The following is a 57671-nucleotide window of genomic DNA, read 5'->3' as shown; positions in this document are numbered from 1 at the left end:
CATAAGCATCGCGGCCCACCAGCGGACCGTAGTCAGCATCAGGATTATCCCACGCCCCCACCTTCAGTGGGGCAATGCGCTCGGTCAGCTTTTCCACGAGACGATCGGCGGTTTCTTTACCCACCGGCAACGCTACCGACAGCGCCATGCAGCGCTCGCCAGCAGAGCCGTAGGCAGCACCCACGAGTGCATCCGCAACCTGATCGAGATCGGCATCGGGCATGATCACGCAGTGATTCTTCGCCCCACCGAAGCACTGGGCGCGCTTGCCCAACTCCGCAGCACGCGCGTAAATGGACTGGGCAATCGGGGTGGAACCCACGAAACCATAGGCACGCACGCGAGGATCCTCCAGCAGCGCATCCACCGCGGTGCGGTCACCGTTGACAACCTGGACAATACCGGCGGGGAAACCAGCTTCGGTTGCAAGCTCCGCCAACCGGAAGGGCACCGATGGGCAGCGCTCGGAAGGCTTGAGAATAAACGCATTACCAGAAGCAACGGCAGGACCCAGCTTCCACAATGGGATCATGGCTGGGAAGTTGAAAGGAGTAATTCCGGCGACCACGCCGAGTGGCTGGCGCATGGAATAGGTATCGATACCGCTTCCAACAGAATCGGAATTCTCACCCTTGAGCAGGTGCGGGGCACCCATGGAAAATTCCAGCACATCCAAACCGCGCTCGATATCGCCGCGGGCATCAGCCAACACTTTGCCGTGCTCGCTAGACAGCAGCGATGCCAGCTCATCCATATTGGCGCGGATCAGATCCACGAACTTACCCAAGATGCGGGCGCGGCGCTGCGGATTCAGTGCTGCCCACGCCGGTTGTGCTGCCTGGGCGGCATCGATGGCGGTGGTGACTTCCTCGCGGGTTGCCAGTGCAACTTTGGCTTGGACTGCACCCAATGCTGGGTTGTAGACATCACCGAAACGACCAGAGGTTCCTTGGACGATTGCACCGTTGATGTAGTGGTGAACTTCGCGGGTCATATTTTTCCTTTCGGTCGGAAGAATGTGGGATCTGAATCACAGTATAACTACTTCAATGTTTAAATATCTACGGATCGAAGAAGTTTTATTTTTCTAACAGCAACGCCTCACCCTGACCCCCACCCCCACACAGCGCCACACCGGCACGCAACCGCCCACCCGAATGCAGCATATGCGCAGCATGAACTGCCAATCGCGCCCCTGAAGCGCCCACAGGATGCCCGAGAGCAATAGCCCCTCCTTCGGGGTTAATCAGCACCGGGTCAACCCCTAATTCTTTAGCCGACTGTACGGACACGGAGGCAAAAGCTTCGTTAATTTCCAGATGATCAACATCATGCACATTCCAGCCTTGGCGGGAAAGTGCTTGCTCAAGCGCACGCGCCGGCTTTGCCTGAAGGGAATGGTCGGGTCCTGCGATTTGCCCGCTGGCGCGCACAGTACACAGGATTTCCAGATCGTACTTTTTGGCATAGTCCCTGCTACAGAGCACTACTGCCGCCGCACCATCGGTGATTTGGGAGGCATTACCGGCAGTGATCGTACCGTCAGCAACAAAGGCTGGGCGCAGTGAGGCAAGCTTTTCCAGCGTCAGCCCTTCGCGCACCCCCTCGTCCGCAAAAAGCCCTTCAACCTCGACGATCTCCGCGCGAAAAAGTCCCTGCTCGTGTGCAGCACGCGCACGTTCGTGGGAGCGCAGGGCACACTCGTCCTGTTCTTTACGGCTAAGCGGATAGGTGTCGGCGTAGCGTTCAGTGAGGTTCCCCATCGATTCCCCGCTACCGGCGGCAGCTAGTGCATCATGAGCCATATGATCCACGAGGGTCACATCACCATACTTAAATCCTGTGCGTGAGCTGGGAAGAAGATGTGGAGCTTGGGACATTGATTCCATGCCACCGGCAACCACCACCTCCGCCTCCCCGAGGCGAATAATCCGGGCGGCATCGATGATAGCTGTCAGCCCTGAAAGGCAGACTTTATTAATGGTCAGCGTGTGCGCTTCTTCGCGCACACCAGCGCCGAGCGCTGCCTGCTTTGCGGGGTTTTGCCCCACGCCCGCCTGAAGAACCTGGCCTAAAATCACCGCATCGACTTCCTGCCCGCTCAACCCTGCCTGGTCGAGTGCTGCCCTGATTGCTCGTGAGCCCAGCTCAGTTGCGGGGATTTTCGCAAGGCTTCCCATAAATTTCCCGAACGGGGTGCGCGCTGCACCGACGATAACGACATCTGTCATTGACAAACCTCCTCAAACTGTACATTTTTCTCAACCATCGTACAGTTTGGGTTCCGCTTCCCGCCACCATTTTTCACCCCACTCTCCCCACTCTCCCCACCCCTCCTCGCGCTTCATTGCTCACGCTATGCCCACCAAGGCGACAAAACAAAAACCACCACCCTGAGCGCAACTTTCGCGCGCTAACCGGTGGTGGCGTCGATACGCACATAGTTAGACGAACGCGGACATGCCCGTCAGCGCGCGCCCCACGATCAACGAATTGATCTCATACGTGCCCTCGTAGGTGTACAAAGCCTCAACATCGGCAAACATTTTGCCCAACCCATACTCAGCAACAATCCCGTTACCCCCAGCAATCGCACGCCCCGCCGCCGCCGATTCCCTGGCAAGACGCGTCGTTGTTGCCTTCGCTAACGCCGCATGCTCCATCCCCAGCGTCCCAGCCTGCTGCATCGACGCCACCTGCGACATCAAGCTTATCGACGCCGCCACATTGCCCGCAATCTTCGCCAACGCCTCCTGCACTAGCTGAAACTTCGCAATGGGGCGACCAAACTGCTGCCTTTCACGCGCGTAGTGTAACGCCAAATCCATAATCCCCAACTGGGCGCCAACAGCCTGCCACCCCACCCACGCACGCGAACTACACAAATATGTGTTCACGTTAGCGAAACTCTCAGCGCCTGGGATCAGCTCAGCGGGAGTATCAGTGAACGTTAAGTTCGCATTCTGCACGATTCGCACACTCATCTTGCCGCTAATCTTCTCGCGCCCAAACCCTTCGCGCACCACAAAACCCTTCACCTGCCCGTCGGCAACATCGCGGGCAAAAACAATGGCGAAGGTGGCGAAAGTTCCGTTGCCAATCCACCGTTTCTCCCCGTTGAGCACCCACCCATCATCGGTGAAGCGTGCGGTTGTGGCGAGGCCGCCGGAAATATCCGACCCATGGTCCGGCTCAGTGAGTGCGAAACAGCCCATCTGCTGAAAATCCCTCATCGGCGGAAGCAGGCTGCTCTTTTGCTGCTCACTGCACAGCCCCGTGACCACCCCACCGACTAATTCACTGTGCACACCAATAAACGTTGAAAGGGAGACATCACAACGCGCTATCTCCGCATGCACCAAGCCAATGAAAAGCCGCGAATGCTCACTTTCATGCAATCGCCCCAACCCTTGCTGCGCCAGCTTGGGCAGCAGCGCGAAGGGAAATTCTTCTTTCTCCCAATACTCAGCCACAACTGGGCTTACTTCGGTACGCAGGAATTGACCAATTGCTTCCAGTTCAGCGCGTTCAGGAGCGGATAGTTGCGACTGACAATCGAGGGTAAACATTGGTGATGCATTCTCGCCTTCTGCGCGCAGGCGCTCGGTGGGGATGTGAAGAATCGAGTAGGGTGCCGGGTTTCCCGGCAGCCCTCTCACACCACCGTACGTGCGGTTCATCGCATACGGCGGTTCCTTACACCAATACAGAGTATTGACTGTGCTTATAGTTCCAATACGCCACGGCTGATACGAGGTTCTGGTCATTCCAATACGCATTAGTAAGCGTGGTTGTAAGCACCCACGAGCCAGCGATACGCCAGTAGGACTTACTGGTATTAGCCCACTCATAGGCCTTTTGTTTATCCACACCCAAGCGGCAGAGGTTCCGTATCCGCGTTCGGATACGTTTCCACTGCTTCCATACGCACATCCGCAGTCGACGACGAAGATGCTCATCCAGCCGGTTAAGAAACACCTTCGCATCCGCCAACGCGAAATAACCAAGCCATCCACGCAAATATTTGTTTAACCGGTCAATGCGATACTCCATCGACACCGACCACGATCTTGCCGTAAGCTCTTTCACTCGGGCTAAAACCCTCACCTTCGTGGCCTTAGTAAGTCGAAACCGATACTGATCACCACGAACCAGATAGAACCCATAGCCTAAAAGCTCCGCCTTAATCGCATGACAAATAGTGGACTTCTCCTGATTAACCCGCAGCTTTAACTTCCCCTCCAGAAACTTCCCAGACTGGGCAAGCGCACGCTGCGCAGCACGCTTGGAACGAACAAAGACCCGAATATCATCAGCATAACGAACAAACTTCGTGCCCTTAGATGCAAGATAATGATCAAAATCATCCAACATGATATTGCTCAACAACGGCGATAACGGTGACCCCTGCGGAGTCCCTGCATCACTACACCGAACAACACCATCAGCCATAATCCCAGCGTTTAAATACGCCCGAATAAGCTTCAACACGCGCTTATCGTCAACCTTACGAGCCACCCTCGACATCAACATGTCGTGATTAACCGTGTCGAAATACTTCGACAAATCAACCTCAACAACCCACACATACCCCTCGTTAAGAAACCCACGTGCGGTCTTTAACGCCATATGTGCGCTACGTTGAGGCCTGAAACCAAAAGACACAGGCACAAACCCCACATCAAAGATAGGCGTAAGTACCTGCGCGATCGCCTGACAAATCACACGATCAACAACAGTCGGAACACCAAGCATACGCCAACCACCCGAAGGCTTTAGGATCATCACCTCACGAACCGGCAACGGCTTATACGTTCCCGCGTCAAGACGCTCACGAATGCCACTCCAGTGTTCGCGCAGATAAACGTCAATATCCTCAACACCTACCCCGTCCACACCAGCAGCACCCTTATTCGTCTTAACCCGCTCTAATGCAGTGCGGAGATTGCCACCTGAAAAGACTTGATTCCACAGATCAGCACCCGCACCAGTTGACACTTCCCCTACATCGGCAGACACACAACTAAGCACACCATGGCTATCGTCGGGATTCACCCTATCCTCCCCATAATGCCCACACACACGTGGTTGGCAGCTTTCACCGTTATGCATAACTACAATCCAGGTTCCATACTCAACAATGTAAAGTTCAGTCCTTCCTCGCTCACCCACCATAAGGGCTACCGCGGACCGCGGTGTCTCCCACGAGTACTATGACCTCGGCTGACTCCTACCACACCAACCCACAACAGGGCTTACCACACCTACTTGGCATAGTCTGTGACAGGCCTCCCCGATTAAGAACATGCTCTTTCCTCCTACAACCGCCACATCTACGCACTAACCACTTCGATGGAACGGGCTTCGACTTCTTCGGCAGCCTTACCCAGATCAGCGCGCCTTATATGTGATTCGTATACCTCGGTGCAGGATTTCGCTTGAAGCTTCCTCCCCACAACACCTCACGATGCTGCAGTTGCCATCAGCTACATAGTTAAACCACCTTCACTATCAGGGACTCACACCCTTAAGAACATGCCCATGTCGGGCGAACCAAAAGCCTCCAAGAATTTCTTCTTGGAGGCTAATTTGTACCCCGTACGGGATTTGAACCCGTGTTACCGGCGTGAGAGGCCGGCGTCCTAGGCCGCTAGACGAACGGGGCATAAGGACAGTGAAAAAGAACTTTTCACCAGCTGGCCTACCAGGACTCGAACCTAGAATGAGGGTACCAGAAACCCTTGTGTTGCCAATTACACCATAGGCCATTCGTTGCTTACTGCAACGAGGGATTATTTAACCAGCTTTCACATGATTTGGCAAATCATCAGGCACACTTTTGTAGCGTGCTCTTGCTCACACGCCCGCAAGAGGCAACAGAGGCAGCCTCGCTAGTGTGAACCGGCGAGCTGTTTCGCTGCGCGATAGCTGTGGGCTGCGGCAAAAAGATCGTCTTTTTCTACTGCCTTGCGCACAATGGGACGCGAAACCACTGTGTATTGCATCAGATGCTCAACCCCCATATTCACACTCGTGCTACATCCGCCCCACGTGCCCGTGGATACCACTGAGGTGTAGGTCAAACCATTGCAGGCTGCGCCCGCATTGCCCATGGTGGATTGGTTGACCATCACCCTGGAGGTTTCCACCTCGGCGATCACTTGAGCAATTTTCGCTGCAGCCTGCTCATCGTCGTTCATATAGAGGCCACAGGAGTGTCCTCGCCCGCAGTTACGTAGGATCTCCCCTGCAAATGCGCAGGCGTGGCGAAAATCCTCCCACGGCTGCACCGTCACCACAGGCGCTAGTTTTTCCCCGAGCTCAGGAGCACGACTATCGGTACCACTTCGCGGTAAAACGATCGGAACATGATCGTGCGCCAACCTCGCATTAATGCCCGCCGCAGCCAGAATCTTGCCCGCATCCACCCCTAGTAGATCCCGGCGCGCCTTCCCTTCGGGCCAGAGTGTGCCGATGATGCGTTCTGTTTCTTCTTCGGTGCAGATGTAGGCGCCGTGTTTTCTGAGGAGTTGGAGTAGTTGGGTGTAGTGGTTGTGGTGGATGAGGATGTTGCTTTCTGATGAGCAGGAGGTTCCGTTGTTGTAGGCGGCTCCGCGTGTGATTGTGCATGCGATCTGGTTGAGGTCGACGTTTTGGTCGATGATGATGGTGGCGTTTCCTGTTCCGGAGCTGATGGCGGGTGTTCCGCTGTGGTAGGCGCGTTGGACTACGCCGGTGCCGCCGGTGGCGATGACGAAGTCTGATGCTTCCATGAGTGTGGTTACGCCGTGGCGGTCAAGGGGTGGTGCGAGTTGGACGAGTTGTGTGGGTGCGTCTGCTTCGGCGAGTGCGTTTTGTATCCAGGTGATTATTTTTTCGATGACTGTTCTGGTGGCGGGGTGGGGGCTGACAATGATGGCGTTACCGGCTTTGAGTGCCATGAGCACGCTGGTGGCGACGGCGGAGGTGGGTGCGGTGGTTGGGGTGATGAGTGCGATGACTCCAAGCGGGCGGGCCCACCATTCCAGTCCGCGTGCGTGGTCGACGCGGATTTTTCCGACGGTCGTTTTAGCGTGGAGGTCTGTGAGCGTGCCGAGGATTCTGTTTTTGTGGATTTCTTCGATGTCATTGGGATTGCCCAGCCCGGTTGCTTTCACGACGGCGTGGCCGAGGCCGGCAACGTGGTCGGGTCGGTAGCATGCCCAGCCAACGGTGGCGACGATGCGGTCGATGTGGTGTTGGTTTGCATCGAGCTGTTGGTAGGCGGCGTGAGCGTTCGCGATGAGTGTGTCGATATTCTCCATGGTGTGTGGCTACCCCTCTTAGTGTTGTTTAGACGGTGCATTGCGCGAGTGCGTTGGATGCGAGTTGGCACAGGCTGGCGTTGCTGAGTTTCCAGCGCCCGTCGTAAGCGATGAATGTGAGCTGTTGTTCGCGGCTACCCATGCCGACTAGGGTGGTGACGAGTGTGGCGTGCATGGCTTGCCCGTCTACGTAGACGGAGCCTTCTTTAACACGCCAGCTGTAGACGGCTTTAGACAGGTCGAGTGCTTGGGCGATGGAGCGCACGGTGGGTAGCCCAGCTTCCCCGCCTTCGAGGTTGATGGCGATTTCTCCGCTGGGTGCGTTGGGGTTCAGAAGTGTGGCGAGGTGCCCGTTGAGTTGTGCTGCGTCCATGGCGGGTGGAAGTGCTGGTGCAGGGGGTGCAACTTCGGCCACTGCACTGGGTTGGGCAACGGTTGCTCCCGTATCACCCGCAGTAACGCCTGTTGTTCCCGCTTGTGGTGCAGGGGCAACACCGGCAACACCTGCACCTTGGGCAGTTCCTACTGCACCTGCCACAGCAGCACCAGCGACCGGAGCACTGCCTGCGCTACCGGCACTGCCTGCAGTCCCTGCTGCTCCGGCTTGTGCACGTGGTACTGCGGCAGTTCCTGCTGTTTGTGCGTTCCCAGTAGTTGCGCCCCCTAATGTGATTTCTGCGATCGGTCGCTGGGCTGCTTGTGATTGGGCGACGAGATCCGAGCTGTAGCGAAGAATTCCGAATGCTCCCCCAACAATGACTACGGCGGCAATCAGCGCGGAACTTCCCATCGCGGTGAGCACGGTGGGCAAGTTCACCTCCCCTGCCATGCGTCCGCTGCGGCGGGCCGTGCTGGTTTTTTCTTGGTAATTGTGGTCATTGTTGGTTGTATTCATTCCTTGTTACTCCCATCCACTAACAAATTTATTAGGGCAGCCTTGCCTAATATTGAAGAGATTAGGGGTTTTTCGCGCATGGATCAAGCGGTCACCCCCTGCCGATAGCATTCCTGCTTTATAGTCCAGCACGCCACCGATCACCATGTCGGCAAGCGTCCCAAGACAACTTAAATTCGGAAAACCCGGCCCCTGCGCCATGGCAGAAAGCTGTGGCAGCACAAGGCGTGGCACAGACCCGCCCAACCCGAGTCCCCGATCAATAGCCTCTTCAATATTTTCCACGCTGAGTGGCCACCCCGTGACCAGCTCAATCACATCGCGGGCAGCAGGGTCAAAAAGATCCAAAAACCACAAAGGGTTCCCGCCACGCGCATCAATGACAATGTTCGCCTCCAACTCATGCGGCTGAGTCCCAATCACCATATGTGCCCGCACCCGATCCGATTGCCCCGGGGTACAGTTGCGCACCCGACCACTGTGGTGGAAAACGCGAGGATCCGACGCCATACGCTGTTGCACACGCTGACTAACGACGCCACGGTCGGTGCGTTCAATCAAATCGCGCCGCTGCGCAGCAGGTAGTTCTTGCCACTGACCGGCGTCTGTATATAAGGAGTTTTCAAAATACCCTTCCCCACGGGAGAACACAGCCGCGCCGGGAGCGATGAGATCGATGCGTTCAACATCCATATCCAGCAGCTGGTTGACGATAGAGCCTGCGGTTTCACCACCGCCGACCACCATGATGCTGCCAGAAAGCTCTTCTTCGTGGACCAACCGTGTCCAGAAATCACGCACCCCGAACACGCGTCCACTACTATCCGGCAGATCCGTATCCCCAGGTCCTGGCCCTGTGATCATCAGCGCATCCGCCACAATGCGATATTGATTGTCTGCGCCAGTAGCCGTTAATTCCCAGCACTCGCCTGCTGTCGAAACCTGTGTCACCTCAGCCTGGATAACAGTAAGCCCGGCACGATCAGCGACCCATTGGAGGTAGCGTTGCCACTGGTTGTGGGTGGGGGCAATACGTCCTCGGTCGATCCATTGGCCCAGTGCTCCGATGTCGGCGAGGTGGGCGTTCCACGAGTAGGACAGAAGTTTCTGGTCGACGTCGCGGTCGCAGGTCGCGTAAGGGAATCCGACGTCTTTTTCTGGCGGGGTGCCGAGTCGGTGTTTGCCGTCAGTCCAACCACCGGCGACGGTCCAGTTCGCGCCAACGCCGAATTTATCGAGAAGAACAACGCGAAGGCTTGGCCTCGCGCATTCGTCAAGCGTGGCAGCGCGCAATGCGGTGGCAATTCCTTTGGGCCCTGCTCCGACGACGGCAAGATCGGTGTGGGTTGTGTGCTGGCTATTCGGTGGGTTAGTGGTGTTCATGTGCGGTGTTTGTCCTTTGTACTCGTGTGGCCACGGTATCGAGCCAGCGTTTCGCCAATGCGGTGGCTTGATGGTGGCCAAGCTGGGTATCGGGGGCAATGTCGATGCTGGCTGCTAGTTGTGGCGGTTGGCCTGGTGCGGTCGCATGTATTGCGGCTTGGATATCGATGGCAAAGCGCATAGGGGCATCCCCTGGGCATAGTGCTGCGGTATCGGCGATGAGGGCGCGGTCGAGGACAACTGCCCATTTGTCTTCTTGGTCGAGCATGCCGGTGAGCGCATCGATGCGCCCGAGATAATTCATGCGTACGTGCCCGCGAGAATCTGTGTTTTCAAGCCCGTCTGTTGTGGGCTGTTGGTGAATTTCTTGGGTAAACCAGCCCACTGCTTCTGCGCTGGTGGCATCGCGTCCATGCCGTTCGGTGGCCACGATGGTGCCAAAGCCAGCGTGTTCGGCAACCTCTGAAAGCGCCGACACAAGGATTGTTTCAACGCTGGAGGTGGCGATGAGATCTGCTGTGAGATTTGGGTCGAGATCTAAGTTGATTCTTCTGCACTGCGAAGCACGGCCATAAGTCGGCGGCAATGCAGTACTGGTAGTGCCACTTCTTGGCATTGCGTGAGTATCGGAGGCGATCATGGGTTCACCGGCTGCGCCCCTGACACAGTTTGCGAGAATAAACTGCCAGCTCACAGCATCGACGACGAGGTGGCTGATGCACAGCACAAGGTAGTTCCCCTCCGCATTATTAACCCGCGTGGCCACCAGCATCCCGCCTGTATGTGGATCGAGTTGGTCTGTTGCTAAGCGGGCTGCATCAATGATCGTGGAGCTTTTTGTCCCAAGCAGCCAGTTGCGTGATTGATCGGTTTTGGATCTTCTCAGAACAGGCGTGCCGTCTTCCTGCACGATTGTGCTTGCAAGAATAGGATGTGCACGCACTAGGTTGTGCAGAATGTCGTTGATGTCTTCTGCAGTGGTGTCAGCTGGGATTGCCAACACCTGGATTTGGCACATTTTTTCAAAACAACCGAGGGCAATTGTTTCTTTCGCCAACGCTGACAAGGACCACGTTTCTGGTGTCCCCTGCTGATCGTGTGCCCCTTCTGTTGCCCCTAATTGAGCTGTGGTGTCGTTCGTCGGTGCCAAGAGTGTTGCGAGATCACTAAGCGTGCGGGCTTCAAACACCGCACGTGCCGATACTGCGTATCCGCGACCGCGCAGCGCGGAAATAATGGCGATCAGCGCAATACTATCGAGCCCAAGGTCGAGGAAATCCTCATCCACATCGATGCGCTGTTGGGGTAGTTGTGCAGAAACAATGCTGTAGATTTCGGCGAGCACGGGGTCGGCGTCGATTCGCTCATGCTCAATATGTTGTGCGCTGCGGGCATGTGCCTTTGCGACATGGCGGGCAATTGCCTGCTCATCAACTTTATCGTTGCGGGTGCGCGGCACCTGATCAAGATGCGCCCAACGGGTAGGCACCATATAGCGTGGCAGGCGGCTGAGAAGTTGTCGCCTCACATGCGTAATCTCCACGTCTCCGACCACCACTGCGGCAAGGCGGGTCTGCGTTCCCTCCTCAATGCCACACACTGCGGCATCTTCCACCCCTGGCAGATCGCGCAGCACAGCAGCGACCTCGTCGGGTTCGATGCGGTTGCCGTGGATTTTCAGCTGCCGATCCGCCCTACCCCACAAACGAACCATGCCATGAGCATCAATGCTGGCAATATCACCTGTGCGGTAGCCTGCCACGCCGTTGTCATCCACGATGCGCCGCTTTTCGGTTAAGTCTTTCCGCCCGATGTAGCCGGCAAAAATCTGGGGCCCGTACACAACCAGCTCCCCTTTCCCGCCTGGGGGTGTGGGTCGATTGCGGTGATCGACAATAGCAGCGCTCGTGCCGTCGAGTGGCCGCCCGATCACGGGGTGGTTACTTGCTGAAAGCGGTGCGCTGAGCGCATCGACCGTTGCTTCTGTTGGCCCATAGAAGTTGTACACCTCAGTGCCTTTGAGTGTGCTCAAAAGCGTCCACGTGTCAGCGGCAATGGACTCGCCGCCAAGGCCTAGAACAGCAAGGGGGCATTCGCGTGTCTGTGCATCCGTTCCTGTGACTAGTCCTGCTGCATGCAGGCGGTGGAACATGGTAGGGGATGTTTCCATCACGTCGATACCGTGCTCGTTAATTGCGGCAACGATCGCGTCGGGGTCGCGTCGGGTATCGTCGTCGCACAGCACAATGGTGTGCCCGCCAAGCAAACCGATAGTCGGCTGCCAGGCGGCGTCGAAGCCGGTTGACCACAGATGCCCGATGCGCACAGGTCGACCCAAGCGGGCGGCGGTGGGTTGATGAATATTCCTGTCGTGATGCTGCCACAGGTTCAGCAGCCCGCGGTGGGTGCATACTGCCCCTTTGGGTTCGCCGGTGGTGCCGGAGGTAAAGATTGCATAGAGCGCATCTGGGTGGAAGGCAGGATCATCCGCCGCGAGGGTATCGGGGGTGAACTCCTGGTGAGTATCAGCAAGACTGCGGTTACTGATCGTCCCGTCGTATCCGATCTGTAAAACAGGTACGGGGCAGGGTGGGGTGTTCTCCCCGAGCACCGCAACTGCCCCTGATTGCCGAAGAATGCTCACAAGGCGATCAGCGGGGGTGTGCGGGTCGATATGCACGCACACTGCGCCAGCGCGAGCCAACGCAAAGGGGGCAAGGAGTACCCGGAAATCGCGCGGTATCATCACACCTATTGCTTTCCCGGCCATCCCTAAAGCGCGCACACTGTCAGCTAGGGTGTTTACAAACTGCTCGGCTTGGGCGTAGCTGATCGAATGTGAGCGATCAATCACAGCTATTCGTTGCGGGTAGCGGGCACACACGTCAGCCCACTGCGTATCGACGCGCGCACCATGCAGCTTGTCATCCGCACCGCCATCAGCCCTAGCACCAAAGATGCGTTCTTCCTCCGCGGTGGTGCACGGAATCGACGAAAGTGGCAGGTCAAGGGCATACGGATCCGCCATCCGGCATGCGGTATCCACGATGCGCTGGGCCATGGCAGTGGGGTCGATATCGTCAATGAGATCGGCACGTACCTCCACACTGACATGAACAATCCCCTCATCCAGCCATGGCACCACCGCCATGGGATAGTGGGTAAACGACCCCATGGACAGCGGCTGGATCGCTATGCCCCCAGGCAGTGTACGAGTCTGCGCCACTGTGCCACGGGGGGCGTTTTGGAACACAAAGAGACTATCGGACTGGGCGGGTTGTCCCGCCGCAGCGATCACACCTTCCAACCCAAGATGGTGATGCGGTTGCATTGCCAACGCGTCGCGCTGCGCGTGCATGATCACCTCTTTGACATCTCCGTCCGCAGTATTAATGCGCACAGGTGTGGTGGTGATTAAAGCACCCACCATTTTTTCAATGCCGGGCACTGGAGCATCGCGACCAGAGGAGGTTTGCTGGAAGATGACGTCGTCACGCGCTGTTAGCGACGACAACACCCGCGCCCACGCCACCTGCAACACCGTAGCCACAGTCGCTCCGAGGCTACGGGCAAGCCGCTGAATAGCACGACTGCCTTCTTCCCCCGCATTCGCTTCACCTGCAACAGGCAACGCCGCCGATTCTATCGGGGGCGCAAGCCGCGGCATGGGCTCAGCATTGCGCAAGTACTGTTCCCACGCCTTAGCCGCGACGGCGGTATCACGCGATAATCGCCACGCTGCATAATCACGCAACTTCGGCGCCCCATCGACCCAACCCACCCCACTGAGCTCGGTGACAAAATCAGTAAAAAGAATCGGAATGGACCAACCATCGACAGCAATATGGTGAGCTGTCATCAACAGCAGATAATCATCGTCAGCGATCTGCACCAGCTGCGCGCGAATCAGCGGTCCTTGTTCAAGATCAAACCGTCGCAACCACAATTTCTCAAGCATCTGCGCAGCAATCGCCTCCGGATCGGGCTGCTCTGCAGACGTACCGGTTACTGCCATATCAGCACACTGAGCAGCTTGTGAACTGGGGGTAGTGTGCGCATGATCGAGCCTGCGATAATCACACGTCGACCACTCCCCTGTACCTGCAGCAGGAATGATCAACACCGGCTCAACTGAGCCACGCGCCCAAATCAACCCCCGCAAATGCGGGTGACGATCCACAAGCCGATCGTAGGCTTGCCGCAACCGCGTAGGATCCACCGCGCCCTGCAACCGAATACTCCACGCGACCACGTACGGGTCGACCCCAGTGGTGGTCATCGACAAGGAATACAGCCCCTTTTGCAGTGGCGAAAGAGCAATAATATCCGCTACACCCTGTGCGCTCATGATCTACCTCCCAAACTCGTTGAGAATCGCATCAAGCTCATCAGCAGCAAGACCCGAAGCCGACATCGGTGCACTTTCTGCCACCTCAACAGATTCAACCTGTTCTGGCTGCTGAGCTTTCACACGATCAATCTCTGCCGCCAACGTGGCAATCGTTGGGGAAGCAAACACGTCTTGCACATTCAACGCATACGGGGCTACACCCACCTGCGAGCGAATCGCGTTGAGCAGGCGCAACACCGCGATACTATCGCCGCCCGCGTCAAAGAAATCATCATCGCAGCCCAGCGAATCGCTCTCACGGCCCAACACCGCAGCCATCTGCTGCGCCACAATCTTCTCCGTAGGAGTGCGTGGCATCAGACCCGACACCTCACGTGCGGAAGTCTTCGGCTCAGGAAGCGCACGCCGGTCAATCTTGCCCGACTGGGTGGTCGGCAAAACTTGAATCACAGTCAGTGACACCGGAACCGCAGCCGACGGCAAAATCTGGCGCAACTGCGCTAGTGCCGCAAGCTCATCCCAGTCATGATCTTTCGCAAGAACCACATAGCCGTAAATTCCCGTCCCCTGATCAGTGGTTGCCACTCTCGCGGCCGCAGCCTCCACACCTGCAAGGGTACGCATCGCCGCATCTACCTCGCCCAACTCCACACGCTGGCCTCGAATCTTCACCTGGTGATCTATACGCCCCACAAAACGAATCTCGCCTTGTGCGCTCCAGAACCCACGATCCCCCGTCCGATACATCCGGTGTGTCCCCTCCCAGCTAAACTTCTCGCTCGTTAGCTCCGGCCTGCGCAAATAGCCTTGCGCCACCTGCGGGCCAGTGACCACTAGCTCCCCGACCACACCAATCGGCACGAGGCGACCGAAGTCGTCACACAGCCGAATCTGCGTGCCACGCACAGGGCGACCCAACACCAAAACCCCAGGCTCTAAGGTGGTGCGCACAATCGAACCAGCCGACTCAGTCGTGCCATAGGCGTTAACCACCTGCGTATTCGGCGCAGTTTGCTGAATCAGATCAAGCACATCTTGGGTCAATGGCTCACCACTGCACACCCAACGCTCAACCCGCGCCACCGCCTGCGGGGCAAGCCGGCACAACAGCGCCGACACACCAGCAACCGCAGTCACCTGACGAATCGGATACTCCTCCAGCAACTTGGCAATAGCTTCCACATCCACCATTTGTGCATCATCAGCCATCACCAACTGCGCACCAGCAAGTACACCGGCAATCACCTCGATCACCCCATCCAAGAACGACAATGCCCCTTGAGCAAGCCGCACATCAGGATCAGAAACTGGGTAATCGACAGGCTGCCAACTCACCCTCGCCGCCAACGCACGTTGCGGCCCCACCACACCTTTCGGGCGGCCCGTGGAACCTGAGGTATAGACGATATACGCCGGATCTGTAGCTGCCGGCAGTGGTGCATCAACGACGTCGCGAAGCCGCACAGCCCCCGTTGGGTTCGCCCAATCTAGCGCAGCAGCCACGTCAGGATCCGACAGATTAATCAGCAGCGTTGTCGCAGCACTCAGCCCGCCAACGATCGTGTTCGCCCGCTCATACCCGACAATCACATCAGGATTCGCATCATCGATAATTTGGCGCAAACGCTGCTCAGGCAAGCGCAAATCAAGAGGAAGATACGCAGCGCCTAGATCCATCACAGCAACAAGCGCTGCCACAGCATCCACGCCTCGATCCGTAGCCACAGCCACGCAGCTACCTGGGCCAATACCTGAATTTCGCAAATGTACAGCAATCGCGGTTGCCCGCGCATGCACCGACGCACAATCAGTCGTCTCGCCCCGACATGTCACCGCCGGGCTCACAGGACGCGTGCGGGGATGCTCACAGTTCACAAGCATCTCACACACCGAATCGGGAGCATATTCAAGTAACTCGCCTTGACTAAAGCGCTCAATCTCAGCCAATTCTTGCGCACTGAACACGCTGCGCTGGTCATCTCGGAGATCCGGATCATACGCCCACGTTTCCAACAACAGCACCAGTCGGCGCACCAGCGTTGCGGCTGTTTCTTCATCGTACAAAGACTTCGCATAGTTCAACGTACCCTGCCAACCCGCACGCGTATCGCGGGCGTCGAGTAGCAAATCGAATTTCGCAGACGTATCGTGATGCTCACGCGGGATCACCTCGATATTCTCGCTCAGCGCGAAACTCTCTGGTTGACGCGGGTGCAGATCCACAAAAGCTTGGAACAGTGGCTGGTACAACGGCGAGCGCGCTACCTGTGCAACATCGACGATCGTCTCATACGGCACGTAATCATGCTCATAGGCTGCGGTGGCGATACCAGCCATGTGCTGCAAACGCTGACGGAACGACATCGGATCAGACATATCAATACGCAACACAATCGTGTTCACAAACAACCCCACGCAATCTTGCGAATCGAGGTGACGTCGACCCGACACTGGGGCACCGACGGTCACATCTGCGCCCGCCCCATGATCGCGCAGCAAGGTCGATAGTGCGCAGGCTAAGACCATGAAACCGGTTGCGCCGACTTCCTGTGCGGTGGCAAGCAGCGCATCGCGAACCTCCGCCGAAATAGACCACGACACGGTCGCACCCCGCTGATCAGGAGACGCGCTTCTTCCGCGATCAGCAAAAACCGGAACCGACGCATCCACCCCAGCCAGCTGCTGCCGCCAAAAATCAATCGCTGCCTCATCCGGCTGCGCCACACGCGCAATCACCTCACGGTAATCACGACCACGAGGTAGCGGCGTCGCCGAATCAGGATGAACCAACCGGTGCTCATAGGCAGCAGAAAGATCACGCCAAATCACCTGCACCGACCACTCATCAACACAGATGTGGTGCACCACCACAAGCAACAGCCATTCATCCTCGCCCCGCTCAAACACCGTGGCGGCGATCGGTGCGGTGGCTGCGAGATCAAACTCCCTGGCAGATTCTTCCGCTATGGCTTGCTCTACAGCCGCATCGTCCCAGCTACGGGCATTAATATAGCGCAGTACTTCATCAGCAGACGGCGGGTCTAGCACCTCCAGCCACGGCTGCCCATCATCACCAAGCGGGTAGCGGGTACGCAGCGACTCGTGGCGGGCAATCACATCCCGCAACGCCAATGCCAACACCGAAAGATCCACTGGACCTCGAAGATCAACACTCAGCGGGATAGCGTAGCTGGAATCCGCCACTCCAGAACTGTGCAAGAACCACAACCTGCGCTGCGCTGCCGACAACGGCGCACGTTCCGGAAGCGAAAGCTCGTGGCTTTCTTCCTTTTCCAGCGCATTCTCCAACGCATCTTCCCGGCGCGCGGTGGTGCGGTGGTTGTCGATCCACTGGGCGAGGCCGTCGATTGTGGGGTTTTCAAAAGCCACTTTCACGGGAACATTCACGCCTGTTTCCCTGCGGATTCGGCTAATCAAGCGGGTTGCAAGCAGCGAATGTCCGCCGAGGTCGAAAAATGATGCGTTGGCGTCTTCTACACCCTCGCGCCCCAACACGTCAGCAAACACCCCGGCGACGTAGATTTCTGTCTCCCCCTGCGGTGGCCGACCCACGGTGATCCGATCGAGATCTGGTTGTGGCAGGCGGGCGCGGTCGATTTTACCGCTGACCATCAGCGGAATTTCATCCACCCATACATAAGCGACTGGAACCATATAGTCCGGCAGTTGCATGGCGACGGCGTGTCGCACGCGATCAGAATCTTGATCTGCGCCAGGTTCTGCCACCAGCCAGGCCACGGGGACTGTGCCGCGTTGCGGATGTTCGACGACTCCTGCTGCTGCTTGCGCTACACCGGGGATAGCTCGGAGTGCGGCTGAGATTTCACCGAGTTCAACTCGAAGGCCACGGATTTTTACCTGTTCATCCATCCTGCCTAAAAATTCCATGTCCCCGTGTGCGTCCCAGCGCCCTAAATCGCCTGTGGCATACACGCGTTCACCGGCATTGAAAGGATGAGGCATAAACGCCTGGTGGGTTGCCTCGGGACGATTTAAATAGCCGATAGCTAGTTGAGGGCCACCGATGAAAATTTGGCCTGGTGCCCCAACCGGTACTCGGCGTAGACGTTCGTCCAAGAGCATGATGGTGGTATTGCCCATGGGGCGGCCAATTGGCAGTGTGCCGGAGGTTTGCGAACCGTCCACTCGGTGGCGCATTGCCGCCAGTGTTGTTTCCGTGGGCCCGTAGAAGTTAAACAATTCCACATCAATGGTGGCTAGTAGTTTGCGGGCGACCTCAGCAGGGAATGCCTCGCCACCGACGGGGAGTCGACGCACACTTGTCCACGACGCCACTACCGGTGTCATGAGTAGTGCGGCTAGCAGCGATGGAACTGCGTGTAAGGAGGTGACCTGATGCTGGTGAATCAGACCGGTCAGGTATGCAATATCTTTTAATCCTTCACGCTGGGGAACTATGAGCGTGGCGCCGTTGGTAAGTGTTCCAAAGAACTCGCCAATGCTCACGTCGAAGGACGGCGATGCTACTTGGAGTAGCCGTTCCCCAGTAATGTCGTGGTCGCGGTCGAGCCATACGAGATAGTCCACCACCGCGCGGTGTGGCACCACAACGCCCTTAGGCAAACCGGTGGAGCCGGAGGTGTAGATAACATAGGCGGGATCTTCGGGGAGTAGCGGGCGGGTTCGTTCTTCATCACGAATCGGCGCAGCAGCATCCTCTGCCTCCTCGCTGATGGTTCCTGCGATGATCTGCTCACGAACCATCACTGTTCGACCATCGGCGCACGCGATAATGCGCTGTTCAAGGATGCTATCGGTGAGAATGAGCGCGGGATTGCTGTCGTTGATGAGATAGGACAAACGATCGTCAGGTACAGCCGGGTCGAGTGGAACGTATACCCCGCCGACCATCATGATGGCGGTTGCAGCGGCGAAAAAGTCTGCCGATGAGCAATACACGGCGGCCACCAAGTCCCCTGTTTGCACACCTTGGTTGAGAAGTTCGCGGGCAAGTCGACGCGTAAGCTGCCCAAACTGTGTGTAGGTGACATGCTGTTGTTCGGAAATCACGGCAATCGTTTCCGGCCACCGGCTGAGTGCATGTTCAATCTTTTCCGGTAGCGTCGTCTCCTCAACCGGTTGTTGCGGGCCGAACTCGTATGCGGTGAGGGTGTCATGGTGTTTTTGGGTCAGTACATCTACCGCACCGAGTACATCCTGTGCGCGTGCGCTAGTGAGAACGTGAACTAAGGAGCATGCAAGATTTTCAACAGCTACGTCACTGATGACGCTGGAGCGGTAGCGAAGAATCACAGCTGGTGCATCACCCTCATCGGCGAGCACGGCGTCGACAAGCAAGTCAGCATTGGCGCTTGCAGTGTATGTCGCAATCAGCTGCGCGTGGCCTGGCATTGGACAACGGCGCAGGTCCCCGCGCGTCGACGCACCCACCGTGAGTACCTCACGGGCCTTGACGACATTCGCTGATCCTGACTCCACCACGTGCGCGATAATGCTCTCCAAACCGCCTTCGCCATGCGCAAGATCGGCGATAAAGTCCGCCGCGACGCTGCGAACGAACTCCGCGCAGGTCACATCCTCATTAACCGTCACCCGCACCGGCAGCACAGTCCCGCGATAGCCGATCGCACCGTGTTGGCCGGCACCGGCTGGGTCGATAATCGGGCATGCCAACACCATGTCGCCGCTGCCCGTGTAGCGGGAAAGCACATACCCCCACAGTGCAAGGAATGTTTGGAAGCGCGATGTCTGCGCCGATTGTGCAAGACGATCAAGGTTGTCCAACACCGCGACGGTGATGGGGAGATGGAATTCGCGAGCATCGCGCGGGTGCGCTGCCGCATTTGTTGATCCGGGCAGTTCCAGCGGTTCAGGCAGGGGTACAAGTCGGCTGCGCCAATGCGTGTGCGCACTCTTACTGTATTCCTCGGTTGCGCTACGCCCGGCGGGAACAAACAGCATGTCAGGCCGCATCCCTGCCGCACTGAGGGAGTCTGCGCCGTGATCGTAGGCGGTGGCGAGATCGGTGAGGAAGACCGTCCACGCATCATCATCCCAAGCGATGTGGTGTGCGCATAGGACAAGATCGCAGCCGTGCTCGTCGCCGCCGTGGATGAGCATGACGCGCAGGGGCGCTTCAGTGCTGAGGTCGAAGGGGGTATCCGATAGCCTGCGTGCGAGCACTTCGCGACGGCGTGTGCGCGCATCGGGGTCTGGATGTTCGGCAAGAGTGTGTTCTTCGACCAGCGGAAGGAGGCTGGTATCGGTGTGGACGGTGAGGTTTCCCTGTTCATCGAGATGGTAGGTGCTGTGCAGTGCTGGGTGTACTTTTGCTACTGCATGGACTGCTTGCGTGAGTTTTTCCCCATCGAGATCGGTGTCGAGGCGAAAGACTACCCCAACATTGAGGTGAGTTGCTTCGAGGTTGCGTTGTTGCTCCTGCCACATGCGTTCAACTGCTGGGTTTAGCCGTGTTGAGGTGGGTTTTTGGGTGTTTTCTTCTGCTTGTGTGCGTAGTGCTTTGACGCGTTGTGCCAGTAGCTTGTGACGAAGTTGCTCGTTGCTTATGTGTTGCGAATCCATACCTTCCATTAATGTAGGCTAGGCTAACCTTCGTCAAGACCCTGAGTGGAAAGTTATCATGATAAGCGAAATTAATACCACCCCTTCCCTCCCCCGTGAGGTCCTTGATGTGCCGAAAGAATTCATCGATGCCGGCGCCCCTCCCATCCCCGTCCTAGCCCCGCCGTACTCCTGTGAGCGAATCGCCGAAGACTCGCCTGAAGCAGCGCTTGTAGCAGAGTGGATGAACCGCCCGCATCTTGCGGCAACGTGGGAGTTTCCCGAAAGTGAGGAATGGTGGCGGTCACGCATTGCCGCCCAAAATGCGGGCACTTATTCCCTCCCGCTGCTCTTGCGTATCGACGGCGCCCCAGCCGCCTACATTGAGCTCTACCGCCCTGGGCGTGATGTTATTGGCGCAACCTACGACGCCCGCCCGGACGATATCGGCATCCACATCGGTTTTGGCGACCCCGCACACAGCGGCCAAGGGCATGCGCGAGCAACCCTGGCGCATTTCTTTAGCCAACTAGCTTTAGACTATCCGCAGTGTTGCCGGATCGTGTTTGATCCAGATCACCGCAACACTGCTGCCCGCACCACGGCATTGAAGGCTGGCGCTGTGGATTGCGGTATTCACGAGTTTCCGAATCGCACGTTTAACCTGCTGGTGTTGTGCCGCAGCGAAGCAGATTCCCCTGTGGTTAATCCCAAGCGATTGGTGGTAAGCCCATGAGTGCTACGCCTTGGGGTTCGCGGGAGCTGAGTCGCCGCGGGTTTTTATCCGCCGCAGGGCTTGTGGGCCTAGGGATGCTTGCCGGTTGCGCCACCAGTGCACCTGCTGGTGATACTGGGACGGTTCTTATTCACCATTCGATGGGTGATACCACCATCACCGGTGTCCCCCAACGCGTTGTTACCTTAGGCAATCAGTGGACAGATGCGCTGCTGACCTTAGGTGGCAAACCTGTGGGCTTTTTCGATAGTGTGCACGCCGCTGGCGGTGGTTTAGCACCCTGGACTCACGGCCAATTGGAAGGCGCTACTGAAATCGTGATCGGCGAGAGTGAAGTTGTCGATCAGGTTCGTCGCCTAGAACCTGATCTGATTATCGCCCCAGGGTTTGCCGCCGATACTCAGACCTATGAGAGTTTCGCCGCGATTGCCCCCACCATCCCCGATGTAAGTACTGCGCAAATTGGCCGCTGGCAGGATCCGCTGACACTTTTGGGTCAGATCTTGCGGGTGCCGGAAGTAGCCGAGCGTGTGATCTCCGATCTTGAAGGCAGGCTTGCCGAGGATGCCGCCACGCTGAAAAATCTGCAGGGCAAAAAACTGTCGATGGTGTACTTCTACAAAGAGACCTCTATCGGCGTTCAGGCCGACCCGTCAGATGGTGCGAGTGAAATCTTCCTCGATTTCGGCATGTCTTTCCCAGAAAACCAAGTCGCACGCGCAGGCGGTAGCGGCCGTTTTGAAATCCCGGTAGCCGACATTACGGAACTTGAGTCCGACGTTTTGATCATTATTCTGCAGGAATCGAAACTCCGTGAAACATTTGAAGCAATCCCAGGCTTCCCTGAATTAAGCGCTGTACGCAAAAGTCAAGTGCAGTTCATTGATCTTGCCACCGGCACCGCCTTAAATGTGCCCACGGTATTGAGCATCCCCTTCGCCCTCGACCGCATCAAACCACTGTTGAAAAAAGTGCGCTAAACACCCTCATCGTATTTCGCGCATCCTCACACCTGCACGAAAATCACATACAACATCACAGATCACAGCAACTGACCTACCTGCGTGGTCACACAAAACTAGCCCCCAATCACTCGTGAATGATTGGGGGCTTAGATTACCGCTCCTCCCAGCGTAGGTTCCTGAAACTCTCCTACGCTGCGCGAGACGTAGGCGTAAATAGCGACGTCGAAACGCTCACAGCCCACACAAAAGCTGCCGGTTTAAACCACACGACGGTCGCCAGTTTAGGACGTCTGGGTCGTGGCATCACGCAAAGCCCGCACCATAACGGGACCTAAAACGACAACACCACACAGCACCCACCCAAACAACCACCACGCGTAATGGGTCGTAAAATCCCCCTCAATCCATGCCCGCGCAGTAGCAACAGCCACCGACAACGGCTGATACTCAACAAAACTGTGCAGCCACGAAGGATAGGCTGACACCGGAACCAAACCGGGGTTGAAAAACATCATCAACATCACCAACCCCGTCAGATTCTCCACCCCCGCGCGACCCCCAGCCCGCAACGACACCACATAAGCAACAGGCGCAAAACCCACCACAAACAACGGGCCCACCAGCATTGCCAACAAGAAACTTCTAGGCGAATCCACCCCCACTCCCAAAAGCACCCCAGCGCTTAACACAATGATCGCACCTACTAGTGTGCGCACAACCTCCGCGAGAAGACGACCCGCAACCACAGCCCAACGCGCAGTCGGCAGCACCCAAAAACGCGCCAACAACCCATCGCGACGCTCCTCATCACAACTAATCGCTGCACTCAACGAACCATAAGCAGCAGAAATAACCATAGCCAACGCAACAGTAGAAGGAAGCTGATCCTGCCCACCCCGCAACGCCGTGGCCGTATCCCCCAACGTCAAATCAAGCGTAAACAACAACCCCAACGGCAACAGTGCAGTTTGCACCACCATTCCAGGTTGCCGCACCCAGGAACGCAACAAACGCCGCGCATGCGCCCAAGCCACCAACCAACCGCTCGAACCGGAAACCTCTGTACGCGTCGTCGAACCTGAATAACTCATGACCTTCTCCTCGAAGCAAACGTTGCGCATACTGCGCCAGCAACAAACAACACCCCAACCCACACCCACGCAGCACCCCCACCGTTGCGGCCGGAAATCAATTCCCGAAGCGCATCACTGAGCACTGACACCGGCTGATTGCGCACAAAACCTTGCACCCACTCAGGAAAAGCCGACTCCGGCACCAAACCAGTAGAAAGCATCACCAACAGCATCTGGGGCACAAGCATCGCCTGCTGCACACTATCGACCCTAGCCACCCGCGTACCCAACGCATCAGAAAGCATCGACAACGCCACCCCCAACACAACCACCAGCACCACAGCTACGATCAACTTCCCCGCATGAGCGAGCTCTGGGCGGAACCCGAAAATCACCGCCACCAGAACCGCAGCACACATTGATGTGAACGCTACACTCATACTCACCGTTGCACGCGCAGCCACCGGCAACCACGCCGGCATAGGCAACGAACGCAACCGTTGCCCCATCCCCACTGCCGAGACTTCAGCAGCCATGCCCGCCGCCGCAATGGCAACAAAAATCACCGCCTGCACCGCAACCAAGGGCAACACATATGTGGCGTAGCCATCCTCAGGAACGGTTTTACGCAACGGGGTATAAAAGCACAAGAAAAACAACACTGGCAAAATCAGGGCACTCCGGTACGTGCCGTTGCGGGCAGCATCCCGCGCCGACTGCCCAACGAGCGCTCTAAACTTTCCTGCACTGCTCATTGATTCACCACCTCTGGGGCATTTTCTGCCACCAAGGCTAAGAACACATCGTCCAAGGAAGGCCGGCGAATCCCAATATCAGTCACCACCACACCTGCAGCCTCAACAGCAGCAATGACCTCAGGAAGCACTCGCGCCGGATCAGGGGCAGGAAGCACAACGCAGGAGTGATCTTCATCGATACTTACCTCCTGCCAGCCCGCCTTTTGCACAATCTCCACAACGGTAACCAATTCATCGGGGTCAGCAGGTCGCACCTCACATACGCTGGGGCCGGAGCGTTGCTTGAGTTCATCGGCCGTTCCCGTTGCGATCACACTGCCTTTTTTGATCACCGTGATGTAATCACTTAAGACATCAACTTCATCCAAATACTGGCTCGTTAACAAAATGGTGATGCCTCGATCGCGCAATCCGCGAAGCAAATGCCACACCTCGCGGCGGCTACGCGGGTCCAATCCTGTGGTGGGTTCGTCCAAAATGATCAGCGCAGGCTCGGTGACCAAACTGCAGGCAATATCTAACCGGCGGCGCATGCCACCGGAATAGTCCCCAGCCCTGCGTGCTGCCGCCTCAGTGAGGCTAAAATCTTCCAGCAATTCCTGCGCCCGCTCTCGCGCCTGCACTTTGCCAAGCCCCCGAAGGCGTCCAAAAAATTCTAGATTCTCTCGGCCGGTCAAGTGGGTATCCACCGACGCATACTGGCCGGTAAGCGAAATGAGCTGGCGAACCCCACCGGCATCATGGACCACATCCTTGCCACACACTGTAACCGAACCTGAATCTGGTGATAACAGCGTGGACACGATAGAAACCAAAGTGGTCTTGCCGGACCCATTCGGCCCCAATAGTCCATGAATCGTCCCCGGTGCGACGTGGAGGTCAACCCCGCGCAGAACATGGAAGTCGCCGTAGCTTTTGTGCAGGTTGCTAATCTGCAGTGTTGGGGTGCACGTGGTGTGTGTGGTCATGAAGTGTGTGCCTTTCTCACAGGGATACAGCAGGCTCGTGCGCATAATCGTGCTGGTGGCTGTGCTCGCTGGCGTCCTGCGTTTCCTGCTGCTGCTCGTGTTGGTGTGTGGGGTGTTGTGTGGTGCGGTGTTCGATGATGGAGTCCAAGATGTCGGCTGCTCTGATCGCCACGTTGGAGAGAAGTGACGAAGAAAGACCGTGGGTGCGTTCCACCCCACCGTTGAGGTACACGCCCACGGTGGTAGTGGTCGGGAGGCGGTAGTCGCGGCCGACGTTGAGGTGATCTGTGGTAATTACCGCGGTGCTTGCTGGTTCGATGAGATCCCCGATGGGGGTTTCTTCGAAGCCTGTGGCGAAAATAACGAGGTCGGGGTGCATGGTTGTTTCTTCCCCTGTCATGGTGTTGCGTAGCTGGATCTGCACGCCATCAGCATTTTCTGCGCAATGTGTCAGACGGGTTGTTCTATGCAAGTGCAAGCGGGGGTTACCTGTGACTTTTTCGCCGTATTCTATGCCGAAAAGTTCTTCGATGAGTTCTGCATCGACCGCCGAATAGTTGGTTTGGCGGTGGTAGGACATTTGGCGTGCGCGTTCTGCTGGGTCAGCGGCGAACCAGTCGTCGACAGCCGAAGGATCGAAGACTCGGTTGGCAAAGGGGGTGTCATCCGAAGGGCTTATGCCGTAGCGTCCGAATACTCCATGGACGTGTGCCTGAGGCATGGTGGCATGGATATAGAGGAGTACTTCGGCCGCGGACTGTCCAGACCCGACGACCACAACTTCGCGAATGCTGTGCGGATCGATGAGTTCTAGTCGATCGAGGATGTGGATGTTGTGGAAAATGCGCGGGCTTTCTTTAATGCCTTCGGGCAGAACTGGGCGAAGCCCAGGGGCGAAAACCACCACGGGTGCATGCAGAGTCGTTGATTCATTGCATTCGTTTGCATCGTTGATCTGCACTGTTGCATGAGTGGGGTCAAGGCTGATGCTTGTCACCTCTGTGCCGTAGCGGACGGTGGAATCCACGCGCTTTGCCGCCCAGCGCAGGTAGTCGCGGAATTCCTGGCGGGAGGGGAAGAAGGTTTTCATGTTGACGAAGTCCACCAGTCGTCCGCGATCAAAAAGATAGTTAATGAAGGTGAACTGGCTTTGGGGGTTGCGGAATGTGGCGAGATCTTTCAGCCAGGAAATCTGCATTTGGGCATCGGGCAGCATCATGCCGGGGTGCCAATCGAAAGATTCGCGTTTTTCTAGGAAGCAGGCGCTGATGGGCGAATCGGGATGCTTGTGATTGTATTCCGTAATGGCAGTGGCTAAGGCCAGGTTTGAAGGGCCGAAGCCTACGCCGATGATGTCGAATTCGGTGGGGATGTGAATGCTCATGGTCAGCTTTCGATCACGTAGATGGTCAAGGGTTTGTAGTGCAGGTTGCAACCATTGGTAGGTGTTGCGCCTATGAGGTGGTGGTGTCTAGGTGGGCTTTGAGTTCGTCCTCCCCCATGGCGGCGACTTCGGCGGCGATGTCTGCTACTTGTGCGGAGTAGCCGGGATAAGGGTCGAGCCGCACGATCGCGGCGGCAAGGCCACGTGCGCTGCGGTGACTGAACAGTTCTGTGATGCCTAGTTGGGGTTGGGCGAACATGTCACGGACTGCACCTACTGCGCGAATGGCGGTGACGGAGTCGCCTCCACTAGCGAAGAAGTCGGCGTCGGGGTCAAGTGTGCTGATCCTTGCACTGTCAGCGAGTACTTGTGCCACGAGCTCGACCACCTGTGGTTCCACATGCCCTGCGTCGGTCGGCACCGCTGATGCTTGGTGGTTTTTCTTGTGCTCTTCGATCAGCGCATGGGATCCGCGACGATCCAGTTTGCCGTTGATGGTCACCGGAAGCGCATTGGCAATGGCAATGAATTCGGGCACCATATAGCTTGGCAAAAGTTGCTGGCACCAGGCGATGAGCTCTTCCTGCGTGGGTGCTGGGGTGTGTGGATCCTCAATGAGCCCGACGGCGGCAACAAGGTGTGCGCCGGGATCGTTGATCACGTGGGCAACCGCACGGTGTACCTGTGGGTGTTGACGCAGGCAGGCTTCGACTTCGCCGAGTTCGACGCGGTAGCCACGTAGTTGGACTTGGTGGTCCATGCGCCCGATGAATTCCATGGTTCCGTCGGGTAGGTAGCGTGCAAGGTCACCGGTTGCGAACCATCGGGTTCCGTTTTCTTCAAAGAATCGGTGGGCGCGTTCGTCGCTGAGTCCGCGGTAGCCGCAGCCCACTCCGGGCCCGCCGATGAGTAGTTGGCCAATAACTCCGGTGGGCCGGTCGCGGCCGATGGCGTCGACGATTCGGCAGTGCATATTAGGCAGGGGCACACCATAGGGGACGACTTTCCATTCGGGGTTGATCTCTGTGACTTCGCAAATGGTGGAGTGAACCCCAGTTTCGGTGGTGCCACCGAGCCCGAAGAAACGGCATTCGGGTGCGCGTTTTTTCAGCCGTTCGGGCAAGTCGACGGGCACCCAGTCCCCGCCGGACATGACGGTGCGTAGGCTGCTCAGATCAAAGGAGTGATCGGTTGATAGCAGCATGTCGAGCAGTGAGGGCGCAACGCACAGGTGGGTGACCCCACACAGTGTGATGGCCTTTGCCCACTGGTCAGGGTTGGTGCGCACGGTGGCATCGGGGACGACAACGGTTCCGCCGGCGGCGAACATGGAGAACATGTCTTGGACGGAGATGTCGAATTCGAGCGCGGAGAGCGCGAACATGGAATCCTCAGGCCCTGTTCCCATGATGGCATTAAGACCATCGAGGGTGTTCATCGCTGCACGGTGGGGTATTTCCACACCTTTGGGTTCGCCGGTGGATCCGGAGGTAAACAGCAGGTAGGCAACGTCTTCCGCGCTTGAATCCACGGGGGAAGAAAGTGGGGTGTGGTGGCTGCGAGCATCGTTGATATTGATAAACGGCGGGAAGTGTTCATCTGCGAATTCCTCAATGGATGCGTCTGTGCCGAGGATGACTTTCGCCCCAGATTGGGTGGCAATAGCTTGGCGTCGTGCGAGCGGGTGCTCAGGGTTGACGGGCACGTAGATGGCTGCGGCAGCGAGTGTACCGACCACGGCTGTGACTTGGTCGCAGCCTTTGGGCATGCCGACGATGACGCGATCGCCTGGTTGCACCCCGGCGTCGATAAGCGTCGCTGCGATGGCGAGTGCTTCGTCGACGAGTTGGCGGTAGGTCCAGCTGCGGGTTGAAAGTGCCCCGTTGGGCTCAGCGTCGATGGATACCATCGCGAGTGCTTCTGGCGTGTTTTCGGCGTGGACAAACAGGCGATCGTGTAGTTTTGCTCCGCTGACGTCCAGTGTTGTTTCTTGGGATTTGCGGGCTTGAAGGTCTGCCTCATCTGCGGCGGGCGGGAAGGGCTGAGACCATGTGTGTTCGCCCTCTACGAGTGCGCTGACGTTTCGGGTGTAGGCGGCGAACATGGCATCGATGATTCCGGGGCGGAATGCTTCTTCGCGCAGATCCCAGTTGAGCAGCAATCCCCCATCAAGTTCGGTGACTTGGGCATCGAGAAGTACTTGCGGGCCCTGGGAGATGATCCACACTGGGTCGCCGAAGCGTGCCCTAGCGCGGGCGGAGAACAGTTCACCGAGGTTGACTGCGCTGGTGTAGACGACTGGTGCAAGCACAGTTGTGGCCCTGGCATGCCCGATATCGCGCAGAACATTGAGTGCGCCGTAGCTGTGGTGGGCGACGTTGCTGGTGAAGCGGGCGCTGATATCTTTCACGCGCTCATAGATGCTTCCTGCTGTGCTGAGGTCAACGTCGATGAGAATGGAGGAGCTGAAGTCGCCGACGATGTCGTTGACTTCATCATCGACTTGTTCCCGGTTAAATAGTGGCAGGTTGAGCAGGAATTTCGGGCTTGTGGCGAAGGCTCCGATTGCTTCGGCGAAGGCGGCTGCCAGCGCCATTGCGGGGGTTACACCAGCTGCGCGGGCGTGGGCGTAGAGTGCTTCGCGTTGGTCGTGGTCGATGAAGAAGTTGCGGCGGGTTGCGCTGCGTGCGCGGGCGACGGCGGCGGAGTCGACGAGTGGTAGTTCTGGTGCGCCTGGCATGTCGCTGGCTTTGTCGCGCCACCATGCTTGGTCGCGTTCGCGGTGCGGTGGGTTGGCAGCACTGGGGTGTGCGAGGTAGTCCTTGTAGCGGTAGCGCAGGGGGTGTTGTTCGTCGCCGTCGAGGTATCCGGCTAGTTCGTCGACGATGATGCGGTAGCTCATGGCATCGGCGGCGATCATGTCCACGTCGAGGTGCAGGCGGGCGCGGTTGTTAGGCAAGAGGGTGTAGACCACATCGATCATCCGCCCGAAATCTTGGCTTAGGCGCTGGTGGGTGCCGTTTTCGCGGGTGCGTGCGAGCACTGTGTCGCGGGTGTCGGCGTCTGCTTCGCGTAGGTCTTGATGTTTGACAATTCCTTCGGGTACGTCGGCGAGTACTTGCTGGCGTCCATCCCCGGTGAGGATGGTGCGTAGCATTGCGTGGCGTCGCACGAGCTTTTCGACGGCGGTGTCGATCTGTGCGGGATCTTGCGCTGGTCCGTCAAGTTCAACATAAAGGTGGGCGCTGACCCCACCGAGTGTGGGCCCATCCCCGGTGTCGTAGCCGTCCAGACCCCCGATCCAGTAGGCGTGTTGCATTGGTGCAAGGGGGAATGGCTCATGGTCGTCATTTCGATCTGCGCTCGTGGGCGCATTGTTAGAAGCGGTGCTTGCGGTATCGGTGCTTGTGTGTGCGGTCGCGGTTTCGTCTGCGCTGTGTGTTTGGTTGGCGGTTTGAGCGTCGTGCATCAGTTGTGCCCAGTGCCTGAGTGTGGGGGTGGCGACGAGGTCGGCGAATCCGATGTCGAGCCCTTGGCTGCGCCAGCGCCCGGCGATTGTCATCATGCGAATGGAGTCGAGGCCAAATGTGATCAGATCGTCTTCGGGCCTGATGTGGGTGTCTGCTGAAAGCCCTAGCTGTTCGATCACTGCTTGATGAACGATCGACAGTGGCGTGCGCTGCATAGTTTTCCAACCTCTCTCATGGTCACTGATACGTTGCCTCCCCTACCGCCTGTGTGTTCCCTGTGTTGCGGTGGGGAGAATAACAAAAGCTACTAAACGAGCCACAGTTTACGGTAGGCTAACCTAACTTGTACAGAGTTTGTTGTAAGAAAGGAACAACCAATGCCCCCATCGAGTGAGCAATTCGCCATCCACATCGAAGGCACTGGCCCCCTTGTCGTGCTGGTCATGGGCCGTGGCAGCCCTGGGCGCGTCTGGCACCCCCACCAAGTCCCCGCACTGACAGCCGCCGGCTACCGCGTCTTAACCTACGACACCCGTGGCACAGGGGCTACCGCCAACCACACCGGACCACTGAGCATTGACATGCTTGTCGACGACCTCGCACACATCATCACTGATCACGGTGGTCGCGCCTTCGTGGTGGGCACCTCCCTCGGCGCCCGCATCGCCTTACACTTCGCCGCAGCACACCCCGACAAAGTTTTAGGTGTCGTGGCCGCAGCCGCTCATGGTGACCTCACCGCTATCCAAATGTCCATGAGCCGACATGCCGCAGACGTCTACGAACTCCTGATTCCCCAGCACCGCGAGTTTCTCGCAGCCATGGAAGCAGTACGCAACCTCTCCCCCGCCACACTCGCCAACCCGCGTGCCGCACGCGACTGGCTCGATCTCCTCACTTTTTCCCTCACCGCACCCACATCCGGCGCACGCGCACAAAACAACCTTGACCACGGCGTCGACACGCATGGATCGCACCAACATGCCACCTACGCCACCATCACCGCACCCACACTGGCCATCGCCTACGGCGACGACAGCGTCATCCCGCCTGCCCAAGTCGCCGACACCGCCGCCACCATCCCCGGCTGCACAATGATCACCATCCCCAACGCTGGGCACTACGGATACCTCGAACAACCCCACGCCTTCAACAGCGCCGTCATCGACTTCCTCAACCAACACAGCGCATAAAACCCACATTCAGCACACCACGGCAAGGACCCACACACCATGACCACACACACCCCACACAACGCACAGCACAACGCACTCAACGACCTGACCACAGGATTCATCCCCCGGCCAGCACACCAAACCAGCGCCTACACACACCTGTATGACACCCACCCCTTAAGCGACCTCGCCTTCGCCCAAGCCCAGCGCACACCAGAAAAACTCGCCATCATCGACGGCGAACGCCACATCACCTACCGCACGCTCTGCCACGCCGCAGACCAATTCGCACACCACCTCACGTCCACCGGAACCACCAGCGGCGACCGCATCATTCTCCACCTACCCAACAGCGCAGCCACCCTCACTGCTTTCCTCGGATGCTTGCGCGCCGGCGTCGTGCCCATCATGGCCATCCCCGCACACGGACAACGCGAACTCACACACTTCATCACCACCGGAACACCCACCCAGCTCTACACCGACGACAGCCTGCTAAACCCCACCGACATCAACACGCTCGCACAGACGCACTGCCTCATCCACCACACCACCGTGGACTTGTGCAACCGCCTCCTCGACGAAGCAAGCCACAACCACCAGCCAGTACTCACCCACGCCAAGGCGTACGCAGCCGGACAACTCAGCGCACCAACCCCCGATCCCGGCCTCCCCGCACTGATGCTAGTATCCGGCGGAACCACCGGGCTTCCCAAACTCATCGCCCGCACCCACCAGGACTACCGACTCAACGTCACCAGCGCCTCAGCTGCCACCAAACTCCAACCCGGCGACGTTTACCTAGCAGTACTACCCCTTTCCCACAACTTCCCACTCTCCAGCCCCGGCGCGCTAGGAATCTTCCAAGCAGGCGGAACCGTTGTGTGCACCACCAACCCCAGCCCCGAATCCTGCTTCCGCCTCATCGAGACCCATCACGTCACCATCACCTCCCTCGTGCCCGCACTCGCACAACTATGGACCGCCGCCACAGCCTGGGAAAAAGCCGACCTCAGCAGCCTACGCACCCTCCAAGTCGGCGGGGCGCGACTCGCCCCCGAAACCGCACGCAGCATCGACGCCGCCTTCAACCACAGCCTCCAACAAGTATTCGGCATGGCCGAAGGACTCCTCTGCTTCACCGACCCTGAAGACACCGACCGCGAACGCGTCTGCACCACCCAAGGTGCACCCATGTGCACACATGACGAAATCCGCATCGTCGACCACAACGACAACGACGTTGCATGTGGCACCGACGGCGAACTCCTCACCCGCGGCCCCTACACCATCGCCGGATACTACCGCGCAGCCGAACACAACCGCCACGCCTTCACCGCGGAAGGCTACTACCGCACCGGCGACCGCGTCCACCGCACCAAAGACGGACACATGGTTGTCAGTGGACGATTCAAAGATGTGATTATTCGCGCCGGGGAGAATGTCACCTGCTCGGAAGTGGAAGATGTACTGCTTTCCCACCCGGGAATCTACGATGTGGGGCTGGTTGGGCTCGCCGACGACCTCCTCGGCGAACGCATCGTCGCTGCAGTGATCCCGACACAAGGACACACTCTTACGCTGGCTGAGCTACGCACGTTCGTCATCGATGCCGGACTAGCAGCCTTTAAAGCGCCCGATGCGCTTGTTATTCGCACCAACTTGCCCACCACGAGTGTGGGCAAATTGGATCGGAAGAAACTTCGCGAACTTCTTGCTGCAACCGAGACGGATAACTAGTAGAAAAACACCCGTGTGAGCACTGGTTTTTCCTCGTTCTCACACGGGTGTTTGCGTCCTAGCTGTGGTGTTTTTCTTGAAATGCTCAACACACCACCGGCTGTTTTCCTTGCCCGCCTCTTTACTATGAGGGGCTGACGGTACAGGTGGTTTGTGCCATTTCGGCAAGCTCACACACGCTGGTGTTGCTGAGTTTCCACTGCCCGTGCTCGCGAATAAAGTTCACGGGTTGCTCCTTGCTTCCCATCCCCGCCAAGGTGAGGGTCAGGGTCGCTTTCATAATTTCTCTGCTGACAACAACCGAACCATCGGTGACTCGCCATTTGTATACCAACTTGTATTTATCCAGCACTTTGCCAACTTCGCGCACCGTTGGCACTGCGGCTTCGCCACCTTCAAGACCCACTGCCACTACGTGGTCTTGGGCTTCTGGATCAAGCATGGACTGGAGGATTTCTTGAACATCCGCAGCATTAAGCGTGCCCGTTGAGTGCTGCTTTTTCTCCCCTGTGTGTGCTGTACCTGCCTGTGTGGACTGGTTCATGTTTTCTGCCGATCCGGATAGCGCAATAGTCACCCCATGGTTGAGCATGCTGAATGCTCCCATCATGACCACGAGTGCTGAGGCTAAGGCGACTGCCCCCGTGGAGGCAATGACCACTGGCCAGGCGATGGTTCGCTGCTTGGGATAGGAGTGTTCTTTCTTCCGACGGCGCGCAAAGCGGGCTAGTTTTTTGCGTGGTGTGGCAGTTTTTTCCTCGTCGTTTTCTTCGCCTGTGTCGAAAGGAGTAACGAGGTCAAAGTGCATAATTTCGGTGTCGGTGCTTGCTTTTTTCGGCATGATTCCCCACAAAATCGGCATTGTTTTTTAGGGTAGTCTAGCCTAAACTCACTGGGCATGACTACTACTTTTCCCCACCCCTGCATCCTGCCGACCTTCCTCCTACCCACACGGTTGGCCACCAACCCACAGCACAAAAGAAAACACACCTACTTTTCCTCCCACAACCACCACAATTAAACAAAGGGGATAACAAGCATGAGTAAAGGTTTTCAAGGAGCAGTACTGCGTGCCCTAGGGGCGAAAGAACATCGAGCCACGGTCACCGGCACATCGTGGATTGCCCCGCACGTCAAACGAGTTGATTTTCACTCCCCCGACCTCCTCGACCCACAGGGGGAATCACCCAGCGCCTGGGTACGCGGCTGGTTTCCCGACCCTTTCGGGAAAAGCACCCTCCACCAGCGCGGCTACACCTTTTTAGAATCAAACTCCGATACCGGCGAATTTTCCATCGCCTTCCTCATTCACGACCCCGCCGGACCTGCATCCCAGTGGGCTATCACAGCCCAGGTCGGTGAGGAGATTGTCTTTCAACGCTACGGCAGCCAAGGTTTTATCCCTTCTGATCCACCCCCTGCTGGCTACCTCCTTGTTGGCGATGCCGCATCGTGGCCGGCAATTTCCTCAATTATTGCCAGCCTTCCTTCCGGCACCCCAATTAAGGTGCTCATGGAGCTTTTCCACGAACAGGATCGTAACCTCCCCTTCCCTACGCACCCCGATGTGGAGATTGCGTGGATTCCCACTCGCGAGGATTCCCGCGCACTCCTCAACGCCCTCAGTGCGGGCGACTATCATGGCTGGCGTACGTGGGTCGCTGCAGAAACAACAGCCACCCGCCTTGTGCGCCAGGCTTTACAGATTGATCATGGGCAAAACAAGGGCACAATGTATACCCAAGCCTATTGGGTGCACGGCAAAGCTATGGGCAAACAAGTGGAAATTGAACTGGAATCCGAAGCACCACAGCCCGACTCAACCCCACCAAATACCCCACGCAATACCCACAGCACTACCCCAAGCCCGCAGGCTGGTGCTACCCACAGCCCGCAACCAGCACGCCCAGTAGCACCCACCCCAAAACCGAAAGCTATCAACGTTTTACGCCCGGCGCGCCTCGCGCTGATTGCAGGTGGTGTTGCCCAAGGGCTGTTGTCCTTGCTTGAGATTGCACCACTGGTGTTGTTTGCTGAGCTTGCCCGGAGAGTTGTTGCTGGCGCGCAGCTTGATGAATTGCTGTCATTAGCGGTGATTGCTGCGGTGATTATGGCTATCGGTGCGTTGGGAACATCACTGTTGGTGCTGGCGTTGCACGTTCATGATGTGCGTTTTAGTGCGGCGTTGCGTGCCCGTGTGTTGCGCAAGCTGACGCGTGTGCCGCTGGGGTGGTTTCGGCGTCGTCAAGCTGCCGATGTGAAGAAGGTGGTGCAGGATGATGTGGGGTCGTTGCACTATTTAGTCACGCATGCGGTCCCAGACTTGGTGGCTGCGGTGGTCACGCCGGTGGGGATGTGCGTGTATTTATTCACCATCGAGTGGCGTTTGGGTGTGGTGTTGTTGGTGCCGGTGATCACTTATGTAGTGGTGATGGTGCGCATGGCTACCAGCGACAAGCCTCGGCTACAGCAGATGCTGCGCTTTAATGCAACGTTGTCGGGTGATGCGCAGCGGTTTATTGCTGGGCAGAATGTGGCGCGGGTGTTTGGCGATAATGCCACTGTTAATCTTCCACGCACTCTTAATGATATGCGGTCGTTTTTAAGCACGTGGCAGCTGTCAACGATTAATGCGAAGGCGATGAGCCTTCAGCTCAACCGGCCGATGACGGTGATGGTGCTGCTAGGTGTTGCGGGCACGGCGTTGATTTCTGCTGGCTGGATGCCCGCAGCTGATCTGATCCCCTTCCTCATTGCGGGTACGAGTTTCGGGCACCGACTAGTGTCTGCTTCCTACGCTGTGGGTGGTTTGCAAGCAGGGTTTCAGGCGCGAGCGTCCTTAGAGCTAGTCTTGGGCGAACCTGAGCTTGCCCCGCCATCACGTGATCCCGCACAACTTCCTGCACCGTCCTCGCCAGCCGATATCCGTTTGCATCAGGTCTCCTTCGGCTATGGCTCAGGCCAGAAGGTTGTAGAAGATGTTTCTTTAGCGCTCGCGCCGGGGACGGTGACTGCGATTGTGGGCCCGTCGGGTGCGGGGAAGTCGACGATTGCGGCGTTGGTGGCGCGATTGTGGGACCCTGATTCGGGGTCGATCACGCTCGATGGTGTTGATCTGCGGGATATTCCGGAGGGGCAGTTGCATTCCCATATTGCGCTGGTGTTGCAGGATGTGCAGCTGGTGCGGGGCACGATTTTTGACAATATTGCGCTTGGTCACCCCGATGCGACGCGTAAGCAGGTGATTGAGGCGGCCCGGGCGGCGTGTATTGATCAGGTGATCGCAGCACTTCCGCAGGGTTATGACACGGTGGTGGATCGGGATAGTTTGTCGGGCGGGCAGCGTCAGCGTCTTGCGATTGCGCGTGCTTTGTTGGGTAATCCGCGGGCGGTGATTTTGGATGAGGCGACGGCTGCTGCTGATCCGGATTCGGAGTGGGCGATTCGTCAGGGTCTTAATCGCTTGCTTGCTGGGCGCACGGTGCTCGTGATTGCGCATCGTTTGCACACGATTGCTGGCGCGGATTCGATTGTTGTGCTCGATCAGGGTCGTGTTGTTGAGCAGGGCACGGATGCGTCCTTGCGTGCCCAGGGTGGTGTGTATGCACAGTTGGTTGCGAGTGCGAAGGAGGCAGTGCAATGATTTTAGAAGATTTTCGGGTGATCACCGGCCCTACGCGGTGCCGGGATCGTTGGCTATTTATTGGGCTCACCTGCGTGTCGGCTGTGGTGCAGGCGGGCGCGGTGCTGATGGTTGTGCCGTTTTTCCGCGCACTTTTCAGCGATCATCCTGCTTTCGCGTGGCCGTGGTTGCTGGCACTGGTCGGTGTGGTTGCCGTTGTGTGGCTTATCGACGCCGTTGCTATGCGTGCTGGTTTACGCTTAGGTTTGGCGTTGCTGGAAGAAATTAATCGCACCGGTGTTGATGCGGTTCGGCATCTTGATCCTGGCCAGTTGCATGGTGTGAAGGCCTCGCAGCTGCGGGAGCTGCTTTCCACCGGTGGGGTGGAGGCTGTCTCAGCCGTGGTGTTGTTGGTCAGCCCGATTCTGCATGCCTGTGCTTTTATTCCGATGCTCAGTGTGCTACTTGTCCTGATTTCGTGGCAGCTTGCTGTCGCTGCTTTGGGTGCTGGTCTTATTCTTGCTTTTGCGTTTGTGCTGAGCCGACGCGCGGTTGAACGCGCTGATCAGGCGTATGCTTTAGCGACGGAAAAGCTGAATGATCACGCTTTCGATTTCGCTTGGGCCCAACCTACATTGCGCACAACTGGTGTGGCGGCTGTAGCGCTCGATGAGCTTCTGAAAACTTCTCGCACCCGCGGTTTGAAGCTGGTGGCGTGGCAGATCCCTGGGGAAACACTGTTTAGTATCACGACCCAGATTATTCTCATTGGTTTCGGTGCTGTCACTGGCTGGCTGTATCTTAGCGATAGGTTGGATGGTGTGACCGCAGCAGCCATGATTATTGTGCTTTTGCGCATCGTGGAAACTGTCGGCTCCCTTTCCCTTCTTGCCACCCCGCTGGCCACAGCCAACCGTCGGCTTTCTTTCGTGCGTGAACTTGCCGAACAACAACGCTCTCGTACACCACTGCCACCAACCCCACGCGATATCGCACACACCGCACCGGCTATTTCCACTACCGATCTCTCCTATACCTACCCTGATGGCACCGTGGCGTTGAAGGATGTCAGCGTCACGATCCCCGCTGCTGGCATCACTGCCATTGTGGGTAGTTCTGGTTCTGGTAAGTCGACGCTTCTCGATATTCTTGCCGGACTCCGCGAGCCCACAACTGGCTCTATTGCTTGGGATGGCACCTCTGCTGTTGCTGCGCAACGTCTGCGCAACACCTCGATCATGTTCCAAACAACTGAGTTGCGCCCTGGCACTTTGCGTGAGAATGTTACCCCTGATGGCGGGGTGGATGAGCAGGCTTTGGGTGTTCTTGCGCAGCAAACACAGTTGACTGAAGTGTTGGCTCATCTTGGCGATGGTTGGGATTCGCGCGTGGGTGAGGGTGGCAGCACGCTATCTGGCGGTGAGCGTCAAAGGGTGGGGCTTGCTCGTGCTTTGGCCAAACCTGCGGGTGTTGTGCTTGTCGACGAGGCTACCTCAGCGTTGGATGCTATTACTGAACGTTTAGTGGTGGATGCGTTGGGCCAGTTGCGCGGGCAGCGCACTATTGTGGCTGTAACGCATCGCCCGGCGGTGATCACTATTGCTGATAACGTGGTGGTTTTGGATGCTGGCCGCGTGATTGAGTCTGGTTCTGTTGATGAGCTTCTCAACCGCAACGGCGCGTTCGCCCAACTGTGGCAGCGGTGGAAAGCCATTGAGCAATGGCAGGTCAGCTCCTAAAACCCAGCCAGTCCAGCACACCAATGGGCACAAGATCCTTGTTGTACGCTTGTGCCCATTGGTACGAAATCTGCGGTTTAAGGGACAAAAAGTGTGGATAAATCACTTCGTTTATTCTCCCCTACCTTTCACCAACGTGATATGAATACTCCGCCGTTTAACCCCTGCTAGACGACGGGAAAAATGCAGGTAGATAAGACAAAAACCTCCAAGAATTTCTTCTTGGAGGCTAATTTGTACCCCGTACGGGATTTGAACCCGTGTTACCGGCGTGAGAGGCCGGCGTCCTAGGCCGCTAGACGAACGGGGCATAAGGACAGTGAAAAAAATTCACCAGCTGGCCTACCAGGACTCGAACCTAGAATGAGGGTACCAGAAACCCTAGTGTTGCCAATTACACCATAGGCCAAACATCACACACCAACTACTCAAGGCAATTGTTCTGTGCAACGAGGAAAACTATAGCTAGATACTGGGCGCAAACGCAAATTCACACCCCACAGCACACGCTACTTCGAATGCCGCGATAAGAAACCCCACACCTCATGCGGCACCACCGGATCCACATTCCACACGTGCGGACGGTTATCCACTCGAATATGCTGCGTCTCCGCACGGCAGCCCTGATACACAAAACGCTCACCACCAGGGAAACCAGACACATGAGTATCAAACACACGACACCCATTACGCATAGCCTGGAAATCAGAAGCAACACGCGCCGGATAATACGCCGCACCGTGGCGAATACCGCCACCATAATTAATCACACTATCGCCCGTCGAATGGATATACAGCCCCGGCATCGGCGCACCAATACAACCACCCAAGGTGGGGAAATAATACGCAGCCGACACAGCAGCCACCGCAGCAAACACCTCAGGCATCCGGCAGCCCACCGCCGTAGCCAAACCCCCACCATTACTCATACCGGCGGCATACACCCGGTTGCGATCAATCCGATACTCCCGATCAACCTCATCCACAATCTTTCGCACAAACCTAAAATCAGCGCCCTCACCCCCAACAGCGTACGGAGCGCCCTCCCAGGCACCCGCTAAACCCTCAGGGTAAACCACAATCGCATCATTCCAGGCAGGGGTTTCAGAAAAGCGAGAATCCTGGAGAAAATCCTCAGGGCTCACCTTCCACCCATGGAAAGCGAACAACACCGGCATGGGATGCGCCGGAGAATAATTCGCACCCACATGCAGAATATAGCGACGGGCAACACCATCATCACTGACCGTATCAATGCTGGCCGTCTGCCCCGGAGCAACCCGAGGGTGTGGATTAAAACTTCCATCGTCCCCATAGCGGGCAGGATTGTGGGCAAAAATAGCGTCGCGCACCTCCACCGAAGCAAGGGCGGGAGCGGGAAGCTCCTCCACCTGAGGAGCATCACTAGTGTTCGCAGACGTAAGATTCATCGCCTCAGCCAGCGGAGGTCGGTCCGCGATATGAAGCGGGGCAATCAGCCCCACCCCAAGGAGCGCACCGAACAACACGCTCAACACAACAGAGCGCGCCCGGAAGATCTGAAAGCGAGAATTCATAATGCTGAACCATTTTAGTTCAAACATGCACACTTTGCTATTATGAAGAAACGTTCTCAGGGCGGGGTGAAATTCCCCACCGGCGGTAATTTCCCTTTCACAGGGAAGAGCCCGCGAGCGCCACCACAGAAATGAGGTGGGTCTAGCAGATTGTGGTGAGATCCCACAGCCGACGGTCATAGTCCGGATGAAAGAGAGTGTCGATACACCCATGCCTTGAGGAAAATCGAGCACCGTTGCTCCATTTTCCTCATTTTTTATGTGTGCATCGTACTTTTTGTACACCTTGAGGATTTACGTGTACCTACAACTTTGGAAAAGAGTTTTCACAGTGAATCTTCTCAACTCATTCCTCGACGCCACACTCGTCATTGGCGGCGTCCCCATTCTTTGGCGCGAAATCATCGGCAACGCATTCGGCCTCGCATCCGCCATCGGTGGAATGAAACGCGTCGTATGGGCATGGCCCGTCGGTATCGCAGGCAACCTCCTCCTGTTCACAGTGTTCCTCGGCGGTGTATTCAACACCCCACAAAACCTTGACCTCTACGGCCAGGCAGGCCGCCAAGTCATGTTCCTCATCGTCAGCCTTTATGGCTGGTGGTCGTGGTCGCGGGCAAAGTCCGCTGGTGTGAAAGAACCACAACAAACCGACCCCTCCCGCTCGATCGTCACTGAACCACACGAAGATATCGCAGCGGTGCAACCACGCTGGGCAACACATAAAGAGCGCATCGGCATGGTGCTGTTCGCCATCATCGCCACCATCGTCTTTGCATGGATCTTCCAATCCCTCGGCTCCTGGGGCCCGCTGGCCGATGCTTGGATCTTCACCGGCTCCATCCTTGCCACCTACGGCATGGCACGTGGCTGGACTGAATTCTGGCTCATCTGGATCGCAGTCGATATCGTGGGTGTCCCACTGCTGCTTTCTGCAGGCTACTACCCATCGGCTGTTCTCTACATCGTCTACGGATTCTTCGTCTCGTGGGGCTTCGGCGTCTGGGTGAAAATCCAGCGCGATGAGAAGAAAAAATGGGCTGATCTTTTAGAATCTCAAACGCAGAAAGTATAAAGCCTAAGTAATAAAAAATGTGGGGCGCGATGATCGCGCCCCACAATTTTTTAATTTAAGCGGTAAACGGGGTGGCTGCGCGCGCTGCACGCAAACGAGCCAAGGTGGACTCTTTACCCAACAGTTCCATCGACTCAAACAATGGTGGGGATACAGCCTGACCGGAAATACCCACGCGCAAAGCACCAAAAGCCACGCGAGGCTTCAGCTGCAGCTTCTCAATCAGAGCAGCAGACAATGCGGCCTCAATCTCAGCGGTAGTCCACTCCTGGACTGCCTCGAGTGCTGCAATGCCAGCGTCCAGTGGCTCGATTGCGGATTCCTTCAGGTTCTTCTTTGCAGACTTCTCGTCCAGAACCAGATCCTCATCCTTGGTCACAAGGAAGCTCATCAGTCCCCAGGCCTCCGACAGTGTCTTGATGCGGGTCTGCACCAATTCCGCAGCGAAAGCGAACTTATCGGCTGGGTAATCCGCTGGGAAGTCGAAGTACTCAGTCAAATACGAGCGCAGACGCTGGGTGAAGTCTTCCAGATCAAGCAGACGAATGTGGTCAGCGTTGATCGCTTCCAGCTTCTTCTGGTCAAAGCGTGCAGGGTTGCCCAACACGTCAGCGATGTCGAAGTTCTTCACCAGTTCATCAACGGAGAAAATATCCTTGTCACTCGACAGTGACCAACCCAGCAGTGCCAGGTAGTTCAGTATGCCCTCAGGGATGATGCCGTTGTCGCGGTGGTTGAACAGGTTCGACTGTGGGTCACGCTTGGAGAGCTTCTTGTTGCCCTCGCCCATCACGAAGGGCAGGTGGCCGAAAGTTGGGGTTTGCTTCGCCACACCGATTGCCTTCAGCGCCTCGTAGAGTGCCAGCTGGCGTGGGGTGGATGGGAGCAAGTCTTCGCCGCGCAATACGTGGGTAATGCCCATCAGTGCGTCGTCAACGGGGTTGACAAGGGTGTACAGGGGTGCGCCGTTGGAGCGGGCCACCACATAGTCGGGCTGGGTGGACGCTTTGAATTCGATCTCGCCACGCACAAGATCGTTCCACTTCCAGTCCTGCTCAGGCATACGCAAACGCCACACTGGCTGGCGGCCTTCTGCTTTGAATGCTGCGATTTCTTCCTCGGTGAGGGTGCGGTCGTAGTTGTCGTAGCCCAGCTTCGGGTCGCGACCTGCGGCCTTGTGGCGGGCCTCAACTTCTTCCGCGGTGGAGTATGCGGGGTAGACGAATCCGGCGTCGATAAGCTTCTGCAGCACGTCAGCGTAGATGTCCATGCGCTGGGACTGGCGGTACGGCTCGTGTGGGCCACCTGTGACCACGCCTTCGTCCCAATCCATGCCCAGCCAGGTCAGGGAGTCGATGATGGCCTGGTAGGATTCCTCGGAATCGCGGGCGGCATCGGTGTCTTCGATGCGGAAAATCAACTTCCCACCCATGTGGCGGGCATACGCCCAGTTGAACAGGGCGGTGCGAACCATACCAACATGGGGGGTTCCGGTGGGTGACGGGCAGAAACGTACGCGAACTTCAGACATGGTTTCACATCTTAATACACACCTGAACTAGAGTTGATTCTTATGACTTCTCGCCCCAGCACCGCCCCCGACTTCTTGCTTTCTCGAGCACATGGATCGGTGCGTACCCAGGGTGCGAGCCACACATTCACTGATCCTTTTCAAGCCTCCGCGGCACTCAAAGCACGCAAGGTGCCGATGGTTGTCGGGGCGCTGCCTTTTTGCACGGGATCAGACTGCGCGCTTAAAGTTCCGGAGTCTATTGTGCGCACCGACGGCCCGCTTGAGCCGCCTGCGCATTATCGGCTCATGCACTTGCCCGAGGCGAAAATTGTGGCTGAGCACCCCTCTGAGCTGGGGCATTTTGCGAATGTTGATGCGGCGATTGGCACGATTAGAAACACTCAGGCGTTAAAGATTGTGTTGGCGCGTAGTTTAGATGTGGAGTTTTCCGAGCCTGTTGATCCGCGCCTGATTGCTGCGAAATTGATTATGCTTTCGCCTGATTACAATGGGTTTTTGGCAGACATTTCCACTGATGCTAACCCGAAGTGGTTGGTGGGTTCTTCCCCGGAAGTGTTGGTGCGTCGCCAAGGTTCCACGGTCACCTGCTACCCCCTTGCGGGGTCTGCGCCGAGGAATCCGAACAAGATTCGGGATCGGATCATTTCCCGCGATCTGCTTTCGAGCATGAAGGATTTGGATGAGCACCGTTATGTGGTGGAGCATATTCGCGCGGTGCTGGCACCGTTGTGTTCGACGTTGACTGTTCCCGACTTCCCGGAGCTGACTTCGACTGCTGAAATGTGGCATTTAGCCACCCCGATTAGTGGCACGTTGAAGGACCCGAAAAAGACGAATGCGCTGGATTTGGCGTTGCTTTTGCACCCTACCCCCGCGATTTGTGGCACGCCGCGGCACTTGGCTGAGACGGTGATTTTGGAGGCGGAGCCGGTCGATCGTGGTTTTTATGCTGGCGCGGTGGGCTGGTGTGATGATTTCGGCGATGGGGAGTATATGGTGGCGATCCGCTGTGCTGAAACTGATGGTAAGACTGTGCGCACGTGGGCGGGCGGTGGGCTGGTGGGCAGCTCCGATCCCGCTGAGGAGGTTCAGGAGACTACTGCGAAGTTGCGCACGATTTTACGTGCGTTGGGCCTTGATCACTAGATCGTGGGTGTGTGCTGCGCCCTGTCCCCCATTGATTGTGCGCTTCGCTTCCCCGAAGTAGTCGATGTGGAAGTCGTCGGGTAGCAGGTTTTTAAGTTTATCTGGGGTGAGGAAGTCACCTATGGGGCGTTGATGGTGCTCGGCCATGCGGCTGATGTCTGTGTGGTGTACGACCAGCAGCGTCCCGCCGGGATTAACAGTGTTGATGAGTGCGGTGAGGGTGGCGGCGTCGGCAAGCAAGGGGGTGTAGAAGGCGATAACGAGATCGTAGCTGGTTAGTGGTGCTTTATCGAAGGTTGCTTCGATGACGTTGATGTCAGGGTTTAGCTCGCGGATGCGTTGTGCGGCTGTTGGGGAGGGTTCAACGGCGGTGACGGTGATGCCGCGTGTATGGAGCCAGTCGGCGTCTGCGCCTTCGCCGGCGCCGATGTCGAGTGCGGTGCGGGCTGTGACGTGTTCGGCGTGAATGGTCAGCGCGTGGTTGGGTTCGCCGCTCCAGATGTTTTCGGTGCTGTGTTCGTACATGTCGTGCATAGCTGGTTATTGTAGTGGGACGTGTGTGTTCGTTTGTGCCCTCACGTGGGGTGAGGATGGTGGAATGGTGGGTATGCACGACAAAACTGTGGGTGAAGTTGCCGCCGAGTTCGGCTTAACTGTGCGTACGCTGCACTATTGGGATGAGATTGGTTTGCTGAGTCCGAGTTTTCGTAGCTGGCAGGATCATCGTCTTTATACTGCCGATGATGTTGCTAGGTTGCGGTCGATTGTGATTTTTCGGGCTATTGGGATGCCATTGAGGCGCATTGCTGAGCTTGTCGACGCCGACAGCAGCGTTGATGTGCGTGCTTACTTGCGCGCGCACAAGGCGTTGTTAGAGGAAAAGAAAAGTCAGATCGACGGTATGTTGTGCGCCATTGATGAGTTATTGGAAAAGGAGTTTCCTGTGTCTACTGAAGACATCAGCGCAATCATGGGCCCTTACTACCGTGCTGAGGATGAGGCTGAAGCGCAACAGCAGTGGGGTCATACCGAGGAGTGGCGCATCAGCCAGCGCACTAAGCACTCTATGAGCCGTGATGATTGGGCTCAGTTACGCGAGCGCACCGAGGCTGTGGAGCAGGAGTTAGCTGAAGCGTTTGCTCGTGGTATTCAACCAGGTTCGGCGCAGGCGAATGCGTTGGCGGAAAAGCACAGGGCGGTGATGAGTGCGTTTTTCCCCATGACTTTAAGCAAGCACCGCATCATTGCCCAGTCTTATACCGCTGATCCGCGTATTCAATCCCACTATGATTCGCGGGCAGTTGGGCTTGCACAGTGGCTTCAATCGATTATTGAGGCCAATGCCAACGCCCAGGATGCGCCTTTGGGGTGGCAGTAAAGATAAAAATATTCCCCTCGTTCACCAGTGCCAGTAAGCGCATAGGTGATCGGGGGGAATTGTTGCTTTTATGCTCGTTCGACGGGGTTTCCGAGCTTGCCGATGCCAGGGATTTCGATTTCGATGAAGTCGCCTGGTTCCATGGGTGCGGTGCCTGCTGGGGAGCCGGTGGAGATGATGTCACCGGGCAGCAGGGTCATGGAGGCGGTGATGAACTCCACGATCTGACCGATGTTCATGATCATTTGGTTGGAGTTGGAGTCTTGTTTCGTTTCCGTCACATCGCCGCGTGTCAGGTGTGCTTTGATGGGCAGGTTGTCGGTGTCGATGGCGTCGAGGTTGGTTTCGATCCAGGGTCCGAGTGGGGCGAAAGTGTCGATGCCTTTTGCGCGTGACCATTGGCCGTCGGCGAACTGGAGGTCACGTGATGATACGTCATTGATGACGGTGAAGCCGCGGACTACTGACTTCCAGTCTTCAGCTTTCACGTTTTTGCAGGGTTTGCCGATCACGAGTGCGAGTTCGCCTTCGAACTCTACGTTGGTGGCGAATTCTGGGATTTTGATTGCTGCCCCAGGGCCTACGACTGCTGTGGGTGGTTTGAGGAAGAGTGTGGGTGGCAGGTGTTCTGCGGATTTTTTGAATACTTCTGCTACGTGGTCGGCGTAGTTGCGTCCGATGGCGATGATTTTGCTGGGTAGCATCGGGGCGAGAAGGCGCACGTCCTTCATGGCGTATTCTTTTCCGGTGTATTTCGGGTCAGTGAATGGGGTTCCTTCAATCACTTTGCATTGTTCTTCGCCTTCGGCACCTTCTACGGTGCAGAAGAACATTCCGTCGGGTGTAGCAATTCGTCCAAAGCGCATAGTGTCGAATAGTACCGCATTGACTAAATTGTTCCTATGAAAAATAAGGGAATACCCCCGCGCTTTGGCAGCTGAGGCCTGTGCGCGGGGGTTTGTGACGCTATTTGTGTGATTAGCGGCGGAAGGTTGCGTTGAAGAAGTTGACAACCTGGTCGAAGATGCCGCGCAGGTTGCCCAGGCTCAGCAGCAGGCCGCCGATTGCAACTGCAACGATTGCAGCGAATACGCCTGGCTTGTGCAGTGCGTCGACGACAGTCTTGGCGCGCTCAGCGTGCTTCTCAGAAGAGGTAGCCTTTGCAGCCTCATCTTGGGTCTGATCTGCGCCAGTCTTTTCGGCGTCCTTCTTTTCGGAAGAAGAAGCAGGCTTCTTGACATCTTCCTTCTTATCGGAAGAGCCCTTCTTGTCAGCATCCTGACCCTTGTCACCATCCTGACCGTTGTCAGCACCCTGACCATTGTCAGCATCCTGATTATCAGCCTCGGAAGGCTCCTGATTCTCAGAACCAGCTTCGGCGCCTTCCTTGGCGGGGGCGGTAGCGGTAGGGGTGGCGGTGGTTTCAGGCGCAGCCTCTTCAGCGACAGCCAAAGGTGCGAAAGCAACAGCAGCTGCAGTGGTCAATGCGATAGCGCTCAAACGAAGATTCTTCATAACAAGAGCCTTTCAAAATATGTGTGTGCAAAACGGGACACACTCACGCTAACACATAAGGATTTTCTTAAGTTTTTCCTACCCCCGTCTTAATATTGCAGGGATTTTACGGTTAAAGCCTTCGTTTGGGACACCTGAGCAAGATACAACTCCGCACAAGCTAAAGCATCCGTTAACGCATTATGATTCCGATAATTCGGCAGGTGATAGCGATTACGCACACGTGCTAAACGCAAATCCTCACCACGCGGATACGTGCCCATGCGCTCCATATGACGCCGCTCAATTGCGAACGTGTCAACCACCGTGGATTCGAAGGGGCCATCGAAGTGACGTCGACATGCTGAATCTAAAAATGTGACCTCAAGCCGTGAAAAGTGATTCAACATCACCCGCCCCTGAAGCGCATCAAGCAATTGCCCAACCGCCTCAGCCTCATCTACCCCCGAAGCAACCATATCGTCAGTCAAATGATGAATCGTCGCCGACTCCCCCACCGCAGCACCTTTGACCAACACATAACCAGCGCCCGACAAATCAATCTCACGACCATTAATCGGAACCCAACCAATCGACAAAATCCGATGCTGCTGCGCATCCAAACCCGTGGTCTCCATATCCACCGCCAACAACGGCAAATCACTCAAACCAGCACTCGGCTTCGGCACCTGGCTATCATAAAACTCCGCAAGCTTACCCTTAGCCCGCGGTCGCCGACGAAAATTAAACACCTGAAACAACCCTCCCACAAGCCACTAAATGCTACGCACCGGATACTTCGTCGCCAACGCAGTCTGCATATTCTTAATAATCTGGAAAGCATCCCGCAAATGCTCCCGATCCATCTTGCTCAACACATTCGGATCAATATGATACGTAGGCGCCTCACCCCGACGCACCTGCTCCGCCTGCTGCTGCAACGCAATCACATTCAAAAAATCAAAAGCATCAATCAAATCCTGGGCACCCTTCACACTCACAGCACCCTTACCGCCAGCCTGCACCAAACGCTCACGCGTCGACACCGCCGTCACCCCCGACGACAAAGCAAACAACCGCGCCATCTGCACAATCGCAGCAGTACCCCCCTTCTTCACATCCAACGTATTGGCATACTCACCACCACGATCCACAACAAAACCACGGAAGAAACCCAACGGCGGTTCCCGGCGCGCCGCCAAAGTGGCCAAATGCGCATGCATACGACCAGCATGCTGCGCCATCTCACAAGCCGCCAAGTGAACCCGCTCAGCAAGCGCCTCATCGCCATAAATCGCGCGGAAATCAAAGAAGGTTTGGGCATGCAGCAACGCATCAGGTTCCGGTGCGGAAATCCAGCCACGGAACGTCTCAATCCACTGCGACTCAGTTTTACGCCACTCAGGATTCGATGCCATCATGTCGCCCGGACACAGCACCTGACCAGCAGCATCAAGGGAAGTACACACATACTCACCCAGTTGCCGGAAATAGTCACCGTGTACGGCCTCGTCGTAGGCGTCGTCAAGCACAAGTGCATTATCCTGATCAGACGCCAAACCCATACCGCGACGCCCCTGCGAGCCAACCACCACAAAAGCATAAGGAATAGGCGGAGCCCCAAACTTTTCCTCCGCCAACGTCAAAATACGCCGCGCCAAGGAATCCGCAGCAACAGTAAGCAAACCCGCCACCTCTTCCGGGGTAGCGCCACGCTCAATAAAGCGCACAGCCACATCATCAGCGGAAGAAAAGACCTCCGCCAATTCCTCAATCGTCGACTTCCGCGACAAATCCGCGGTGACATAAATCGGATCATTGCGCAACAGACGCATAATATCCGGGGAGCTGACAATGCCCACCAACTTCCCATTATCAACAACAGGAAGATGGTGAATACCCAGCTCCGACATAGCAATCATCGCCTCAAAAGCATGTGAATCGCTCGTTGCCGTGCGCAAATTCGAGGTCATAATCTCCGACACCAGGCGCGAAACATCCAAATTGACCGCCACCACTTTCTTCCGCAGATCACGATCAGTAATAATGCCCGCCAACTGCCCATCATCACTTGTAATCAACAACGACGACACATTCTTCTCCTGCATCACCACAGCAGCCTGCTGAATACTTGCTTCAGGATGAATCGTTGCAGGAGTAGTAATCATGAACTCCGACAACTTGGTGCGCAAAATGTCATTACTGCTATCCGTGCGCAAACTGTGCGCGGCAGCATTCATACGCTTCGACTGCGAGGAGAAGAAACGCGCAAAATCCTCATACTTATTCGCAACCGCCAAAAAAGCTTCACGCGGAAGGGTCAGCAACAAACTATCCTCAACCGCAACCATGGAATAACGCAGCTGGTTATCCCCCATCAAAGTGGAATAGCCGAACGCACGCCCCGATTCCCGGCGATCCAGCAGCGTCCCCTCTTCATCCAGAACATCCACAGCACCGGAACGAATAACAAAACACTTATCATTAGCTTCCCCAAAGCCAATGATCGTCTCCCCCCGGCGGACATACTCCATCCCCATGAGGCTCGGCAGAGCCTTCAACTCATCTTCAGGAAGATGCGAAAAAGGCTCCGCGGCTGCGAGGAAATCACGTACTTCGTCTAATTCAACAGTCATGCGCAAAATCCTAGCAGGTGACCTGCAGCACGGGGAACGATTTTACGTAAGGAAGCTCACAACTCTATCGCCAACCTCGACCGTACGCACCTGAGCACTGGTACGCGACGACACTTCCTTCTCCACCGCCTGCTCAATCTTGCGGGCATTGTCCTCATCACCCACATGGCGCAGCAGCATCGCCGCCGACAAAATAGCCGCCGCCGGATCAGCACAACCTTGACCAGCAATATCAGGAGCTGAGCCATGGACAGGCTCAAACATGGAAGGATTTTTACCGGTGGCATCAATATTTCCACTCGCCGCCAAACCAATGCCGCCTGTGACCGCGCCCGCCAAATCGGTGAGGATATCGCCAAAGAGATTGTCGGTAACAATCACGTCATAACGAGAAGGATCAGTCACCATATAAATAGTGGCCGCATCAATGTGGTTGTAATCAACCGTCACCTCAGGAAATTCCTCAGCCACCTCATCCACAGTGCGCTGCCACAAAGATCCAGCATTAACCAACACATTGGTCTTATGCACCAAGGTCAGGTGCTTACGACGCGCTTGGGCGCGGGCGAACGCATCACGCACCACGCGCTCAACACCATAACGGGTGTTTTGCGAAACCTCACTCGCCACCTCATGCTCAGTACCCTCGCGCAGCACACCACCGTTACCGCAGTACAAACCCTCGGTACCTTCACGCACCACCACGAAATCAATATCGCCAGGCTCACTCAGTGGCGACTGCGCCGTTGGGTACAACTTAGACGGGCGCAGATTCACATGGTGATCCAGAGCGAAACGCATCTTCAGCAGCAAGCCACGCTCCAAAACCCCCGGTGGAACCTGATCTGGAGCGCCGATGGCACCAAGCAGGATCGCATCGTGCTCGCGTAGTGACTCCAGATCCGCTTCAGTGAGAAGTTCGCCGTTACGCAGGTAGCGACGAGCACCGAGATCGTAGTCTGTGGTTTCAATATCGTCACGAACCGCGTGCAAAACCTTCAAGGCTTCAGCAGTCACTTCCGGCCCAATGCCATCGCCACCAATAACAGCAAGTTTCATTCTGTGAAACAACCCTTCTCACTATGCGGACTATTTGGAGGGTAGTTTAGCACCACAGGGAAAAAATTACATCTTCTCCGCACCCCTTGCCGCCGACACCAGATCCTCCACCGTGCGTCGCACCGACTGTGGAATCCGCTGATCGTCCAAATTCAAAAACCCTTGCACAATCAAGTCACGGGCATGATCCTCATCAAGACCCAACGCACGCAAATAATCCAGCTTCTCATCATCAATCATGCCCACCGACGCCTCATGCGACAGCTGCGCCCCCGCCGTCATCGCATCCAAAGCCGGCACCGACTCCACCCGGCCCGTCTGAGCCAGCATCAAACCATCACATTCCAAAAATCCCTTCACCCCAGACACCGCAGCCTTTAAGGTCGAACGATTAATAATCGTTCCCCCATCAGCAACCATGCGCGACACCTGCTCAGCCTGTGCACCTTTATCACTCAACTCCACCACGGAATTGATCTCACGAACAGTCTCATTCGGCGCGAACACAATGCTGTGGCTGGTATAAGCCGAATCGGCACCCACCTTGGTCACGGAATCCGACACATGCTTCTTCAAACCAGACACGGCCACCGATACCGAACTCACCTTCGCGCCTTGGCCAATGCTCGTGCGATCATAGGAATGCACAGTCATCTGCTCACCCCAACGATCCACATCAATCGAACGCACCACTGCCCCATCACCAATGAACGTTTCTTGCACCGACACATGCGTGGCATGCGTCAGCGCAGGGGCAACCGCCGAACCCGAGACATGATCAACCACGGCATTTTTACCAATCACCGTAATATCGTGCACGAACTGGCGTTCCTGTGGTTTGGTCATCACCGTAAACGACTGGGTCGGGCGCGAAACCTTCGCCCCATCCTTAATCCAGGTAAACGTGCCCAACGGCTCCCTCGTAGATTCAAATGCGCGACGCATAATCTCATCCTCTTCAGGGGAAATCTGGCTAAACACCAACTGTTGCACCCACGGATATTCAATCAGCGCGTGAGCTAAAGGCATGACCACCACATCGGGATCATTCGAACTGACAGCGGCAAAACCATGATCGACCATAATGCTGGTGCCCGAGCGCTGCTCTTCTGGCAACCACCCGACCGCAGCCAACAAATCAGGAGTCACACTTTTCGGGCCAATCCCGCCAGCATGAACGGGAACTACGTGCTGTGTCATTTCTTTTTCCTTCCTTCTTTCACTCGTTCACCGAAGCCGACTGGTAACCCACACGGCGAATACGATCAAACAACTCATGCGGATCAGCCGTCTGGACAATACGACCATCAATCATTAAATGCGCACGGGTGGCATTGACTTGATCCAAAATGAAGCCCGTGTGCGTAATCGCCAACACAGCCCGCTGCTCCCCCGACGACGTGGGGGTTTCCAACAACTGGTTAATCGCTTGGGACACCACACCCACATGTTCCAAATCCACCCCTGATTCCGGCTCATCAAACAAACACATGGAGGCATCGTGGAGAGCCAGCTTGGCCACTTCCCACCGCTTCGTTTCACCCCCAGAGAAACCGGAGTTAATATCCCGATCAACGAGATAACCGATACTCAACAAATCCGCCACCTGATCGAGACGATCATCAGCCCCGATCGCATGAGCAAGGCGACGCACAGTCACCCCCTCAATGGCCGGTGGGCGCTGGAAAGCCAACCCCATACCCAACCTGGCGCGTTCATCAATATCCAATTCATGAATATCTACCCCTTGAAGGGTGACGGTGCCTTCCACAATCTTAAAAGGCGAAATTCCCATCAATCCACACAGCAAGGTAGATTTGCCCGAGCCATTTGGGCCTACCAAAATATGACATTCACCAGGAAAAATATCAAAAGAAATGTCCTGGCAAATCACTCGATCCTCAACAGCAATGCTGAGATTACGTACAGATAACAACGGCTGAGACATCGTCGCCTCACGTCCCTTCGTCTTTGTCTTTGAGCCCCTTCACTCACGGCAATGCACATGTTCAGCACACACCCCCTACGATGTGTACTTCGCTGTTGTCAGTACCGCCACATCAGGGAGTGAGTATTGTGTGGCATAACACATCACCGTGCGAAGAAGCACGATATTTTCACCCCACCTGAACCACCTTAGTGTTGCAGGTGGATGGTGACTGAAGCTTATTAGGGCAATGGAGACAGGTACTATCTATAATCTCTCCCACGAAAGTAGTACCTCTATACCTCAATCTTAAGCCGGAATTCGCCACAGGGGGTAGACACAGGAAAACCCTGCCTTCATAAACACAGAAGACAGGGAAAGGGGGTAGAGAAAATTCGCAGTGCTGGGGTTTAGCCAAGATCCAGCTGGAATGCCTCAGCGTTAAGATCCGCAGCAATAGAGTTCAGAAGCTCCTTGGATACTTCTTCCTCCACACGCAGAATCAACACGGCACCATCGCCACCAGATTCCTGGGTCAAGGCAGCAGCAACAATATTCACACCGGCTACGCCCAGAGCGGTACCGACCTTACCCAAAGCACCTGGGGCATCAGCGTAGTTGAAGAACAGGTTACGGCCAGCAGCGCGCAGATCAATGCCACGGCCATTAATACGTACGATCTTTTCCACGCGATCCAAGCCAGTCAGTGCACCGATAACAGAAACGCGGGTGCCATCCGCAGCAATCGCGGTGACATCCAGCACGGAGCGGTGCGAAACCGACTCAGGGGCGGTGCTAACCTCAACCTTCACGCCACGCTCTTCGGCGATGGTTGGGGCGTTGACGAAAGTAACCTGCTCGTCAATGATTCCGCTGAACAGGCCACGCACGGCAGACAGACCCAGAACGTCAACATCCTCGGTGGATAGCTCGCCACGAGCCTCAACTTCAAGGCGCACAGGTGCCTTGCCCAGCATATTGCCAGCGACGAGGCCAAGCTTGCGAGCCAGTTCCAGCCAGAGTGCGACCTCTTCACCAACACGACCGCCGGATACGTTGACTGCATCGGCCACGAATTCGCCAGCCAGTGCCTTGAGTACGGAATCGGCAACGTCGGTGCCAGCGCGGTCCTGAGCTTCAACGGTGGAAGCGCCAAGGTGTGGGGTCACCACAACTTCAGTTAGGCCAAACAGTGGCGAATCGGTGCAGGGTTCAGTTTCAAACACGTCGAAACCTGCGCCACGGATGTGGCCGGACTTAATGGCATCTGCCAGCGCCTGCTCATCGACAAGGCCACCGCGGGCAGCATTGATGATGATCTGACCCTTCTTTGCCTTTGCCAACAACTCCGCATTAAACATGCCTGCGGTTTCTTTGGTCTTGGGCAGGTGAATGGTGACAAAATCAGCGCGAGCCATGAGGTCTTCAAGATCAGTCAACTCGACACCAAGCTGTGCTGCACGTGCAGGGTTAGCATAAGGATCGTAGGCAATGATGGTGGTTTCAAAAGCAGCAAGGCGCTGTGCAAACAGCTGGCCGATGTGGCCGAAGCCGACGATACCAACGGTCTTGCCGAAAATTTCCACGCCGTTGAAAGCGGATCGCTTCCAGGTTGCTTCACGCAGGGTCTTGTCCGCAGCAGGAATCTGTCGTGCGGTAGACAGCAGCAAGGAGATTGCGTGCTCACAGGCGGAATGGATGTTGGAGGTTGGGGCGTTAGCAACCATCACACCGCGTTCGGTGGCGGCTGCGATGTCGACGTTGTCGAGGCCTACGCCTGCACGACCAACGATTTTGAGTTTGCCGGCTGCATCCAGCACTTCACGGTCAACGGTAGTGGCGGAGCGCACGAGCAGTGCGTCTGCTTCAGGAACAGCTGCGAGGAGTTCTGCACGGTTTGGACCGTCGACCCAGCGCACCTCCACCTGATCTCCGAGCGCGTCGACTGTCGATTGCGCTAGTTTGTCTGCGATTAGAACTACAGGTAGGCCATTCTGGCTCACGTTGAAACTCCCGGGAATACCTTAGGATGTCCGTTTCTAGGCGACACGACCGCGCCTTCCTAGAACCGGGTCCGCGCCTTGTCTTTCGCTGGCACGCGACTAGCAAACAGTGTAGACCAAAAGACTGTTCTTCAATAGAAATGAGGGTTTAGGCTACTTTTATTAGCCACGGACGGGGGGAAAGTTTCTCGATGTCGTCGGCTGTGAGCTGCGTTTTTTCCGACAGAACCAACCCTGCATAATAATGGGCGGGAAGTGGTTTATGTTCGATCGTTGAGTAGTTGTGTTCCTCGACTAATCCAACGAAGGCGAGTTCCTGGCGATTGTTGGTGACAACAGCATCCTTGCTGATGAAAAGTTTTTGGGGCAGGCGCTTGTCGGCAACGAAATTGGCAAGCCAGGTTGCGCATTCTTCTTCGTTGGCTGTGGCGTAGATTCCGGTGTTGGCGCGTTCTAGCATCGTGCTGAGTTTTTCGAGCGTGTCGACGCCGTCAACAGTTACAATGCCATAGCTTTCACTTCCCGCATCCCAGTGTGGGAGGTTTTCTGCTGTGAGGAAATAGGCTGGAGTAATGTCCATCTCGGGGTGTTGGGCTTGCTGGTTGAGCCATTCGTGGGCTGGGGTCGGCGCGGTGTCTGGGGAATTGGGTTGTGTCAGTTCTGTTCCGAGGATGAGTCGGTGTGGAAATACTGTGCCGCGTGCTCCCCTGCCGGGTTGGAATCCGCGGCTGCGCTCGCCCAGGGCGATGCGTGTTGCGAGTTGGTCGTTGCTTCCAAAGTGGCTGCCTAAGGCAACCAGTGGTTGGTCGCTCAGGCCTGCGACTGCTTGCATGCTGCGGATGTTGTAGCGGGGGTCAGCGTCTTCTAGGACGCGAATATTTGCCCCGTAGGCGCGTGCGGTAGCCATGGCTGCCACGGAGGTGTGTGTGGTTGCGATCACCATGGGTGCGGTGTCGGCATCACGTTTGGATTGCCCGGGAAATGCGTGCGTACGCCCTGAGTTGGTTTTCTGGGCAGGTGCTGGCAGCCAGCTAGGTTCGAGGATTGCTGGTTTTTTGTAATCCAATGAGGCAAGGGCGTGGGGAATGTCCTCGGGTTTGATCACGGGGGTGCGCTCAAATTGGAAAGCCGTGAGTTTGCCTAATGCCTCAAAAGTGCCGGGGTCTTCGATGACGCTGAGTGAGCCGGAGGTGCTGGCGAGATCAACTTCACCGACCGTAAGTATATAGCGGCTTTGAAGCCGTTGAATTTCACTCAAGACCTGCCCGCGTGAATCGCGGTCGATTGACAACATGGGCGCGTGGCTGACCACGGCAATACTGGCCGCTCGTAGCTGATCCCACGGGTGCGGGCCTGCGACGATTACGGTTTCAGAGGAGTCGAAAAAATGCTTCGATGCTTCAATACCGGCGAGGTCGTCGCTGATCACAATGGGGTGATCAGGAAATTCTTCGGCGACGTGTCGTTTGCGGTTTTCATTGCGGGCAGCCTTCAGCTCCGGACGGATCAGTGACTGTGTTTCCGCAGCACCAGGCTGCGTGTCTGGGTCATTGCCACTGGTGTTGGGGCTGAAGGTGGCGCATCCACTAATAAGCAGAACGCACGCTACCATGGCCAGTGTTCTGCTCTTCAGTGGGTACTGTGTGTTTAGGTGCATGATCCTGAGTCGAAAGCGCCAGGCCCTTCCTCACCGGCATGGAGGTTATTTTCATCAACGTCGCGGATTGCGGGAATTCCCATAGCTTGTTCAATCATGTGCACAAATTGGTTGCGCCGATCATTAAAGAAGGCTTGGGCGTCCGCATTAAACAGCAGGCGGGAGTTGATCATGTGGGTTCCTAAGACGTGGTCGAATTCGGCGTCGTCAAGCAAGCTCTTCGACTGGATTCGATACAGGTAGCGAGCGGGCGAGGACTCTTCCACCATCACGTACGTGCGCCGCGACATGGGGGTGCGGTTAAGCACAGAATCGGCCAAGAATTGCTCCACCTGATGCTCATGGCACCACGTTGCTGGGAAAATACGACGGAAGTTCGTGCCCAGATCGTGGAAGGTGTCCCTGTCGAAGGTGGAGGCGGTGCGCCAGTCTTGGGCACCACGCCCCATGATCAGCGCATAAATGCCCTTGTACAGCCCAGAGTTGGGGCGGGCGGAGTGCAGGCGCGATTCCACAAAACGAGCTTGGGCAATCGAACGTGGGGTGGGAATATTCGCCCGACCTTCATAGTCGATAACCCAGCGGGTTACCTCATCCACATCCGTGCCCGTGCGCGCCATCACAGCAGGTGAACCATATAATTCACCGAATACACCACACCAGAACCACTGGTTAAGACGATCCCACGCACGCTGCTGGGTGAGCACGCCTGGCTCTTCCGCAAGCAGGGTAATCATCACAGCAAGCGGCACCAGTTGTGCGGAATACGGCACCTGTTCGGTGGAATGAATGCAGCGGTGCGACAAGAAATTAGCAACTTCAAAGAAGGCAGCACGAATCTTCTTCGCAACCGGAATGTACTCCTCTAACGTAAGTTCAAGAATAGACTCACGGAAACCTGAGGCATGACCCTTTTTATAGGTGGCATACAGGGCAACTGCGGTGAGAAATTCGGTGTGCCCAATCTCATCGAGCGCAGGGTGGGTGCGCAATATTTTTTCGGTCTGCGCCCAATCTTCTTGCAGCCTAAAATCAGGATCTTGGGTAGCGAAAACCGCGGTGAGAAGCTCAAACACATCCATTTGCAACCCCAGCGAGTTCGCTTGGGCGAAAATCGAGCCGATCCCCGCTTTAGCTGTTCCGCGTTCCAGCCGGATCATGGGAATGGTGTAGCGCACAAGCGGTTTGAGCACCCTGGTGTAGAACTGCTTGGCAACGTCGTGGGAGGTGGAGGCGGCGATATCGAACAGCAGGTCGGTGCCGGCGTCGAAAAGCAGATCGGAGACCGGAATAAATCCTGCTTCGAGTGCGGCTTCGCGGGAGTTCAACTCAATTTTCGGCGCGAAGTGGGAACGCACGAGCCCGTGCTCATCAACTGAGATCACAGCATCGTCGGGCATCACGTCGGCAGCGATGGCGCGGCGCACATCCACGAAAAAGCGGCGTCGAACTTTCTTATTGCGAAAATCCACGCTCTCAACCACACCGTCGCCCTGCAAGCACTGATACAAGGTGGTCAGGCGCTGCTGCCCGTCCAGCAACAGCAATCCCGGCTCCGCACCGGTGTCGGGGGCGGAGGCAAGTGGGCGGGGGCGAAACCGCATCGGTTCGTTACGGGTATCGAGCGCCATAATCGCCCCAAGCGGGTAGCCCCGCAACACGGTGATCAGAAGTGAACGGATCCTATCAACATCCCAGCGATAATCGCGCTGAAAGTCTGGGAGTTGAAGGTCGCCGCGGTCGACGCGGCTGAACAAGTCGAGAAGATCATAACTTGGAGTGCTAAAGCCCATGACTGCATAGTCTAGCTTAGAAAGCTTATGCCTTTGTCACCCCAGCATCGCGAACGCCGGCTGCACCAAACCAGGACAGGCAGGTCGTCTCGTGACCATGGTGGTCTGGGGTTTCCAGCTGCACCGTGGAGTGGTTAATCCCATAAGTACTCAGTGCTTTCTGCACCCGGTCAAGCACATCGCACCCCGCGGCAGGCACTTGCGTTTCGACGACCATATGACAGGTCGCAATAAGTTCATTGCCGTCGAGCGACCACACATGCAACTCATGCACATCAATCACTTC

General features: G+C 56.6%; 37 protein-coding genes, 4 tRNA genes, 2 pseudogenes and 1 riboswitch (2 of these 44 only partly in view). Of the genes and pseudogenes, 10 read left to right on the top strand and 33 right to left on the bottom strand.

Features of this window, described 5'->3' with window-relative positions; genetic code table 11:
• The 11 genes from CFELI_RS05510 to CFELI_RS05460 form a co-directional block, all read right to left on the bottom strand.
• Positions 1 to 994, bottom strand: the 5' portion of a protein-coding gene (locus tag CFELI_RS05510; protein WP_277104079.1) for a CoA-acylating methylmalonate-semialdehyde dehydrogenase. The gene continues 512 nt to the left of window position 1, outside the view; 994 of the gene's 1506 nt are visible here — the first part of the coding sequence; its start codon is at positions 992 to 994; its stop codon lies off the left edge, out of view.
• A gap of 85 nt (positions 995 to 1079) precedes the next feature.
• Positions 1080 to 2231, bottom strand: coding sequence for an acetyl-CoA C-acyltransferase (locus CFELI_RS05505; protein ID WP_277104078.1), 1152 nt, complete (start codon positions 2229 to 2231; stop codon positions 1080 to 1082).
• A gap of 213 nt (positions 2232 to 2444) precedes the next feature.
• Positions 2445 to 3680, bottom strand: a complete 1236-nt coding sequence (locus tag CFELI_RS05500) for an acyl-CoA dehydrogenase family protein (RefSeq protein ID WP_310128714.1) — start codon at positions 3678 to 3680, stop codon at positions 2445 to 2447.
• 16 nt (positions 3681 to 3696) lie between these two features.
• The gene (ltrA, locus tag CFELI_RS05495; protein WP_290258958.1) at positions 3697 to 5019 is read right to left on the bottom strand and encodes a group II intron reverse transcriptase/maturase; all 1323 of its coding nucleotides are present in this window, start codon (positions 5017 to 5019) and stop codon (positions 3697 to 3699) included.
• Between the two features lie 573 nt (positions 5020 to 5592).
• A tRNA-Glu gene (locus tag CFELI_RS05490) sits at positions 5593 to 5665 on the bottom strand.
• Between the two features lie 31 nt (positions 5666 to 5696).
• A tRNA-Gln gene (locus tag CFELI_RS05485) sits at positions 5697 to 5768 on the bottom strand.
• Between the two features lie 123 nt (positions 5769 to 5891).
• Positions 5892 to 7304 (bottom strand): aldehyde dehydrogenase family protein, encoded by a 1413-nt coding sequence (locus tag CFELI_RS05480; protein ID WP_277105418.1) that lies wholly within the window; start codon positions 7302 to 7304, stop codon positions 5892 to 5894.
• Between the two features lie 28 nt (positions 7305 to 7332).
• A complete protein-coding gene (locus CFELI_RS05475) occupies positions 7333 to 8199 on the bottom strand; it encodes an MTB12 C-terminal domain-containing protein (protein ID WP_277105419.1) in 867 nt (288 codons plus the stop codon).
• Positions 8200 to 8205: 6 nt separating this feature from the next.
• Entirely contained in the window at positions 8206 to 9582 is a 1377-nt protein-coding gene (locus CFELI_RS05470) for a SidA/IucD/PvdA family monooxygenase (protein WP_277105420.1), read from the bottom strand.
• Entirely contained in the window at positions 9569 to 13930 is a 4362-nt protein-coding gene (locus tag CFELI_RS05465; protein ID WP_277105421.1) for an AMP-binding protein, read from the bottom strand. The genes CFELI_RS05470 and CFELI_RS05465 overlap by 14 nt, the downstream gene beginning before the upstream one ends.
• A 3-nt stretch (positions 13931 to 13933) precedes the next feature.
• Positions 13934 to 20518, bottom strand: coding sequence for a non-ribosomal peptide synthetase (locus CFELI_RS05460; RefSeq protein ID WP_277105422.1), 6585 nt, complete (start codon positions 20516 to 20518; stop codon positions 13934 to 13936).
• Positions 20519 to 20576: 58 nt separating this feature from the next.
• On the opposite strand from CFELI_RS05460, the gene CFELI_RS05455 reads away from it, so the two are divergent.
• The gene (locus CFELI_RS05455; RefSeq protein ID WP_277105423.1) at positions 20577 to 21233 is read left to right on the top strand and encodes a GNAT family N-acetyltransferase; all 657 of its coding nucleotides are present in this window, start codon (positions 20577 to 20579) and stop codon (positions 21231 to 21233) included.
• Positions 21230 to 22213 carry an ABC transporter substrate-binding protein gene (locus CFELI_RS05450; protein WP_277105424.1) on the top strand — a complete coding sequence of 328 codons (984 nt, stop codon included), beginning with the start codon at positions 21230 to 21232 and terminating at the stop codon, positions 22211 to 22213. The genes CFELI_RS05455 and CFELI_RS05450 overlap by 4 nt, the downstream gene beginning before the upstream one ends.
• A gap of 266 nt (positions 22214 to 22479) precedes the next feature.
• Here the strand turns inward: CFELI_RS05450 and CFELI_RS05445 are convergent, their stop codons facing one another.
• From CFELI_RS05445 to CFELI_RS05425, 5 genes are all read right to left on the bottom strand, one after another.
• The gene (locus CFELI_RS05445) at positions 22480 to 23289 is read right to left on the bottom strand and encodes an ABC transporter permease (protein ID WP_277105425.1); all 810 of its coding nucleotides are present in this window, start codon (positions 23287 to 23289) and stop codon (positions 22480 to 22482) included.
• Entirely contained in the window at positions 23286 to 24026 is a 741-nt protein-coding gene (locus CFELI_RS05440) for an ABC transporter permease (protein ID WP_277105426.1), read from the bottom strand. The genes CFELI_RS05445 and CFELI_RS05440 overlap by 4 nt, the downstream gene beginning before the upstream one ends.
• A complete protein-coding gene (locus CFELI_RS05435; RefSeq protein WP_277105427.1) occupies positions 24023 to 24997 on the bottom strand; it encodes an ATP-binding cassette domain-containing protein in 975 nt (324 codons plus the stop codon). The genes CFELI_RS05440 and CFELI_RS05435 overlap by 4 nt, the downstream gene beginning before the upstream one ends.
• A gap of 16 nt (positions 24998 to 25013) precedes the next feature.
• A complete protein-coding gene (locus CFELI_RS05430) occupies positions 25014 to 26381 on the bottom strand; it encodes a lysine N(6)-hydroxylase/L-ornithine N(5)-oxygenase family protein (RefSeq protein WP_277105428.1) in 1368 nt (455 codons plus the stop codon).
• A gap of 70 nt (positions 26382 to 26451) precedes the next feature.
• Entirely contained in the window at positions 26452 to 30066 is a 3615-nt protein-coding gene (locus tag CFELI_RS05425) for a non-ribosomal peptide synthetase (protein ID WP_277105429.1), read from the bottom strand.
• A 162-nt stretch (positions 30067 to 30228) separates the two neighbouring features.
• On the opposite strand from CFELI_RS05425, the gene CFELI_RS05420 reads away from it, so the two are divergent.
• Positions 30229 to 31044, top strand: coding sequence for an alpha/beta fold hydrolase (locus tag CFELI_RS05420; RefSeq protein ID WP_277105430.1), 816 nt, complete (start codon positions 30229 to 30231; stop codon positions 31042 to 31044).
• A 39-nt stretch (positions 31045 to 31083) separates the two neighbouring features.
• Positions 31084 to 32766, top strand: a complete 1683-nt coding sequence (locus CFELI_RS05415; RefSeq protein WP_277105431.1) for a (2,3-dihydroxybenzoyl)adenylate synthase — start codon at positions 31084 to 31086, stop codon at positions 32764 to 32766.
• A gap of 124 nt (positions 32767 to 32890) precedes the next feature.
• On the opposite strand, the gene CFELI_RS05410 is transcribed toward CFELI_RS05415, so the two are convergent.
• Positions 32891 to 33628 carry an MTB12 C-terminal domain-containing protein gene (locus tag CFELI_RS05410; protein WP_277105432.1) on the bottom strand — a complete coding sequence of 246 codons (738 nt, stop codon included), beginning with the start codon at positions 33626 to 33628 and terminating at the stop codon, positions 32891 to 32893.
• 177 nt (positions 33629 to 33805) lie between these two features.
• On the opposite strand from CFELI_RS05410, the pseudogene CFELI_RS05405 reads away from it, so the two are divergent.
• The 3 genes and pseudogenes from CFELI_RS05405 to CFELI_RS05400 all read left to right on the top strand — a co-directional run.
• A pseudogene (locus CFELI_RS05405) lies at positions 33806 to 35506 on the top strand (SIP domain-containing protein); the annotation flags it as partial.
• Positions 35507 to 35767: 261 nt separating this feature from the next.
• Positions 35768 to 36409, top strand: a pseudogene (locus CFELI_RS13685) (ABC transporter ATP-binding protein); the annotation flags it as partial.
• Complete coding sequence (locus CFELI_RS05400) at positions 36406 to 38127, top strand: ABC transporter ATP-binding protein (protein WP_277105435.1); 1722 nt, start codon at positions 36406 to 36408, stop codon at positions 38125 to 38127. The pseudogene CFELI_RS13685 and the gene CFELI_RS05400, both read left to right, overlap by 4 nt.
• A 237-nt stretch (positions 38128 to 38364) precedes the next feature.
• Here the strand turns inward: CFELI_RS05400 and CFELI_RS05395 are convergent.
• The 3 genes from CFELI_RS05395 to CFELI_RS05385 all read right to left on the bottom strand — a co-directional run bounded on the left by CFELI_RS05395 (position 38365) and on the right by CFELI_RS05385 (position 39683).
• Positions 38365 to 38437: transfer RNA gene (locus CFELI_RS05395), tRNA-Glu, on the bottom strand.
• A gap of 27 nt (positions 38438 to 38464) precedes the next feature.
• Positions 38465 to 38536, bottom strand: a tRNA-Gln gene (locus CFELI_RS05390).
• A gap of 100 nt (positions 38537 to 38636) precedes the next feature.
• A complete protein-coding gene (locus CFELI_RS05385; RefSeq protein WP_277105436.1) occupies positions 38637 to 39683 on the bottom strand; it encodes a CE1 family esterase in 1047 nt (348 codons plus the stop codon).
• 48 nt (positions 39684 to 39731) lie between these two features.
• A riboswitch (FMN riboswitch) is annotated at positions 39732 to 39886 on the top strand.
• A 128-nt stretch (positions 39887 to 40014) separates the two neighbouring features.
• Here CFELI_RS05385 and CFELI_RS05380 point away from each other — a divergent pair.
• Positions 40015 to 40758: a nicotinamide mononucleotide transporter family protein gene (locus tag CFELI_RS05380; protein ID WP_277105437.1), complete on the top strand. Its 744-nt coding sequence runs from the start codon at positions 40015 to 40017 to the stop codon at positions 40756 to 40758.
• Positions 40759 to 40813: 55 nt separating this feature from the next.
• Here the strand turns inward: CFELI_RS05380 and gltX are convergent, their stop codons facing one another.
• The gene (gltX, locus tag CFELI_RS05375) at positions 40814 to 42289 is read right to left on the bottom strand and encodes a glutamate--tRNA ligase (RefSeq protein WP_277105438.1); all 1476 of its coding nucleotides are present in this window, start codon (positions 42287 to 42289) and stop codon (positions 40814 to 40816) included.
• Positions 42290 to 42331: 42 nt separating this feature from the next.
• On the opposite strand from gltX, the gene CFELI_RS05370 reads away from it, so the two are divergent.
• Complete coding sequence (locus CFELI_RS05370; protein WP_277105439.1) at positions 42332 to 43438, top strand: isochorismate synthase; 1107 nt, start codon at positions 42332 to 42334, stop codon at positions 43436 to 43438.
• Here the strand turns inward: CFELI_RS05370 and CFELI_RS05365 are convergent.
• The gene (locus tag CFELI_RS05365; RefSeq protein ID WP_277105440.1) at positions 43412 to 43972 is read right to left on the bottom strand and encodes a class I SAM-dependent methyltransferase; all 561 of its coding nucleotides are present in this window, start codon (positions 43970 to 43972) and stop codon (positions 43412 to 43414) included. The two genes, CFELI_RS05370 and CFELI_RS05365, sit on opposite strands and share 27 nt — an antisense overlap.
• A 73-nt stretch (positions 43973 to 44045) precedes the next feature.
• Between CFELI_RS05365 and CFELI_RS05360 the strand changes: the two genes are divergently transcribed.
• A complete protein-coding gene (locus tag CFELI_RS05360) occupies positions 44046 to 44816 on the top strand; it encodes a MerR family transcriptional regulator (RefSeq protein WP_277105441.1) in 771 nt (256 codons plus the stop codon).
• A 68-nt stretch (positions 44817 to 44884) separates the two neighbouring features.
• On the opposite strand, the gene CFELI_RS05355 is transcribed toward CFELI_RS05360, so the two are convergent.
• The 11 genes from CFELI_RS05355 to CFELI_RS05305 all read right to left on the bottom strand — a co-directional run.
• Positions 44885 to 45682 (bottom strand): fumarylacetoacetate hydrolase family protein, encoded by a 798-nt coding sequence (locus CFELI_RS05355; RefSeq protein WP_277105442.1) that lies wholly within the window; start codon positions 45680 to 45682, stop codon positions 44885 to 44887.
• Positions 45683 to 45794: 112 nt separating this feature from the next.
• Complete coding sequence (locus CFELI_RS05350; protein WP_277105443.1) at positions 45795 to 46331, bottom strand: hypothetical protein; 537 nt, start codon at positions 46329 to 46331, stop codon at positions 45795 to 45797.
• Positions 46332 to 46420: 89 nt separating this feature from the next.
• Positions 46421 to 47062, bottom strand: coding sequence for an exonuclease domain-containing protein (locus tag CFELI_RS05345; protein WP_374724724.1), 642 nt, complete (start codon positions 47060 to 47062; stop codon positions 46421 to 46423).
• A 24-nt stretch (positions 47063 to 47086) separates the two neighbouring features.
• Positions 47087 to 48946 carry a putative nucleotidyltransferase substrate binding domain-containing protein gene (locus tag CFELI_RS05340; RefSeq protein ID WP_277105444.1) on the bottom strand — a complete coding sequence of 620 codons (1860 nt, stop codon included), beginning with the start codon at positions 48944 to 48946 and terminating at the stop codon, positions 47087 to 47089.
• 42 nt (positions 48947 to 48988) lie between these two features.
• Positions 48989 to 50005 (bottom strand): 3-isopropylmalate dehydrogenase, encoded by a 1017-nt coding sequence (locus CFELI_RS05335; protein ID WP_277105445.1) that lies wholly within the window; start codon positions 50003 to 50005, stop codon positions 48989 to 48991.
• A gap of 66 nt (positions 50006 to 50071) precedes the next feature.
• Positions 50072 to 51205 carry a SufB/SufD family protein gene (locus CFELI_RS05330; RefSeq protein WP_277105446.1) on the bottom strand — a complete coding sequence of 378 codons (1134 nt, stop codon included), beginning with the start codon at positions 51203 to 51205 and terminating at the stop codon, positions 50072 to 50074.
• Positions 51206 to 51224: 19 nt separating this feature from the next.
• Positions 51225 to 51953, bottom strand: coding sequence for an ABC transporter ATP-binding protein (locus tag CFELI_RS05325; protein ID WP_277105447.1), 729 nt, complete (start codon positions 51951 to 51953; stop codon positions 51225 to 51227).
• 389 nt (positions 51954 to 52342) lie between these two features.
• Positions 52343 to 53935: a phosphoglycerate dehydrogenase gene (gene serA, locus CFELI_RS05320; protein WP_277105448.1), complete on the bottom strand. Its 1593-nt coding sequence runs from the start codon at positions 53933 to 53935 to the stop codon at positions 52343 to 52345.
• A 148-nt stretch (positions 53936 to 54083) separates the two neighbouring features.
• Positions 54084 to 55547 (bottom strand): hypothetical protein, encoded by a 1464-nt coding sequence (locus CFELI_RS05315; protein WP_277105449.1) that lies wholly within the window; start codon positions 55545 to 55547, stop codon positions 54084 to 54086.
• 35 nt (positions 55548 to 55582) lie between these two features.
• Entirely contained in the window at positions 55583 to 57385 is a 1803-nt protein-coding gene (locus CFELI_RS05310) for a GmrSD restriction endonuclease domain-containing protein (protein WP_277105450.1), read from the bottom strand.
• A gap of 25 nt (positions 57386 to 57410) precedes the next feature.
• Positions 57411 to 57671, bottom strand: partial view of a cation diffusion facilitator family transporter gene (locus CFELI_RS05305; RefSeq protein ID WP_310128678.1) — the final stretch only. It continues 933 nt past the right edge of the window; the window shows 261 of its 1194 coding nt (coding positions 934–1194); its start codon lies beyond the right edge, outside the window — the gene reads right to left on this strand; it ends in the stop codon at positions 57411 to 57413.

Source organism: Corynebacterium felinum (assembly GCF_030408755.1).
In the GTDB taxonomy this organism is placed as follows: Bacteria; Actinomycetota; Actinomycetes; order Mycobacteriales; family Mycobacteriaceae; genus Corynebacterium; species Corynebacterium felinum.
Note: the sequence above shows the minus strand (reverse complement) of the source record. Positions and strands in the feature narration are given on the sequence as shown.

Excerpts from the sequence above, each read along its gene's own strand:
- CFELI_RS05420 (WP_277105430.1), top strand. The coding sequence starts at position 30,229 with ATGCCCCCATCGAGTGAGCAATTCGCCATCCACATCGAAGGCACTGGC.
- CFELI_RS05360 (WP_277105441.1), top strand. The coding sequence starts at position 44,046 with ATGCACGACAAAACTGTGGGTGAAGTTGCCGCCGAGTTCGGCTTAACT.
- CFELI_RS05465 (WP_277105421.1), bottom strand. The coding sequence starts at position 13,930 with ATGAGCGCACAGGGTGTAGCGGATATTATTGCTCTTTCGCCACTGCAA.
- CFELI_RS05330 (WP_277105446.1), bottom strand. The coding sequence starts at position 51,205 with ATGACACAGCACGTAGTTCCCGTTCATGCTGGCGGGATTGGCCCGAAA.
- CFELI_RS05325 (WP_277105447.1), bottom strand. The coding sequence starts at position 51,953 with ATGTCTCAGCCGTTGTTATCTGTACGTAATCTCAGCATTGCTGTTGAG.
- CFELI_RS05460 (WP_277105422.1), bottom strand. The coding sequence starts at position 20,518 with ATGGATTCGCAACACATAAGCAACGAGCAACTTCGTCACAAGCTACTG.
- CFELI_RS05315 (WP_277105449.1), bottom strand. The coding sequence starts at position 55,547 with ATGGTAGCGTGCGTTCTGCTTATTAGTGGATGCGCCACCTTCAGCCCC.
- CFELI_RS05430 (WP_277105428.1), bottom strand. The coding sequence starts at position 26,381 with ATGAGCATTCACATCCCCACCGAATTCGACATCATCGGCGTAGGCTTC.
- CFELI_RS05350 (WP_277105443.1), bottom strand. The coding sequence starts at position 46,331 with ATGAAGAATCTTCGTTTGAGCGCTATCGCATTGACCACTGCAGCTGCT.
- CFELI_RS05410 (WP_277105432.1), bottom strand. The coding sequence starts at position 33,628 with ATGCCGATTTTGTGGGGAATCATGCCGAAAAAAGCAAGCACCGACACC.
- CFELI_RS05425 (WP_277105429.1), bottom strand. The coding sequence starts at position 30,066 with ATGCAGCGCACGCCACTGTCGATCGTTCATCAAGCAGTGATCGAACAG.
- CFELI_RS05335 (WP_277105445.1), bottom strand. The coding sequence starts at position 50,005 with ATGAAACTTGCTGTTATTGGTGGCGATGGCATTGGGCCGGAAGTGACT.
- CFELI_RS05340 (WP_277105444.1), bottom strand. The coding sequence starts at position 48,946 with ATGACTGTTGAATTAGACGAAGTACGTGATTTCCTCGCAGCCGCGGAG.
- CFELI_RS05400 (WP_277105435.1), top strand. The coding sequence starts at position 36,406 with ATGATTTTAGAAGATTTTCGGGTGATCACCGGCCCTACGCGGTGCCGG.
- CFELI_RS05475 (WP_277105419.1), bottom strand. The coding sequence starts at position 8,199 with ATGAATACAACCAACAATGACCACAATTACCAAGAAAAAACCAGCACG.
- CFELI_RS05415 (WP_277105431.1), top strand. The coding sequence starts at position 31,084 with ATGACCACACACACCCCACACAACGCACAGCACAACGCACTCAACGAC.
- CFELI_RS05385 (WP_277105436.1), bottom strand. The coding sequence starts at position 39,683 with ATGAATTCTCGCTTTCAGATCTTCCGGGCGCGCTCTGTTGTGTTGAGC.
- CFELI_RS05370 (WP_277105439.1), top strand. The coding sequence starts at position 42,332 with ATGACTTCTCGCCCCAGCACCGCCCCCGACTTCTTGCTTTCTCGAGCA.
- CFELI_RS05505 (WP_277104078.1), bottom strand. The coding sequence starts at position 2,231 with ATGACAGATGTCGTTATCGTCGGTGCAGCGCGCACCCCGTTCGGGAAA.
- CFELI_RS05355 (WP_277105442.1), bottom strand. The coding sequence starts at position 45,682 with ATGCGCTTTGGACGAATTGCTACACCCGACGGAATGTTCTTCTGCACC.
- CFELI_RS05365 (WP_277105440.1), bottom strand. The coding sequence starts at position 43,972 with ATGCACGACATGTACGAACACAGCACCGAAAACATCTGGAGCGGCGAA.
- CFELI_RS05470 (WP_277105420.1), bottom strand. The coding sequence starts at position 9,582 with ATGAACACCACTAACCCACCGAATAGCCAGCACACAACCCACACCGAT.
- CFELI_RS05455 (WP_277105423.1), top strand. The coding sequence starts at position 20,577 with ATGATAAGCGAAATTAATACCACCCCTTCCCTCCCCCGTGAGGTCCTT.
- CFELI_RS05310 (WP_277105450.1), bottom strand. The coding sequence starts at position 57,385 with ATGGGCTTTAGCACTCCAAGTTATGATCTTCTCGACTTGTTCAGCCGC.
- CFELI_RS05435 (WP_277105427.1), bottom strand. The coding sequence starts at position 24,997 with ATGACCACACACACCACGTGCACCCCAACACTGCAGATTAGCAACCTG.
- CFELI_RS05450 (WP_277105424.1), top strand. The coding sequence starts at position 21,230 with ATGAGTGCTACGCCTTGGGGTTCGCGGGAGCTGAGTCGCCGCGGGTTT.
- CFELI_RS05500 (WP_310128714.1), bottom strand. The coding sequence starts at position 3,680 with ATGAACCGCACGTACGGTGGTGTGAGAGGGCTGCCGGGAAACCCGGCA.
- CFELI_RS05480 (WP_277105418.1), bottom strand. The coding sequence starts at position 7,304 with ATGGAGAATATCGACACACTCATCGCGAACGCTCACGCCGCCTACCAA.
- CFELI_RS05440 (WP_277105426.1), bottom strand. The coding sequence starts at position 24,026 with ATGAGCAGTGCAGGAAAGTTTAGAGCGCTCGTTGGGCAGTCGGCGCGG.
- CFELI_RS05445 (WP_277105425.1), bottom strand. The coding sequence starts at position 23,289 with ATGAGTTATTCAGGTTCGACGACGCGTACAGAGGTTTCCGGTTCGAGC.
- gltX (WP_277105438.1), bottom strand. The coding sequence starts at position 42,289 with ATGTCTGAAGTTCGCGTACGTTTCTGCCCGTCACCCACCGGAACCCCC.